At 73.6% G+C, this 56,152-nt stretch carries 53 protein-coding genes (2 of these 53 cut by a window edge); 27 read left to right on the forward strand and 26 right to left on the reverse strand.

Going from position 1 to position 56,152, the window contains the following annotated elements; translation table 11 throughout:
• The 4 genes from BM223_RS27140 to BM223_RS27155 all read left to right on the forward strand — a co-directional run.
• Positions 1-168, forward strand: partial view of a hypothetical protein gene (locus tag BM223_RS27140; protein ID WP_038676950.1) — the end only. The gene continues 531 nt to the left of window position 1, outside the view; only the last 168 of its 699 coding nucleotides appear in the window; its start codon lies off the left edge, out of view; its stop codon occupies positions 166-168.
• Positions 168-1,004 carry a J domain-containing protein gene (locus tag BM223_RS29595; protein ID WP_038676952.1) on the forward strand — a complete coding sequence of 279 codons (837 nt, stop codon included), beginning with the start codon at positions 168-170 and terminating at the stop codon, positions 1,002-1,004. The genes BM223_RS27140 and BM223_RS29595 overlap by 1 nt, the downstream gene beginning before the upstream one ends.
• A gap of 358 nt (positions 1,005-1,362) precedes the next feature.
• Complete coding sequence (gene rpoB, locus BM223_RS27150; RefSeq protein ID WP_235319272.1) at positions 1,363-4,785, forward strand: DNA-directed RNA polymerase subunit beta; 3,423 nt, start codon at positions 1,363-1,365, stop codon at positions 4,783-4,785.
• Positions 4,786-4,870: 85 nt separating this feature from the next.
• Positions 4,871-8,749: a DNA-directed RNA polymerase subunit beta' gene (locus BM223_RS27155; protein WP_038676956.1), complete on the forward strand. Its 3,879-nt coding sequence runs from the start codon at positions 4,871-4,873 to the stop codon at positions 8,747-8,749.
• 96 nt (positions 8,750-8,845) lie between these two features.
• Here BM223_RS27155 and BM223_RS27160 read toward each other — a convergent pair whose 3' ends face one another.
• From BM223_RS27160 to BM223_RS27175, 4 genes are read right to left on the reverse strand one after another with little or no spacing between them, the layout of a single operon-like run.
• Complete coding sequence (locus BM223_RS27160) at positions 8,846-10,342, reverse strand: hypothetical protein (protein WP_038676958.1); 1,497 nt, start codon at positions 10,340-10,342, stop codon at positions 8,846-8,848.
• Positions 10,339-11,061, reverse strand: coding sequence for a hypothetical protein (locus BM223_RS27165; protein ID WP_052138238.1), 723 nt, complete (start codon positions 11,059-11,061; stop codon positions 10,339-10,341). The genes BM223_RS27160 and BM223_RS27165 overlap by 4 nt, the downstream gene beginning before the upstream one ends.
• Before the next feature lie 34 nt (positions 11,062-11,095).
• Positions 11,096-11,812: a response regulator transcription factor gene (locus BM223_RS27170; RefSeq protein WP_052138239.1), complete on the reverse strand. Its 717-nt coding sequence runs from the start codon at positions 11,810-11,812 to the stop codon at positions 11,096-11,098.
• Complete coding sequence (locus tag BM223_RS27175; RefSeq protein ID WP_141267142.1) at positions 11,809-13,842, reverse strand: sensor histidine kinase; 2,034 nt, start codon at positions 13,840-13,842, stop codon at positions 11,809-11,811. Before BM223_RS27175 ends, BM223_RS27170 begins: the two co-directional genes overlap by 4 nt.
• 102 nt (positions 13,843-13,944) lie before the next feature.
• Here BM223_RS27175 and BM223_RS27180 point away from each other — a divergent pair, with 102 nt between their 5' ends.
• From BM223_RS27180 to BM223_RS27220, 9 genes are all read left to right on the forward strand, one after another.
• Positions 13,945-15,189: a geranylgeranyl reductase family protein gene (locus tag BM223_RS27180; protein ID WP_038676962.1), complete on the forward strand. Its 1,245-nt coding sequence runs from the start codon at positions 13,945-13,947 to the stop codon at positions 15,187-15,189.
• A 125-nt stretch (positions 15,190-15,314) separates the two neighbouring features.
• On the forward strand, positions 15,315-16,199 hold the full coding sequence (locus BM223_RS27185) for an NUDIX domain-containing protein (RefSeq protein ID WP_038676964.1): 885 nt from the start codon (positions 15,315-15,317) through the stop codon (positions 16,197-16,199).
• Entirely contained in the window at positions 16,196-17,473 is a 1,278-nt protein-coding gene (locus BM223_RS27190; protein WP_038676966.1) for a hydroxyacid-oxoacid transhydrogenase, read from the forward strand. Before BM223_RS27185 ends, BM223_RS27190 begins: the two co-directional genes overlap by 4 nt.
• A gap of 102 nt (positions 17,474-17,575) precedes the next feature.
• The gene (locus BM223_RS27195) at positions 17,576-18,787 is read left to right on the forward strand and encodes a class I SAM-dependent methyltransferase (RefSeq protein WP_038676968.1); all 1,212 of its coding nucleotides are present in this window, start codon (positions 17,576-17,578) and stop codon (positions 18,785-18,787) included.
• 5 nt (positions 18,788-18,792) lie between these two features.
• The gene (locus BM223_RS27200; protein WP_052138240.1) at positions 18,793-19,752 is read left to right on the forward strand and encodes a hypothetical protein; all 960 of its coding nucleotides are present in this window, start codon (positions 18,793-18,795) and stop codon (positions 19,750-19,752) included.
• 1 nt (position 19,753) lies between these two features.
• Positions 19,754-20,707 (forward strand): DNA topoisomerase IB, encoded by a 954-nt coding sequence (locus BM223_RS27205; protein ID WP_038676970.1) that lies wholly within the window; start codon positions 19,754-19,756, stop codon positions 20,705-20,707.
• Positions 20,707-21,015 (forward strand): DUF1905 domain-containing protein, encoded by a 309-nt coding sequence (locus tag BM223_RS27210; RefSeq protein WP_038676972.1) that lies wholly within the window; start codon positions 20,707-20,709, stop codon positions 21,013-21,015. The genes BM223_RS27205 and BM223_RS27210 overlap by 1 nt, the downstream gene beginning before the upstream one ends.
• On the forward strand, positions 21,012-21,506 hold the full coding sequence (locus BM223_RS27215) for an O-acetyl-ADP-ribose deacetylase (RefSeq protein ID WP_038683489.1): 495 nt from the start codon (positions 21,012-21,014) through the stop codon (positions 21,504-21,506). Before BM223_RS27210 ends, BM223_RS27215 begins: the two co-directional genes overlap by 4 nt.
• Positions 21,507-21,618: 112 nt before the next feature.
• Positions 21,619-21,891 carry a hypothetical protein gene (locus BM223_RS27220; RefSeq protein WP_038676974.1) on the forward strand — a complete coding sequence of 91 codons (273 nt, stop codon included), beginning with the start codon at positions 21,619-21,621 and terminating at the stop codon, positions 21,889-21,891.
• A 7-nt stretch (positions 21,892-21,898) separates the two neighbouring features.
• Here the strand turns inward: BM223_RS27220 and BM223_RS27225 are convergent, their stop codons facing one another.
• Positions 21,899-22,558, reverse strand: coding sequence for a class I SAM-dependent DNA methyltransferase (locus BM223_RS27225; RefSeq protein WP_075018795.1), 660 nt, complete (start codon positions 22,556-22,558; stop codon positions 21,899-21,901).
• A complete protein-coding gene (gene serC, locus BM223_RS27230) occupies positions 22,555-23,673 on the reverse strand; it encodes a phosphoserine transaminase (protein ID WP_038676976.1) in 1,119 nt (372 codons plus the stop codon). Before serC ends, BM223_RS27225 begins: the two co-directional genes overlap by 4 nt.
• A 109-nt stretch (positions 23,674-23,782) precedes the next feature.
• Here serC and BM223_RS27235 point away from each other — a divergent pair, with 109 nt between their 5' ends.
• Genes BM223_RS27235 through BM223_RS27245 form a run of 3 tightly spaced genes read left to right on the forward strand, consistent with a single transcriptional unit; the run spans position 23,783 to position 26,010 of the window.
• Entirely contained in the window at positions 23,783-24,262 is a 480-nt protein-coding gene (locus tag BM223_RS27235; protein WP_038676978.1) for a GNAT family N-acetyltransferase, read from the forward strand.
• Between the two features lie 40 nt (positions 24,263-24,302).
• Entirely contained in the window at positions 24,303-25,637 is a 1,335-nt protein-coding gene (locus BM223_RS27240; RefSeq protein WP_038676980.1) for an APC family permease, read from the forward strand.
• Positions 25,630-26,010: an OsmC family protein gene (locus tag BM223_RS27245; RefSeq protein WP_038676982.1), complete on the forward strand. Its 381-nt coding sequence runs from the start codon at positions 25,630-25,632 to the stop codon at positions 26,008-26,010. Before BM223_RS27240 ends, BM223_RS27245 begins: the two co-directional genes overlap by 8 nt.
• On the opposite strand, the gene BM223_RS27250 is transcribed toward BM223_RS27245, so the two are convergent.
• Both BM223_RS27250 and BM223_RS27255 read right to left on the reverse strand, forming a co-directional pair.
• Positions 26,007-26,867, reverse strand: coding sequence for an ABC transporter permease (locus BM223_RS27250; RefSeq protein ID WP_038676983.1), 861 nt, complete (start codon positions 26,865-26,867; stop codon positions 26,007-26,009). The genes BM223_RS27245 and BM223_RS27250 overlap by 4 nt on opposite strands.
• Complete coding sequence (locus tag BM223_RS27255) at positions 26,864-27,757, reverse strand: ATP-binding cassette domain-containing protein (RefSeq protein ID WP_038676985.1); 894 nt, start codon at positions 27,755-27,757, stop codon at positions 26,864-26,866. The genes BM223_RS27250 and BM223_RS27255 overlap by 4 nt, the downstream gene beginning before the upstream one ends.
• A 130-nt stretch (positions 27,758-27,887) precedes the next feature.
• On the opposite strand from BM223_RS27255, the gene BM223_RS27260 reads away from it, so the two are divergent.
• Both BM223_RS27260 and BM223_RS27265 read left to right on the forward strand, forming a co-directional pair.
• Positions 27,888-29,015 carry a sensor histidine kinase gene (locus tag BM223_RS27260; protein ID WP_082003542.1) on the forward strand — a complete coding sequence of 376 codons (1,128 nt, stop codon included), beginning with the start codon at positions 27,888-27,890 and terminating at the stop codon, positions 29,013-29,015.
• Positions 29,012-29,662, forward strand: a complete 651-nt coding sequence (locus BM223_RS27265) for a response regulator (RefSeq protein ID WP_038676987.1) — start codon at positions 29,012-29,014, stop codon at positions 29,660-29,662. Before BM223_RS27260 ends, BM223_RS27265 begins: the two co-directional genes overlap by 4 nt.
• On the opposite strand, the gene BM223_RS27270 is transcribed toward BM223_RS27265, so the two are convergent.
• From BM223_RS27270 to BM223_RS27280, 3 genes are all read right to left on the reverse strand, one after another.
• Entirely contained in the window at positions 29,659-30,387 is a 729-nt protein-coding gene (locus BM223_RS27270; RefSeq protein WP_038676989.1) for a hypothetical protein, read from the reverse strand. The two genes, BM223_RS27265 and BM223_RS27270, sit on opposite strands and share 4 nt — an antisense overlap.
• 1 nt (position 30,388) lies before the next feature.
• Positions 30,389-31,033 (reverse strand): hypothetical protein, encoded by a 645-nt coding sequence (locus BM223_RS27275; RefSeq protein ID WP_038676991.1) that lies wholly within the window; start codon positions 31,031-31,033, stop codon positions 30,389-30,391.
• Positions 31,034-31,127: 94 nt separating this feature from the next.
• Positions 31,128-31,826: a pyridoxamine 5'-phosphate oxidase family protein gene (locus BM223_RS27280; RefSeq protein WP_038676993.1), complete on the reverse strand. Its 699-nt coding sequence runs from the start codon at positions 31,824-31,826 to the stop codon at positions 31,128-31,130.
• Positions 31,827-31,897: 71 nt separating this feature from the next.
• Here BM223_RS27280 and BM223_RS27285 point away from each other — a divergent pair, with 71 nt between their 5' ends.
• Positions 31,898-33,241, forward strand: a complete 1,344-nt coding sequence (locus BM223_RS27285) for an aminotransferase-like domain-containing protein (protein ID WP_038676995.1) — start codon at positions 31,898-31,900, stop codon at positions 33,239-33,241.
• On the opposite strand, the gene BM223_RS27290 is transcribed toward BM223_RS27285, so the two are convergent.
• Positions 33,216-34,442 carry an MFS transporter gene (locus tag BM223_RS27290; RefSeq protein ID WP_052138243.1) on the reverse strand — a complete coding sequence of 409 codons (1,227 nt, stop codon included), beginning with the start codon at positions 34,440-34,442 and terminating at the stop codon, positions 33,216-33,218. The genes BM223_RS27285 and BM223_RS27290 overlap by 26 nt on opposite strands.
• Before the next feature lie 46 nt (positions 34,443-34,488).
• Between BM223_RS27290 and BM223_RS27295 the strand changes: the two genes are divergently transcribed.
• On the forward strand, positions 34,489-35,145 hold the full coding sequence (locus BM223_RS27295; RefSeq protein ID WP_038676997.1) for a FadR/GntR family transcriptional regulator: 657 nt from the start codon (positions 34,489-34,491) through the stop codon (positions 35,143-35,145).
• Between the two features lie 2 nt (positions 35,146-35,147).
• On the opposite strand, the gene BM223_RS27300 is transcribed toward BM223_RS27295, so the two are convergent.
• A complete protein-coding gene (locus tag BM223_RS27300; RefSeq protein WP_082003543.1) occupies positions 35,148-36,110 on the reverse strand; it encodes an EamA family transporter in 963 nt (320 codons plus the stop codon).
• Between the two features lie 78 nt (positions 36,111-36,188).
• Between BM223_RS27300 and BM223_RS27305 the strand changes: the two genes are divergently transcribed.
• A complete protein-coding gene (locus tag BM223_RS27305; protein ID WP_038676999.1) occupies positions 36,189-37,061 on the forward strand; it encodes a LysR family transcriptional regulator in 873 nt (290 codons plus the stop codon).
• A 12-nt stretch (positions 37,062-37,073) separates the two neighbouring features.
• Here the strand turns inward: BM223_RS27305 and BM223_RS27310 are convergent, their stop codons facing one another.
• The gene (locus BM223_RS27310; RefSeq protein WP_038677001.1) at positions 37,074-38,177 is read right to left on the reverse strand and encodes a citrate synthase 2; all 1,104 of its coding nucleotides are present in this window, start codon (positions 38,175-38,177) and stop codon (positions 37,074-37,076) included.
• 106 nt (positions 38,178-38,283) lie between these two features.
• On the opposite strand from BM223_RS27310, the gene pdxH reads away from it, so the two are divergent.
• Positions 38,284-38,958 (forward strand): pyridoxamine 5'-phosphate oxidase, encoded by a 675-nt coding sequence (gene pdxH / locus BM223_RS27315; RefSeq protein WP_038677003.1) that lies wholly within the window; start codon positions 38,284-38,286, stop codon positions 38,956-38,958.
• Here the strand turns inward: pdxH and BM223_RS27320 are convergent.
• Genes BM223_RS27320 through BM223_RS27360 form a run of 9 tightly spaced genes read right to left on the reverse strand, consistent with a single transcriptional unit; the run spans position 38,907 to position 48,001 of the window.
• On the reverse strand, positions 38,907-40,016 hold the full coding sequence (locus tag BM223_RS27320) for a hypothetical protein (protein WP_052138244.1): 1,110 nt from the start codon (positions 40,014-40,016) through the stop codon (positions 38,907-38,909). The two genes, pdxH and BM223_RS27320, sit on opposite strands and share 52 nt — an antisense overlap.
• Positions 40,013-41,293, reverse strand: coding sequence for a glycosyltransferase (locus BM223_RS27325; protein ID WP_038677005.1), 1,281 nt, complete (start codon positions 41,291-41,293; stop codon positions 40,013-40,015). Before BM223_RS27325 ends, BM223_RS27320 begins: the two co-directional genes overlap by 4 nt.
• On the reverse strand, positions 41,290-41,847 hold the full coding sequence (locus BM223_RS27330; RefSeq protein WP_038677007.1) for a hypothetical protein: 558 nt from the start codon (positions 41,845-41,847) through the stop codon (positions 41,290-41,292). Before BM223_RS27330 ends, BM223_RS27325 begins: the two co-directional genes overlap by 4 nt.
• The gene (locus tag BM223_RS27335; protein ID WP_038677009.1) at positions 41,847-42,980 is read right to left on the reverse strand and encodes a glycosyltransferase; all 1,134 of its coding nucleotides are present in this window, start codon (positions 42,978-42,980) and stop codon (positions 41,847-41,849) included. The genes BM223_RS27330 and BM223_RS27335 overlap by 1 nt, the downstream gene beginning before the upstream one ends.
• A complete protein-coding gene (locus BM223_RS27340) occupies positions 42,977-43,939 on the reverse strand; it encodes an NAD-dependent epimerase/dehydratase family protein (protein ID WP_038677011.1) in 963 nt (320 codons plus the stop codon). Before BM223_RS27340 ends, BM223_RS27335 begins: the two co-directional genes overlap by 4 nt.
• Positions 43,936-45,198: a F390 synthetase-related protein gene (locus tag BM223_RS27345; protein ID WP_052138245.1), complete on the reverse strand. Its 1,263-nt coding sequence runs from the start codon at positions 45,196-45,198 to the stop codon at positions 43,936-43,938. The genes BM223_RS27340 and BM223_RS27345 overlap by 4 nt, the downstream gene beginning before the upstream one ends.
• Positions 45,185-46,015 (reverse strand): MBL fold metallo-hydrolase, encoded by an 831-nt coding sequence (locus BM223_RS27350; RefSeq protein ID WP_052138246.1) that lies wholly within the window; start codon positions 46,013-46,015, stop codon positions 45,185-45,187. The genes BM223_RS27345 and BM223_RS27350 overlap by 14 nt, the downstream gene beginning before the upstream one ends.
• Complete coding sequence (locus BM223_RS27355) at positions 46,006-47,004, reverse strand: 3-oxoacyl-ACP synthase (protein WP_038677014.1); 999 nt, start codon at positions 47,002-47,004, stop codon at positions 46,006-46,008. Before BM223_RS27355 ends, BM223_RS27350 begins: the two co-directional genes overlap by 10 nt.
• A gap of 43 nt (positions 47,005-47,047) precedes the next feature.
• Positions 47,048-48,001, reverse strand: a complete 954-nt coding sequence (locus BM223_RS27360; RefSeq protein ID WP_038677015.1) for a patatin-like phospholipase family protein — start codon at positions 47,999-48,001, stop codon at positions 47,048-47,050.
• Between the two features lie 101 nt (positions 48,002-48,102).
• Here BM223_RS27360 and BM223_RS27365 point away from each other — a divergent pair, with 101 nt between their 5' ends.
• Positions 48,103-49,797, forward strand: a complete 1,695-nt coding sequence (locus BM223_RS27365; protein ID WP_038677017.1) for a CocE/NonD family hydrolase — start codon at positions 48,103-48,105, stop codon at positions 49,795-49,797.
• A 27-nt stretch (positions 49,798-49,824) separates the two neighbouring features.
• Here the strand turns inward: BM223_RS27365 and BM223_RS27370 are convergent, their stop codons facing one another.
• Positions 49,825-50,406, reverse strand: coding sequence for an rRNA adenine N-6-methyltransferase family protein (locus BM223_RS27370; RefSeq protein ID WP_075018789.1), 582 nt, complete (start codon positions 50,404-50,406; stop codon positions 49,825-49,827).
• 313 nt (positions 50,407-50,719) lie between these two features.
• On the opposite strand from BM223_RS27370, the gene BM223_RS27375 reads away from it, so the two are divergent.
• Genes BM223_RS27375 through BM223_RS27390 form a run of 4 tightly spaced genes read left to right on the forward strand, consistent with a single transcriptional unit; the run spans position 50,720 to position 55,363 of the window.
• Positions 50,720-51,325, forward strand: a complete 606-nt coding sequence (locus tag BM223_RS27375; RefSeq protein WP_038677020.1) for a TetR/AcrR family transcriptional regulator — start codon at positions 50,720-50,722, stop codon at positions 51,323-51,325.
• Positions 51,325-53,064 carry an ABC transporter ATP-binding protein gene (locus tag BM223_RS27380; RefSeq protein WP_038677023.1) on the forward strand — a complete coding sequence of 580 codons (1,740 nt, stop codon included), beginning with the start codon at positions 51,325-51,327 and terminating at the stop codon, positions 53,062-53,064. Before BM223_RS27375 ends, BM223_RS27380 begins: the two co-directional genes overlap by 1 nt.
• Positions 53,061-55,034, forward strand: coding sequence for an ABC transporter ATP-binding protein (locus BM223_RS27385; RefSeq protein ID WP_038677024.1), 1,974 nt, complete (start codon positions 53,061-53,063; stop codon positions 55,032-55,034). The genes BM223_RS27380 and BM223_RS27385 overlap by 4 nt, the downstream gene beginning before the upstream one ends.
• The gene (locus BM223_RS27390; protein WP_038677027.1) at positions 55,031-55,363 is read left to right on the forward strand and encodes a DMT family transporter; all 333 of its coding nucleotides are present in this window, start codon (positions 55,031-55,033) and stop codon (positions 55,361-55,363) included. The genes BM223_RS27385 and BM223_RS27390 overlap by 4 nt, the downstream gene beginning before the upstream one ends.
• 13 nt (positions 55,364-55,376) lie before the next feature.
• Here BM223_RS27390 and BM223_RS27395 read toward each other — a convergent pair whose 3' ends face one another.
• Positions 55,377-56,054: a methionine ABC transporter permease gene (locus BM223_RS27395; protein ID WP_075018791.1), complete on the reverse strand. Its 678-nt coding sequence runs from the start codon at positions 56,052-56,054 to the stop codon at positions 55,377-55,379.
• Positions 56,054-56,152: the end of a methionine ABC transporter ATP-binding protein gene (locus BM223_RS27400; protein WP_038677029.1), read on the reverse strand. Its footprint extends 945 nt past the window's final position; the window shows 99 of its 1,044 coding nt (coding positions 946-1,044); the start codon falls outside the window, past its right edge; the stop codon is at positions 56,054-56,056. Before BM223_RS27400 ends, BM223_RS27395 begins: the two co-directional genes overlap by 1 nt.

Consider the following 56,152-nt stretch of genomic DNA (forward strand, 5'->3'; position numbering starts at 1 on the left):
TGGCTGGTCGACGACCTCGACGACGTCGACGACGAGCTGCCCTCGTTCGGCGAGGCCTCGATCCCCGAGGGTGGGGTGCCCTCCGGGGCGCCGAGCCCGACCGGGACGCCGACCGGCAGCCCGACCGGCAGCCCGACCGGCAGCCCGACCGGAACGGCGGGTCAGTGATGAGCACCAACCTCTACGACCTGCTCGACGTCGACGAGAGCGCCGGCACCGACGAGATCCGGGCGGCCTGGAAGCGTGCGATCGCCGACCTCGACCCGACCGAGCGCCGGTTCCGGGCCTACAACGACGCCGCCGGGGTGCTGCTCGACCCCGAGCGCCGGGCCGCGTACGACGCGGAGCTGGCCGCCGAGCGCGCCGCCGAGACCGAGCCCGAGACCGAGCCCCAGCCTGAGCCCGCGGCCGAGCCGGAGCCTGAGCCGGAGCCCGAGTCCGCGCCCCGCCCCGCCGGCACCGGTCCGTCGACCACCGCGCTGATCGCCGTCGGCGTCGCCGCGCTGCTGGCGCTGGTGCTCGCCGTCGTCGTCCTCCTCATGCCGGGGGCGCTCGGCGACGACACGGCCAAGGCCGTCTCGGAGCGCAACGCCCGCGCCGAGCGGGCGGCGGTCTCCGCCGAGGGCGCGGCCGAGCAGATGGTCGCGCCGGTGCTGTCGTACAACCACACCACGATGGCCGCCGACCTCGACCGGCACCGCGGCTACATGACCACCACGCTCGCCGACAAGCAGGCCCGGGCCTGGCCCGAGATCACCAAGGAGGCCGAGTCCCAGAAGATCGTCGTCGACGCCAAGGCGACGGGGACGGCGCTGACCCGGGTCGACCCGGCAGGGGACCGGGCCACGGTCGTGGTCTACGTCGACCAGTACGTCACCAAGGACGGCGGCAAGCCGTTCGTCCTCCAGATGTGGGCGACCTTCGTGCTGGTGCGTGCCGACGGCAGCGCCGACCGCTGGCAGCTCGACAACCTGTGCACCGACGCCTCCTGCGACAAGCTGTGACCGCGCCGGGCGCGGCCCCGGCCCCGCAGGGTGACGCACCCGATGGTGGCGTGCGACGGCGAGGCCGCTTGACCTTCGCAGGCGGGCCGAGCATGATCGGCGCACCGGTTCCACCCGTGCCAGACGGGACCGCTCCAACGGCTGTGTGAGGTTGCGCAGCCGGGCATTGTCGAGCGCGTCTCTGTCGTGTATCGTGGCTCCTTGCGCCTGCCCTCAGATGCGCTTCGGCCTGCCCGGTGGCCGATGACGTGGTGGGCTTGGGCGCTCTCGAAGAGTCGAACCCGTCGAAGGACAACTCTTGGCCGCGCGCACCACCCCCGGTAAGTCCCGCATCTCGTTTGCGAAGATCCAGGAGCCGATGGAGCTGCCCCAGCTCCTCTCGCTCCAGACCGACAGCTTCGACTGGCTGATCGGCAACGAGGCACACAAGTCCCGGATCGAGGCCCGTCGGGCCGAGGGCCAGGACGCGTCCGACAAGTCCGGTCTCGAGGAGATCTTCGAGGAGATCTCGCCGATCGAGGACTTCTCCGAGACGATGTCGCTCTCGTTCGAGAACCCGGTCTTCTACGACCCCAAGTACACGGTCGACGAGTGCAAGGAGAAGGACCTCACCTACTCCGCGCCCCTCTACGTCTCGGCCGAGTTCACCAACAACGAGACCGGTGAGATCAAGGGCCAGACGGTCTTCATGGGTGACTTCCCCCTGATGACCCCCAAGGGCACCTTCGTGATCAACGGCACCGAGCGTGTCGTCGTCTCGCAGCTCGTCCGCTCGCCGGGCGTCTACTTCGAGCGCCAGGCCGACAAGACGTCCGACAAGGACATCTTCACCGCCCGCATGATCCCCAGCCGCGGTGCCTGGCTGGAGTTCGAGATCGACAAGCGCGACATGGTCGGCGTCCGCCTCGACCGCAAGCGCAAGCAGAACGTCACGGTCCTGCTCAAGGCCCTCCAGGCCATCGCCGAGGACACCGGCGAGGAGTACGACTACGAGGCCGTCATGGCCGACCTGCGTCAGTTCGAGTCGATCCAGCTGACCGAGGAGAAGGACAACACGCAGGGTCCCGACGACGCCCTGCTCGACATCTACCGCAAGCTGCGCCCGGGCGAGCCGCCGACGCGCGAGGCCGCGCTGACGCTGCTGAAGAACTACTACTTCAACCCGAAGCGCTACGACCTGGCCAAGGTCGGTCGCTACAAGATCAACAAGAAGCTGGGCCAGGACCAGCCGTTCGACCAGCAGACGATGACGATCTCCGACATGGTCGCGACGATCCGCTACATCGTGGCGCTGCACGACAACCGGACCCACCTCGAGACGCCGCAGGGCAACATCGAGATCAGCCCGGACGACATCGACCACTTCGGCAACCGCCGCATGCGCACGGTCGGCGAGCTGATCCAGAACCAGCTCCGCACCGGCCTGGCCCGCATGGAGCGCGTGGTCCGCGAGCGGATGACGACCCAGGACGTCGAGGCCATCACGCCGCAGTCCCTGATCAACATCCGTCCCGTGGTCGCGGCGCTGAAGGAGTTCTTCGGCACCTCGCAGCTCTCGCAGTTCATGGACCAGACCAACCCGATCGCGGGCCTGACGCACAAGCGTCGCCTCTCCGCGCTCGGCCCGGGTGGTCTCTCCCGTGACCGCGCCGGCATGGAGGTCCGTGACGTCCACCCGTCGCACTACGGCCGGATGTGCCCGATCGAGACGCCGGAAGGCCCGAACATCGGTCTGATCGGCTCGCTCGCGTCGTACGGGCGGATCAACCCGTTCGGCTTCGTCGAGACGCCCTACCGCAAGGTCGAGAACGGTGTCGTCACCGACCAGATCGACTACCTGACCGCCGACGACGAGGACCGCTACGTCATCGCGCAGGCCAACGCCGGCCTCGATGCCAACAACCGGTTCTCCGAGGAGCGGGTGCTGGTCCGCCAGCGCGACGGCGAGGTCTCCGAGATCATCGCCGACGAGGTCGACTACATGGACGTCTCGCCGCGCCAGATGGTGTCGGTCGCGACGGCCCTGATCCCGTTCCTCGAGCACGACGACGCCAACCGCGCGCTCATGGGCGCCAACATGCAGCGTCAGGCCGTCCCGCTCATCCGCAGCGACAGCCCGATCGTCGGCACCGGCATCGAGTTCCGCGCCGCGGTCGACGCCGGCGACGTCGTCACCGCCACGAAGGCCGGTGTGGTCAAGGAGGTCTCCGCCGACCTCGTCGAGACCATGAACGACGACGGCACCTACTCGTCGTACCGGCTCGCGAAGTTCAAGCGCTCCAACCAGGGCACCTGCATCAACCAGCGTCCGCTGGTCCTCGCCGGTGACCGGGTCGAGGCCGGCTCGCCGATCGCCGACGGTCCGTGCACCGACATGGCCGAGATGGCGCTGGGCACCAACCTGCTCGTGGCGTTCATGCCGTGGGAGGGCCATAACTACGAGGACGCGATCATCCTCAGCCAGCGCCTGGTGCAGGAGGACGTCCTCACCTCGATCCACATCGAGGAGCACGAGGTCGACGCCCGCGACACCAAGCTCGGGCCCGAGGAGATCACCCGCGACATCCCGAACGTCAGCGAGGAGATGCTCGCCGACCTCGACGAGCGCGGCATCATCCGGATCGGCGCCGAGGTGACCACCGGTGACATCCTCGTCGGCAAGGTGACGCCCAAGGGCGAGACCGAGCTGACCCCCGAGGAGCGCCTGCTCCGCGCGATCTTCGGTGAGAAGGCGCGCGAGGTCCGCGACACCTCGATGAAGGTCCCGCACGGTGAGTCCGGCACGGTCATCGGCGTCCGCGTCTTCGACCGCGAAGAGGGCGACGAGCTCCCGCCGGGCGTCAACCAGCTGGTCCGGGTCTACGTCGCGCAGAAGCGCAAGATCTCCGTGGGTGACAAGCTCGCCGGCCGGCACGGCAACAAGGGCGTCATCGCGAAGATCCTGCCCATCGAGGACATGCCGTTCATGGAGGACGGCACCCCGGTCGACGTCGTGCTCAACCCGCTGGGTGTCCCGCGACGGATGAACATCGGCCAGATCCTCGAGCTGCACCTGGGCTGGCTCGGCAAGCAGGGCTGGCACATCGACGCCGACCTCAAGAACGAGGAGTGGGCCCAGCGCCTGACCGCGATCGGTGCCGACCAGGCCGAGCCGAACACCAAGCTGGCGACGCCGGTCTTCGACGGCGCCCGCGAGGACGAGATCACCGGCCTCCTCGGCCAGACGCTGCCCAACCGCGACGGCGTCCGCATGGTGAAGGAGACGGGCAAGGCCAGCCTCTTCGACGGTCGCTCCGGCGAGCCGTTCAAGGACCCGGTCTCGGTCGGCTACATGTACATCCTCAAGCTCCACCACCTGGTCGACGACAAGATCCACGCGCGCTCGACCGGTCCGTACTCGATGATCACGCAGCAGCCTCTGGGTGGTAAGGCCCAGTTCGGCGGCCAGCGGTTCGGCGAGATGGAGGTGTGGGCGATGGAGGCGTACGGCGCCGCCTACGCCCTCCAGGAGCTCCTCACGATCAAGTCCGACGACGTGCCCGGTCGCGTCAAGGTCTACGAGGCCATCGTGAAGGGCGAGAACATCCCCGACTCGGGCATCCCGGAGTCGTTCAAGGTTCTCGTCAAGGAGATGCAGTCGCTCTGCCTGAACGTGGAGGTGCTGTCCCAGGACGGCTCCGCCATCCAGCTCAAGGACGCGGAGGAAGACGTCTTCCGCGCCGCCGAGGAGCTCGGCATCGACCTGTCTCGTCGCGAGCCCTCGAGCGTCGAAGAAGTCTGAGCGTGCCGGCGGCGCGCCCCGGCGCGCCGCCGCCCTCAGTCCCCAGCCTCACCTTTCACAGAACTAACGAAGGACAGCAGCCATCGTGCTCGACGTGAACTTCTTCGACCAGCTTCAGATCGGCCTGGCCACCGCGGACGACATCCGCACGTGGAGCCACGGCGAGGTCAAGAAGCCGGAGACCATCAACTACCGCACGCTCAAGCCCGAGCGTGACGGCCTCTTCTGCGAGAAGATCTTCGGTCCCACCCGGGACTGGGAGTGCTACTGCGGCAAGTACAAGCGGGTCCGCTTCAAGGGCATCATCTGCGAGCGCTGCGGCGTCGAGGTGACCCGCTCGAAGGTCCGCCGTGAGCGGATGGGCCACATCGAGCTCGCCGCGCCGGTGACCCACATCTGGTACTTCAAGGGTGTGCCGAGCCGCCTGGGCTACCTGCTCGACCTGGCGCCGAAGGACCTCGAGAAGGTCATCTACTTCGCTGCCTACATGATCACCTCCGTCGACGAGGACGCGCGTCACCGCGACCTGTCCTCGCTCGAGGGCAAGGTCCAGCTCCAGCGCGAGTCCATCGAGAAGCGCCGCGACGCCGGCCTCGAGGACCGCACCAAGAAGCTCGAGGACGACCTCGCCACGCTCGAGGCCGAGGGTGCCAAGGCCGACCAGCGCCGCAAGGTGCGCGACGGCGCCGAGCGCGAGCTCAAGCAGCTGCGCGACCGCGCCCAGCGCGAGCTCGACCGCCTCGACGAGGTCTGGGACACGTTCAAGACCCTCAAGGTCCAGGACCTCATGGGCGACGAGATCCTCTACCGCGAGATGAAGAACTGGTTCGGCAAGTACTTCGAGGGCCACATGGGCGCCACGGCGATCCAGAAGCGCCTGCAGAGCTTCGACCTCGAGGCCGAGGTCGAGAGCCTGCGCGAGACCATCGCCACCGGCAAGGGTCAGCGCAAGGTCCGCGCGCTCAAGCGGCTCAAGGTCGTCGAGGCCTTCCGCAAGACGGGCAACAAGCCCGAGGGCATGGTCCTGGACGCCGTCCCGGTCATCCCGCCGGACCTGCGCCCGATGGTGCAGCTCGACGGTGGCCGCTTCGCGACCTCCGACCTCAACGACCTGTACCGCCGCGTCATCAACCGGAACAACCGCCTCAAGCGGCTGCTCGACCTCGGTGCGCCGGAGATCATCGTCAACAACGAGAAGCGGATGCTCCAGGAGGCCGTCGACTCGCTGTTCGACAACGGCCGTCGTGGTCGCCCCGTCACCGGCCCGGGCAACCGGCCGCTGAAGTCGCTCTCCGACATGCTCAAGGGCAAGCAGGGTCGCTTCCGCCAGAACCTGCTCGGCAAGCGCGTGGACTACTCGGGCCGCTCGGTCATCGTGTCGGGTCCGCAGCTCAAGCTGCACCAGTGCGGTCTGCCCAAGCAGATGGCGCTCGAGCTGTTCAAGCCGTTCGTGATGAAGCGCCTCGTCGACCTGTCGCACGCGCAGAACATCAAGTCCGCCAAGCGGATGGTCGAGCGCGCCCGCCCGGTCGTGTGGGACGTCCTCGAAGAGGTCATCACCGAGCACCCCGTGCTGCTCAACCGTGCGCCCACGCTGCACCGCCTCGGCATCCAGGCCTTCGAGCCCCAGCTGATCGAGGGCAAGGCCATCCAGCTGCACCCGCTGGTCTGCACCGCGTTCAACGCCGACTTCGACGGTGACCAGATGGCGGTCCACCTGCCGCTGTCCGCCGAGGCCCAGGCCGAGGCGCGGATCCTGATGCTGTCGACGAACAACATCCTCAAGCCTTCCGACGGCCGTCCGGTGACCATGCCGACCCAGGACATGATCATCGGCCTGTTCTTCCTCACCACCGAGCGTGGCGAGGCGACGGTCGAGGTCGACGGCGAGACCCACCTGCGCACCTTCGCGTCCCCGGCCGAGGCGATCATGGCCTACGACCGCAACGAGATCACGCTGCAGGACAAGGTCCGGATCCGTCTCGAGGACTACTTCTTCGAGGGTGTCGAGCAGGGCGAGGCCAGCCTCGTCGAGACCACGCTGGGCCGCACGATCTTCAACGACGCGCTGCCTGCCGACTACCCGTACGTCAACGAGGAGGTCGGCAAGAAGCGCCTCGGCGCCATCGTCAACGACCTCGCCGAGCGCTACCCCAAGGTCGTCGTCGCGGCGTCCCTGGACGCGCTCAAGGACAACGGCTTCCACTGGGCCACCCGCTCGGGTGTCACGGTCTCCATCGACGACGTCATCACGCCGCCGAACAAGGCCGAGATCCTGTCCAAGCACGAGGCCGACGCGGCGAAGATCCAGAAGCAGTACGAGCGCGGTCTGGTCACCGACGACGAGCGTCGCCAGGAGCTCATCGAGATCTGGACCAAGGCGAGCCAGGAGGTCGGCAAGGCACTGCGCGCGACCTTCGAGGCGAACCCGACCAACCCGATCTACGTCCAGGTCCACTCGGGCGCCTCGGGTAACTTCAACCAGATCAACCAGGTCGGCGCCATGCGTGGTCTGGTGGCCAACCCGAAGGGCGAGATCATCCCGCGGCCGATCAAGGCCAACTTCCGCGAGGGTCTCTCCGTGCTGGAGTACTTCATCTCCACGCACGGTGCCCGCAAGGGTCTGGCGGACACCGCGCTGCGGACCGCCGACTCGGGCTACCTGACCCGGCGTCTGGTCGACGTGTCGCAGGACGTCATCATCCGTGAGGACGACTGCGGCACCGAGCGCGGCCTGCCCAAGGTCATCGGCGTCAAGGACGAGAACGGCGTCGTCGTCAAGGACGAGAACGCCGAGACCGCCGCGTACGCCCGCTCGGCGGCCAAGGAGATCACCCACCCGACCACGGGTGAGGTGCTCGCCGGCGCCGGTGAGGACCTCGGTGACGTCAAGATCGCCGAGCTGATCGAGGCCGGCATCGAGACGGTCACCGTCCGCTCGGTGCTCACCTGCGACGCCCGGACCGGTACCTGCGCGAAGTGCTACGGCCGCTCGCTGGCCACCGGCAAGCTCGTCGACATCGGCGAGGCCGTCGGCATCATCGCGGCCCAGTCGATCGGTGAGCCCGGCACGCAGCTGACCATGCGTACCTTCCACACCGGTGGTGTGGCCTCGGCCGACGACATCACGCAGGGTCTGCCCCGCGTCGTCGAGCTCTTCGAGGCGCGGACCCCCAAGGGTCACGCCCAGATCTCCGAGGCCGCCGGTCGCGTCTCCATCGAGGAGACCGACAAGGCCCGCATCGTCATCGTCACCCCCGACGACGGCAGCGAGGTCAAGGAGTACCCGGTGTCGCGCCGCTCGCGCCTCCTCGTCGAGGACGGCGGCCGGGTCGAGGTCGGCGACAAGTTCACCGCCGGCACCGAGGACCCGAAGGAGGTGCTGCGCATCCTGGGTGTTCGCAAGACGCAGCAGCACCTCGTCGACCAGGTCCAGGAGGTCTACCGGTCGCAGGGCGTGTCGATCCACGACAAGCACATCGAGATCATCGTGCGGCAGATGCTGCGCCGGATCACGGTGCTCGAGTCGGGCGAGACCAACCTGCTCCCGTCCGACCTCGTCGACCGGGTGCGCTTCGAGGAGGAGAACCGGCGCGTGGTCTCCGAGGGCGGCAAGCCGGCCTCGGGTCGTCCCGAGCTCATGGGCATCACCAAGGCCTCGCTCGCGACCGAGTCGTGGCTCTCGGCGGCCTCCTTCCAGGAGACCACCCGCGTGCTCACCGACGCCGCGATCAACGGCCGCTCCGACAGCCTGCGCGGCCTGAAGGAGAACGTGATCATCGGCAAGCTGATCCCGGCCGGCACCGGCCTGGAGCGGTACCGGAACATCCGGGTCGAGCCCACCGAGGAGGCGCGCGCCGCGGCGTACGCCGTCACCGGCTACGAGTCCTACGACTACGAGTTCGGCAACCAGGGCCAGGCCGTGGCGCTGGACGACTTCGACTTCGGTTCGTACCAGAACTGATCGAGATCACGAAGGCCCTCCCGAGCAGTGCTCGGGAGGGCCTTCCCCTTTTTCTCGAGGTCGGACCCCGGCCCCCCACAGGCCGGGAGCCCGGGTTCAGCGCCGGATGCGCTGAGCTGGGGAGACCGACACGGTGGCCGGCCGGTGGGCGGTGGTCGCGGTGACCCGGACGCTGATCCGGGCCTTCACGTCCTTGGCCCGCGGGCGGTACGCCGCCGCGGTGGCGCCCTTGATCACCTTGCCGTTGCGCAGCCACTGGTAGCCGTAGCGGTCCGCGCGGCCCGAGAGTGCCGGGGCGACGGCGCGCAGCTTCTTGCCGACCTTGGCCTTGCCGGCGAGGCGGGCGGGGGAGCGGACCGTCCAGGCGTGGCCGGTGACGACCACCGAGGTGGCGCCGCCGGCGAACCGGCAGGGGACGACGGTGCGGTCGTAGCCGGTGCCGCGATAGGCCTGGACGCAGCTGATCCGCTTGCCGACGTCCGCCGAGGTCAGCTCGATGACCGGGCTGTCGGTCTCGACGACGGTGCCGCCGAGGGTCCACAGGTTGTCGCGGAACGACGGGTCGGGGGTGATGGTGGCGGGCGCGGCGATCCGCAGCGTGCTGCCCTCGCGGGCGGTGCCGGTGACCGTCGGCGGTCCGCTGACCCGGTAGGTGCCGAGAGCCACCGAGGCGTCGTCCGCCGCGTCGGCCGTGGTGGGTGCGTGCCCCGGACGGCTCCCGACCACCGCGAGCCGGACCCGCAGGCCGACGTCGTCGGGCCGGACCACGTAAGTCGGGCCCGAGACCGGGTCGCGGCCGCCGACCTTCCAGCGGTACTCCAGGCCGGTGGCGGCGGGCGTGAAGGTGCCGCCGGTCGCGGTGAGGGTGTCGCCGACCCGGACCGTGCCCGTGCTGCCCGTGCTGCCCGAGATGCTGGGCCGGCTGCTGATCTGCAGCGGCGGCTCGGCGACGGTGTAGACGAACTGGCGCTCGACCCAGCGGCCGACCAGGTCGATGGCGGTGACGGTGACGGCCTGCTGGCCCTGCGTGTCGGTCGGCACCGCGGCGCCGGCGGCGAACGGGCGGTCACCGACCCGGCCGCGGCAGTCGACGACGACGGTCGGGACGTCGGCGCAGGTGAAGTCCAGCGTGACGGCCTCCCCCTGCCGGATCACCCGGCCGTCGGCGGCCGGTCCGCCGAACGTGACGGTCGGGTCGGTCAGGTCGATGCCGATGCCGTAGGTCCGGGTGGTCACGTTGCCGACGCCGTCGGTGGCCCGGAGCTTCAGCGTGGTGACGCCCTCGTTCTTGATCTGCCGGGCGAAGCCGGTCCAGTCGGTGCTCCCGGACTCCGTGTGCGCCCCGGTGATCTCGTAGTCGATGTCGGCGATCCCGTAGTTGTCGGAGGCGGTGACCCAGACCTCGACCGGGTTCTTGTACCAGCCGTCGGCCACGCTGTCCGGGATCTGGATCTGGATCTCCGGGGGCGTGGTGTCGGGGAAGGCGCCGCTCGGCTCGGCCTTCGCCGGTGCGGCGTTCGCGGTGGCCGCGGCCGCCGCGGCGGCCGCGATGACGCCCGCCGCGACGGCCCGGCACCGGGTACGGACGGTCATGACCGGCTCGCGGTGATCGGGCTGCGGCCGACCGCGAGCCAGATCCCGGCCACGATCAGGGCGAGCATGATCATGGCGGGCAGGCCGGGGACGCCGAGTGCGAAGACCGCGCCGAGGAGGGCGGTGGCGACCAGGCCGGCGGCCGCGCCCAGGCCGCGGGAGACGAGGCGCTCGCGGAAGGCCATCCAGGCCAGCGCGTACGCCGACGCGAGGAGCGGCACGAAGGCGATGTACGGGCTGAAGTCCGTCATCACGAAGTAGTTGTAGAGGCCGTCGGCGTCGTAGGTGTTCTCCTCCATCGCCTTCGGGAGGTAGTTGCCGAGGGCGCCGCGCCAGCCGTAGGCCAGGGCGGTGATGCCGGCGGTCGCGAGCACGCCGTAGCCGACGACGGTCGCGCCGACCGAGCCGGGGAAGCGGCGCTCGACGCGGTGCCGCCAGACCGCGGCGGTGACCAGCAGGACGAGCACGAGGACGTAGCCGATGGCACCGGAGAGGCGGTACGGCAGGTAGTCGATGCCGAGCACGTCCTCGGCGGTGACCGGGTAGTCGAAGTCGCTGTTGCCGTCGGGACGTCCCTCGAGGAAGAGGGCGACGATGCCGAGCAGGCCGCTCAGCGAGATCAGCAGCGGCCAGGCAGTGAAGCCACCGCTCGGGGCCGGGGCCGGGGGCGGGGAGTTCGGAGGGGCGGTCGGAGCCGCGGACAGGGGAGACTCGTTCATGGCTCCGAGACTCGGCGACCCGGTGACCCGGGCGTCAGGTCAGCCCGTCACGACCTTCCGGGCCACCGGCCCGGGCCGTCTCGTCGGCCTCCTCGCCGTCGGAGCCGAGACCGGCCTCCCGGGCGCGCACGATGAGCTGGCCCCGATCAGGGACGTCGAGCTTGGCCAGCACGCCGTACACGTAGTTGCGCACGGTCTTGGTGCTGAGCACGAGGCGGCGCGCGATGGTGGCGTTGTCGTAGCCGCGGGCGACCAGGTCGACGACCTCGCGCTCGCGGTCCGTCAGCTCCGGGAACGGGACGGCGCCCCGGGTGCGCGCGCCCGACAGGTACAGCGCACCGCGCTGGGCCAGCTGCGGGCCGAGCATGAAGTCGCCGTTGGCGACCGAGCGGACCGCCCGCTCCACCTCGGCCGGCGACGCGCCCTTGAGCAGGAAGCCACGCGCCCCGGCCCGGATCGAGGCGAACAGCGAGTCGTCGTCGCCGAACATGGTGATCACGAGGATGCCCAGGGTCGGGTCGCGCCGGCACAGCTCGCGCGTGGTCTCGACGCCGGAGTCGTCGCCGAGGTCGAGATCCATGAGGACCACGTGGGGCGCGTGGGTGTCGGCCAGGGCGAGTGCCTCGTCCCGGTCCGCGGCCTCGCCGACCACCTCGACGTCCGGCAGGGAGCGCAGCAGGGCGCTCATCCCGATCCGGAACACGGGATGGTCGTCGACGACCAGCACCCGGATCGGCTCGGCCCCGTTCACGGCAGCAGCATGACCACCGAGGTCCCCCTTCCGTCGCCTCCGGCGACCTCGACGGTGCCGCCCAGCTCGGCGGCGCGTTCGCGCATGGACGCCGTCCCGACGCCTGGGACGGCCGTGGCGTCGATGCCCCGGCCGTCGTCGCCGACCTCGAGCCGGACGCCGCCGTCGGCCGGCAGGTCGAGCCGGATCCGGCAGTGCCGGGCGCCGGCGTGGCGGGCGGCGTTGCGGACCGCCTCGGCGGCGACCTGGTAGGCGACGATCTGGTGGATGCCGTCGAGCCGGTCCGCATGGGGGGCGTCGACGGAGACCGAGAAGCGGGACGTGGAGTAGCGGTCGGCGAGCAGGTCGAGCGCGGCGCCCAGCCGGCCCTCGTCGAGCACCGGCGGGAGCAGCACCCGCGCCATCTGGCGGACGTCGTCCGCGCGGCGGCTCAGCTCCTCGGCCAGGCGGCGCAGCAGCACGGTGTCGTCGGCGTTGAGCGACGACGTAGTCGGCACCGCGGCGAGCGCGAGCGCCGTGCCGGACAGCGCCGGGCCGAGGCCGTCGTGCAGCTCGCGGCGCAGCAGCCGCCGCTCCTCGTGGCGCACCTCGACCACCCGGGCCCGGGCCTCCTCGACGGCCCGGTTGGCGTCGTCGAGCTGGGCGGCGACCGCGACCAGGCCGGAGATCTGGCGCAGCAGGCGCACGGTCCGCGGGTCGAGCCGCTCACCGCGCGGCGGCACCACGCTCAGCGTCCCGATCTCACGGCCGCGGGGGCGCAGCGGCAGCGAGAGGGTGCGCCCGGCGTCGTCGGGCTCGTGGCGACCGGAGACCGCGACCGGGACGTCGTCCAGGCGGACCTCGACGCGGGCCAGGCGCAGCGCCCGCCGCAGCGCGTCGAGCAGGCCGGCGAGCTGGGGACTGTCGGCGTCCCCGGAGTCGAGCGCCTGGGCGACCCGCTCGAGGAGCGCCGACGGGTCGGCGCCGGAGCCGAAGACGAGGCGCTCCACCTGACCCTGCAGCCAGTCGCGCAACGGCAGGACGGCGAGCGCGAGCACGGCCACCACCACGAGCCCCGTGGACTCCGCGCCCATCGGCGTGATCATGCCGAGCGCCCACACCGCGACGACGTACGCCGCGACGAGGGTGGTGGTGAGCAGGACGCCGACCAGCGTCCGCGAGATCGCCAGGTCGACCCGCCACGAGGGCTGGCGCCGGATCAGCACGAACACGGCGCCGACGAGCATCACCTCGGCCGTGGTCAGCAGTGCCGTGCCCGCGGGGAACCACGGGCCGTCGATGCTGACGCCGATCTCGAACACCATGTAGGCGAAGGCGACGGTGACCAGCGACATCAGCAGCCACGCCAGGCCGCGGCGCTGCTCGGCGTCGCCGGTGCGCAGGCGGTGGCCGATCCAGACCGCGACGGCCAGGCCGAGGAGGAAGTAGATCGGGATCAGCGCCCCGTCGACGTCGTACGCGAGGTCCGAGAGGGCACCGCCGCCTGTGAGCGGGTGCGGCGGCGCCTGCGGAACCTGGATGAGCACCCGGACCGCCGTCGCCAGCACGACCACGGCGCCGCCGGCGATCGCGAACCGGCGGGCCCAGCCGCGCGGCGGGCCCGGCGTCAGCAGGAACGGGACGACGAGCAGCGAGACCAGGGTCGCCGTCGTCCAGCCGGTGAGGAGGAGGGGCGAGGCCCAGCCGAGGCCGGGCAGCGGCGGGTGTGCCACGCCGATCACGGACCAGGCGATCCCGGCGGCCGTGACGCCGTACCCCCAGCCGGCGACGAGGAAGGCCCAGCCCACCGCGTGCCGGCTGCGCACCACGATCAGCGCGCCCAGCGGGGCGTAGATCAGGCTCATCACCAGGTCGAGCGGGGCCAGCTCGCGGCGCACCTCGTACGCCGGGTCGGCGACCTGCGCCGTCGCGAGCAGCGCGACGATCGTGGCGCCCGCCAGCAGCGCCTGCCCCACCCCGAGCGCCACCGCGGCGCGCTCGGGCGCCCCGAGGACCCGTCCTCGGGGCGTGGAGGGTCGCGGCACCGGCACCCCGCCATCATCGCGGGTCGGACGGCCCGATGGGACGGGTTCGGTGTCCTCGACATCCGGGCCGTCGCGGTCCCCCGGCGGGTGCCCTGACACAATCGGGGGATGAGCGCGAGCACCCCGCTGAGCACCGACGTCCTCGTCGTCGGCGCCGGCCCGGCCGGCTCCGCCGCGGCCACCTGGGCCGCGCGCGCCGGGCTCGACGTCGTCCTGGCCGACGCGGCGGTCTTCCCGCGCGACAAGACCTGCGGCGACGGGCTCACCCCGCGGGCGATCGGCGAGCTCGAGCGGCTCGGCCTGCGCGACTGGGTGCGGGCCCACACGGTCAACCAGGGCCTGCGCGCGCACGGCTTCGGCCAGACCCTCCACCTGCCCTGGCCCGGCGGTCACCTGCCCGACTGGGGCAGCGCGATCGCTCGCACCGAGCTCGACGACCACCTGCGCACCACGGCGCTCAAGGCCGGCGCCACCGGGCTCGACGGCGCCCGGGCCGTGGACGTCGAGATGTCCGGCGCGCGGGTCGCGTCCGTCGTCTTCAAGGACGGGCGCGTGGTGACCTGCCGACGGCTGATCGTGGCCGACGGCGTCCGGTCGCCGCTCGGCAAGGTGCTCGGCCGCGAGTGGCACCGCGACACCGTCTACGGCGTCGCCGGGCGCTCCTACGTCACCTCGACGCGCGCCGACGACCCGTGGATCAGCTCGCACCTCGAGCTGCGCGGCGAGCAGGACGAGATCCTGTCCGGCTACGGCTGGATCTTCCCCCTCGGCAAGGACAGCGGCGAGGTCAACCTCGGCGCCGGCACGCTCGCCACCGCGAAGCGCCCCGCCGACGTCGCTATCAAGCCGCTCATGAAGCTCTACGCCGACCGGCTCCGCACCGAGTTCGGGCTAGGCTCCGAGCTGCGCGCGCCGACGTCCGCCCTGCTGCCGATGGGCGGCGCGGTCTCCCACGTCGCCGGCCGCAACTGGGCCCTCATCGGCGACGCCGCCGCCTGCGTCAACCCGCTCAACGGCGAGGGCATCGACTACGGCCTCGAGACCGGCCGCGTGGTCGCCGAGCTGCTCGCCTCCTCCGCCGACGTCGACCTCGGCGTGGTGTGGCCGCAGGTCCTGCGCGAGCACTACGGCGAGTCGTTCTCCATCGCCCGCCGCCTGGCCGGCCTGGTCACCGTGCCGCGGCTGCTGCCCGCGCTCGGACCGGTCGGGATGCGCTCGGACCTGCTGATGACGCTCGCCCTGCGCTGGATGGGCAACCTCGTCACCGACGACGACCGGGACCGCGCCGCGCGGATCTGGCGGTGGGCGGGCAAGCGCTCGCTCGCCAAGGACGCCCGGCCCCCGTTCTCCTGAATCCCGCCGCCGAGCGTCGTACCGGACAAAACGGTCGTGAATTCGGCGATTTCGCAACCGAAATGTCCGGTACGACGATAAACCCGGCACCCCCTAGGGTGGAGGGAGAGCGACAGGAGACGGTGATGGGGCAGCGGGTGCAGCGGTTGGCGGCGTACGCCGTCATCATCCGCGGCGACCAGATCCTGCTCTCCCGGCTCTCGGAGCGGGTCACCCGCAAGGAGCTGTGGTCCCTGCCCGGGGGCGGGGTCGACCACGGCGAGGACCCGCGGGACGCCGTCGTCCGCGAGGTGTACGAGGAGACCGGGCTCGACGCCCAGGTCGACGAGACCGCCCACGTCTACTCGCTCCACGTCGCCGACTCGTGGCGCCGCGGACGGCGGGTCGACGCGCACTCGGTGCGGATCGTCTACGAGGGCTGGGTGCCGGCCGACGCACCGGAGCCGCACGTGACCGAGGTCGACGGGTCGACGGCGGAGGCGGCGTGGAAGCCGGTCGCGCAGGTGCTCGACGGGACGGTGCCGACGGTGAGCCTGGTGGCCGAGGCGCTGGCGTCGTACCGGATCCGGCAGCGGCAGCGCACCGCCGCCTACGCGTACGTCGTCCGCGATGACGCGATCCTGCTGACCCGCACCTCCGACCTCGCGCCCGACCCGGGCACCTGGCACCTGCCGGGCGGGGGCATCGACCACGGTGAGGCGCCGACCGACACGATCCGGCGCGAGCTGTGGGAGGAGTGCGGGCTCGAGGGCGAGGCGACCGGTCTGCTCACCGTGCTCGACCACCACTTCACCGGGACCGCGCCCAACGGCCGGGCCGAGGACTTCCACGCGATCGGCGTGATCTACCGGGCCGAGGTCGGGCCGGGCGAGCCGCGCGTCGTCGAGGAGGGCGGGACGACCGACGGCGTCGCGTGGGTGCCGCTGGCCGATGTCGCGGCCGGCCGGCTGAAGGTCTACGGCTCGGTGCGCGCCGCCATCGAGGCGGCCGGCGATACTGTCGCCGGGTGACTGAGACCGTCTTCACCTATGCCGCGCCCGCGCTGAAGTTCGGGCGGGGCGCCGCCGCCGAGATCGGGTACGACGTCCGCGCCTGGGGCGCGCGCCGCGTCCTGCTGGTCACCGACCCGGGCGTCGCCGCGACCGGTCACCCCGAGCGGGTGGCCGAGGGACTGCGCGCCCGCGACCTGCAGGTCGTCGTCTTCGACCGGTCCCGGGTCGAGCCGACCGACGTCTCGCTCGAGGAGGCGGTGGCCTTCGCGCGCGCCGAGGGTCCGTTCGACGCGGTCGTCGCCGTCGGCGGCGGCTCGTCGATCGACACCGCCAAGGCGGTCGCGCTGCTGGTGACCAACCCCGGCGAGCTGATGGACTACGTCAACGCGCCCATCGGCAAGGCGCGGGCACCGCAGCAGCCGGTGCTGCCGCTGGTCGCCGTGCCGACGACGACGGGGACCGGTGCGGAGTCGACCACGATCTGCGTGATGGACGTCCTCGCGCTCATGGTGAAGACCGGGATCAGCCACGCGGCGCTGCGCCCCCGCCTCGCCGTCGTCGACCCGGCGCTGTCGGCGACCCAGCCGCCGGGCGTGCTCGCGGCGGCCGGCATGGACATCCTCTGCCACGCGCTCGAGAGCTACACCGCCCGCTGGTACGGCGACTTCGACGCCAAGCAGCCCGAGCAGCGGGTGCCGTACTGCGGCTCGAACCCGATCGCGGACCTGTGGTCCGAGCGAGCGCTGGGCCTGCTCGCGACGGCTTTCCGGGCCGCCGTCCACGATGCGCGCGAGGGACGCGACGGCAGCGAGGCCGCCGAGCAGATGGCGCTCGCCGCGACCTTCGCCGGGCTCGGCTTCGGCAACGCCGGCGTCCACATCCCGCACGCCAACGCCTACCCGATCGCGGGCCGGGTGCAGGACTTCCGCCCGGCCGACTACCCCCAGGACGAGCCGATGGTCCCGCACGGCATGGCGGTCGCGCTGACCGCGCCCGAGGCGTTCCGGTTCACCTTCGACGCCGCGCCCGAGCGGCACCTGCGCGCCGCGCGGCTGCTCGACCCGGCCGCCACCGGCGCCGACGGCCCGGGGCTGCTGCCCGACGTGGTGGCGAGCCTGATGCGCGACATCGGCATCCCCAACGGCCTCGGCGAGGTCGGGTACGGCGCGGGCGACGTCGACGCGCTCGTCGACGGATCGCTGAAGCAGCAGCGCCTCCTCGCCACGGCGCCCAAGGAGGTCACCGGCGACGACCTCGCGTCGATCATCGGTGCCTCGCTGGAGCACTGGTGACACCGACTACCATCGTCGGGTGAATCCTCGTCACCGCCGCCTGATCATCCCGGCCGCACTGGTGGCGCTGCTGCTCATCGTCGTCGTCGCCGCGCTGCTGCGATGAGCACCCTGACCCTCGACGAGGGCCTGGCGCAGGTCCGCGCCGACCTGCTGGCCGACGACCGGCTGCTGCGCGCGGTCGCCTCGGGACGCCGTCGTGCCGCGACGCCGCCGTGGCGGCGGGTCGAGCTCCGCTGGGTCGACCTCAAGGCCGGGCGCCACCTGCAGATCGTCCGGTACGACGCCACGCAGGCGCACACGGCGAACCACCTCGCCGGGGCGCCGGCCGAGGAGGCCGTCGATGCGCTGCTGACCGAGCCGTTCGGCAACTGGACGGTCGAGACGCCCGGGCGCCAGCTCAGCCTCCGGGTGACGAAGAAGGGTGCCGCGGCCGTGCACACGACGTCGCGTGCCGCTGACGAGCAGGACCCCGACCGCAGCCACGACCGGGCCAAGGACCGGCTGCTGCCCGAGGACGACCCGGTGCTGCGGGTGCTCGGTCTCTCCGACGCGCAGGGGCGGGTCAAGCCGACCCGGCGTGCGAAGTACCGCCAGGTCGAGGACTTCCTGCGCATCCTCGACCACACCGTGGCCGACGCCGTCGCCAAGGGTCAGGTCCGCACGCCCACCGCCGACGACCCGCTGCGCGTCGTCGACCTCGGCTGCGGCAACGGCTACCTCACGTTCGCCGCGCAGCGCTTCCTCAGCGAGCGGCGCGGGCTGCCGGTCCGGCTGACCGGCGTCGACGTCAAGGAGCAGTCGCGCGACCACAACAACGCGGTCGCGCGCGAGCTCGGCATCGAGGCGACGTTCGTGGCCGGCACCATCGGCGACGCCGTCCTCGACCAGGCACCCGACGTCGTGCTCGCGCTCCACGCCTGCGACACGGCGACGGACGACGCGCTCGCCCGCGCGGTCGCCTGGGAGGCGCCGCTCGTGCTGGCCGCGCCCTGCTGCCACCACGACATCGCGGCCCAGCTCCGGACGGCGCCCGCACCGGCGCCGTACGCCGCGCTGGTGCGCGACGGCATCCTCCGCGAGCGCTTCGCCGACACGCTGACCGATGCGCTGCGGGCGTTGCTCCTGCGGCGGGCGGGGTACCGGGTCGACGTGATCGAGTTCGTCGACAGCCAGCACACGCCGCGCAACACCCTGCTCCGCGCGGTCCGCGCGGGGTCGGCCGCCGACACCGGCGACACCCGCGAGTACGACGACCTCGTCGCCGCGTGGGGCGTGCGCCCGCGGCTCGGGGAGCTGCTGGCAGGGCGGTGAGCCGCGTGGAGAAGCTGCTCTTCCTGCTGCTGCCGGTGCCCTTCGCCGTCGGCCTGCTCAGTCCCGGCGCCGCGGTCGCGCCGATCCCCGGCGACCCGGTCTTCGCGTTCACCGACCCGCAGATCGCCGAGTCGAGCGGCCTCGTCGCCGGCGACGGCGTGGTCGTCACGGTCAACGACTCCGGCGACAGCAACCGCATCTTCACCGTCGACACGAGCACCGGCGACACCGTCGGGATCACCCGCTGGCAGGGCGAGGCGCGCGACCACGAGGCCCTCGCGCCCGCCGGCGAAGGCGAGGTGTGGGTCGGCGACATCGGCGACAACGCGGCCAGCCGCGACCACGTGTCGGTGGCGCGGGTGCCCTACGGCCGCGGCGACAAGACGGTGACCGCGCCGACGTACGAGCTCGTCTACCCCGACGGACCCCACGACGCCGAGACGCTGCTGAGCGACCCCGCGACCGGGCGCCTCTACGTCGTGGCCAAGGAGTTCATCGGCCGTCTCTACGCGGCGCCGGCGAAGCTCGACCCCGACCGCCCCAACCGGCTCGAGCCGGTCGGCGAGGTGCTCGGCATCGCCACCGACGGTGCCTTCTTCCCCGACGGCAAGCACGTCGTGCTGCGCAACTACGGCCAGGCCGTCGTCTACACCTGGCCCGGGCTCGACCGGGTCGCCCGCTTCGACCTGCCCGCGCAGCGGCAGGGTGAGGGGATCGCGGTCGCCGCCGACGGGGAGGTGCTGCTGAGCTCCGAGGGTGAGGGCGCCGAGGTGCTGAGCGTCGCGCTGCCGCTGCCGGAGGCGACGCCGTCCGAGGGGGCGTCCGAGGGTGCTGCCGAGCCGGCCCCGGCGACCGACGACGACCCGGCGGCCCAGCTCGTGTGGTGGCCGTGGGCTGCCGCGGCCGGTGCTGCGGCGGTGGTCGCGCTGCTCGCCTGGGTGGGCATCGCGCGGAGGAGGAGCTGACATGCCACGGCTACGTCGTACGTCGCCCGAGGAGCCGGGCTGGACCCGGCGCCGGGCCGGGCGCGGCTTCGTCTACGTCGACGCTGCCGGCGACCGGCTGCCCGACGACGACGTGCAGCGCTGCCGCGACCTGGTGATCCCGCCGGCCTGGACCGACGTCTGGATCAGCCCGCACCCCCACGGCCACCTGCAGGCGGTCGGCACCGACGACGCGGGCCGGCGCCAGTACCTCTACCACCCGGCCTGGGTGGCGCGCCGGGCCGAGGAGAAGCACGAGCGCGTGGTCGGGCTCGGACGACGGCTGCCGCGGATCCGGGAGCGGGTCCTGGCCGACCTCGCTGCCGACGACCTCGGCCCGACGGCGACGTGCGCGCTCGCCGTCCGGCTGCTCGACCTGGGCTGCTTCCGGGTCGGCAACGACGTCTACGCCGCCGAGAACGGCTCCTTCGGGCTGACCACCCTCGAGCGCGACCACGTACGACGCTCCGCCGGGGCGCTGGTCTTCGAGTTCACCGGCAAGTCCGGGATCGAGCACCACGTCGAGATCGACGACGAGATCGCGGTCGCCGCGCTCGACCGCCGCCGCCGGCGCCGCCGCAAGGACCGGCGGCTGCTCGACGTGGGCTCCGACGACGTCAACGACTACGTGCGCGAGGTCAGCGGGCTCGAGGTGACCGCCAAGGACTTCCGCACCTGGCACGGCACCGTCCTCGCCGCCACCGCCCTCGCCGACGCACCGGGGACCGAGGCGTCCGCGACCGTCCGCAAGCGGGCGGTCGCCGCCGCGATGCGCGAGGTCGCGGAGTTCCTCGGCAACACGCCCGCGCTGGCGCGCTCGGCGTACGTCGACCCGCGGGTGGTCGACGCCTACGAGGAGGGGCGCACGATCCGGCCCGCGCTCCGGCGTGGGGGAGACCGGGAGCGCGCGACGCTCCGTCTGCTGGCGGGCCGCTGATGGCCGAGCACGAGTTCACCGCCGAGCTGTGGCGCTGGCAGGCGCGCGACGAGACGACGGGTGGGGCCTGGTTCTTCGTCAGCCTGCCGTTCGAGGTGTCGGACGCGATCGAGGAGGAGACCGGACCGCGCAAGGGCTTCGGCAGCGTCCGGGTCGAGGTCAGCGTCGGGTCGAGCACCTGGCGGACGTCGGTCTTCCCGAGCGTCGAGGAGAAGACGTTCGTGCTGCCCGTCAAGAAGGCCGTCCGGGTCGCCGAGGGCCTGACCGAGGGTGGACCCTGCACGGTGCGGCTGCGTACGGTCGACTGATGCGCATCGAGGTCGTCGAGGGCGACATCACCCAGCAGGACGTCGACGCCGTGGTCAACGCCGCCAACCGCGCGATGCGCGGCGGCGCCGGCGTCGACGGCGCGATCCACCGGGCCGGTGGGCCCGAGGTGCTCGACGACTGCCGGCGCCGGTTCCCCCACGGGCTCGCGACCGGTGACGCCGGCTGGACGACGGCCGGGCGGATGAGCGCGCGCTGGGTGATCCACGTCGTCGGCCCCAACCGCAACGCCGGCGAGACCGACCGGACGCTCCTCACGTCCTGCTACCGCCGGGCGCTCGAGGTCGCCGACGAGCTGGGCGCGCGCTCGATCGCCTTCCCGCTGATCAGCGCCGGCGCCTACGGCTGGCCGCGCGAGGACGCCGTGGACGCGGCCCTCGAGACGCTGCGCGCGACGCCGACGCAGGTCGAGGTGGCGCGCATGGTGGCCTTCGGCGAGGCCGTCCACCAGCTCATCGCCGCGCGCCTCTGAGAGGCTCCGGCGTCGGGACCTGGTCCCGATTTCGGGGATGCGGTCGTCACCCGTTCGGCGGAAGGTCGTTGGTCAGGCACCGGACCACCGACCGCCCCGAGAGGAGCCGACCATGCCGATGGAGCTCACCACCGCCGTCCTGCTGGTCGCCGTCACGCTGGTGTGCGTGGGTTGGCTGCTCCGCTCGCCGCGGCCCGTCCCGGCGAGCACCGAGGGGCCGGCCGCCGACGAGTGGCGCGACGCCGCGCTGCGGCACTTCTCCGAGCACCGCGACCTGCAGCGCACGGTCGCCGAGGCGCTGAGCACGCCCGGTGCCGTCACCGGCGCCACCCGGCGCGACCTGATGGTCGCGCTCGGGGTCCCGCAGGTCGACGTCTACGCCTGAGGCCGCCTCAGCGGCGCCGGGCCAGCACGAAGCCGTGGTCGTGGCGCTCGCCGCCGACCGCCGCACGACGGGCGGTCGCGAGGACCGCGAAGCCGCGCTCGGCCAGCAGCCCAGCGACCTCGTCGGGCTCGTGGAGCACCCCGTGCAGCGTCGTCTGCTGGCGGTAGGCGGTGCCGTCGACCACCCGCTCACCCCGTCCGGCCTGGAAGCCGAGCAGCAGGACGCCGTCGGTGACCAGGACCCGGGCGAGCTCGCCGGCGATCGTCGCGACCTCGGCTGGGGTGCTGTGGATGATCGCGTACCAGCACAGCACCCCGCGCAGTGACGCCGTCGCGTGGGGGAGCGCCCGCAGGTCGGCCGCGGCGAGCGGCGTCCCGGGATGCCCGCGCCGGGCGTGGGCGAGCATGCCGGGGGACAGGTCCACCCCGGTGAGCGGTGCGACGCCCCGTTCGGCGAGGTGCGTGAGCATCCGCCCGGTGCCGCACCCGGCGTCGAGCACGGGTGCCGGGTGCGCCGGCAGGGCCGCGACGAGCTCGTCGAGCAGGCCGCGCTCGAGCGGTCGCTCGTGGCGCAGGTCCGGGATCAGCTCGGCGTAGTCGTCCGCGACCCGGTCGTAGAACGCCCGCGTCGCCGGCGTCCGGCCGGCGCCCGCCGAGGTGCCGGTCAGAGCGCCCCGACGACGTAGTCGATCGACGCGGTGAGCGCCTCGATGTCGGCGGCGTCGATCGCCGGGTACATGGCGATCCGGAGCTGGTTGCGGCCCAGCTTGCGGTAGGGCTCGGTGTCGACGATCCCGTTGGCGCGGAGCACCTTGGCGATCTCGGCGGCGTCGATCGACTCGTCGAAGTCGATGGTGCCGATCACCAGCGAGCGGTTGCCCGGCTCGGCCACGTACGGCGTCGTGTACGACGTCCGCTCGGCCCAGCCGTAGAGCGCGTCGGACGAGGCCGTGGTCCGCTCGACCATGCCCTTGAGGCCGCCCTGGGCGTTCATCCAGTCGAGCTGCTCGGCCATGAGGAAGAGCGTGGCGACCGACGGGGTGTTGTAGGTCTGGTTCTTGGCCGAGTTGTCGATCGCGGTCGGCAGGTCGAAGAAGGCCGGGATGTGCCGGTCGGAGGCGCCGATGCGCGCCGCGCGCTCGAGGGCGGCGGGCGACATCGTGGCGATCCAGAGCCCGCCGTCCGAGGCGAAGCACTTCTGGGGCGCGAAGTAGTAGACGTCGGTCTCGGTCAGGTCGACCGGGAGGCCGCCGGCGCCCGAGGTGGCGTCGACGAGGACGAGGGCGCCGTCGGTGCCGGCCGGGCGGACGACGGGCGCCATCACGGCGGTCGAGGTCTCGTTGTGGGCCCAGGCGTAGACGTCGACGCCGTCCTCGGCGACGGCGTCGGGGCGGCTGCCCGGGTCGCTCTTGATCACCGACGGGGTGTCGAGCCACGGGGCCTGCTCGGCGGCCTTGGCGAACTTGGCCGAGAACTCGCCGAAGGTCAGGTGCTGCGACTTCTTCTCGATCAGCCCGAAGGTGGCGATGTCCCAGAACGCGGTGGCGCCGCCGTTGCCGAGCACGACCTCGTAGCCCTCGGGCAGCGAGAACAGCGCGGCCAGGCCCTCGCGGACCCGCCCGACGACGTTCTTGACGGGCGCCTGGCGGTGCGACGTCCCCATCAGGGTGTCGCCGGTGGCGGCCAGCGCGTCGAGGTGGCTGGTCTGGATCTTCGAGGGGCCCGCGCCGAAGCGGCCGTCGGCGGGCTTGAGGTCGGCGGGGATCACGATCGCGTCAGTCACGGTGGCACCTTCTCATCGCAGCATGCGGGAGGGACAGGCTGACGACGCTGTCAGAGATGGCTCTAGTCTGACAGGCCCGTCACACCCGCTGGAAATCGCTAGGCCGCCCATGGACACCCCCTTCGACCTGCGCCCGGTCGGCTACCTCCACGCCGACGCCGCGGCCCTCGTGGCACGGGTGCAGCTCGAGTACGTCGAGCGGTACGGCTCGCCCGACGAGAGCCCCGTCGACCCTGCCGTCTTCGATCCGCCCGAGGGCCTCTTCCTCGTGGGGTACGACGGCCCGGACCCGGTCGCGACGGGCGCCTGGCGCCGGTCCCCGGTGCGCGTGCTCGGCGGCACCAGCGCGGTCGAGGTGAAGCGGATGTACGTCGTCCCGGAGCGCCGCGGACGGGGCCTCGCGCGCCGCGTGCTCGCCGCGCTCGAGGCCAGCGCCCGGGCGGCCGGGCACGACCTGGTCGTGCTGGAGACCGGTCTGCGCCAGCCCGAGGCGATCGCGCTGTACCGCAGCGCGGGCTACGAGGAGGTCCCGGGCTTCGGCTACTACCAGGACGCGCCGCTCTCGCGCTGCTTCGGCAAGCGAGTCTGAGGTCACGCAATAGCCCGTCGCGCCGGGGCGTTGGGCGGGGGTGAGTGAATCCTCGGGAGCAGGCCTGCGCCGTGAGCTGAGCCTGCGTCACCTCGTCGCCAGCGGCCTGGTCTTCATCGGGCCGGCGGCGCCGGTCGGCATCTTCGGCACCCTCCTCGCGCGCAGCCACGGCGCCGTGGTGTCGGTCTACGTCGTCGCCACGGCGGTGATGACGCTGACCGCGCTGGCCTACGCCCAGCTCTCGGCGGTCGTGCCGCGCGCCGGCTCGGTGTTCTCCTACGCCACCGCGGCGATCGGCCCGCGGACCGGCTTCGTGGCCGGCTGGATGGTGCTGCTCGACTACCTGCTCATCCCGAGCGTGGCGTTCCTCTTCACCGGCCTGGCAATGCACTCGTTCGTGCCGGGCGTCCCGGCCTGGCTGTTCTCGGGCGCCGCGGTCGTGGTCGCCACCCTGCTCAACCTCAGCGGCGCGCGGGTCCTGGCGCGGGCGGCGATCGCGGTCGTCGTCGCCGAGACCGTCGTGCTGCTGGTGGTGCTGGCAGGTGCGCTCGGCGTCCTGCTGCACAGCGGGACGACGCAGCCGTGGCACGCGCCGCTGACCGGGGTCGGCGGCTTCTCGGTGACGGCGGTCGTGGGCGCCGTGTCGGTCGCGGCGCTGGCGTTCCTGGGCTTCGACGCCATCGCGACCTTCGCCGAGGAGAGCGCCGGCGCGCCGCGCCTCGTCGGCCGCGCGATGGTCGCGTGCCTGCTCGCGGCGGGCGTGCTCTTCCTCGTGCAGACCTACCTGGTGGCACTCATCACGCCCGTCTCGCCGGCCGAGCTCGCCGCCGACCCGGCGCTGCAGGGGACCACCTTCTACGACGCCACCCGCGAGCAGGTCGCGCCCTGGCTGGCCACCACGCTCGGGGTGTCCAAGGCGCTCGGCGCGACCTTCGCCGGGATGGTCGGCATCGCCGCCGGCAGCCGGATCGTGATGACCATGGCGCGCGAGGGCCGGCTCCCCGCCGTGCTCGGCCGGGTGTCGCGCCGCGGCGGCGTCCCCGTGCTCGCCACGGCCGGGATCACCGTCGTCACGCTGGTCCTCGCCGTGTGGGCCGCGCACGAGCCGACCGGCCTCGACCTGCTCGCGTCGACCGTCTCGCTCGGCGCCCTGTCGGCGTTCCTGCTGCTGCACGCCTCGGTCGTCGGCTACTACGTCGTCCGCCGGGGGAGCCGCCGCTGGGTGCTCCACCTCGCGGTCCCGGTCGCCGGCGCGCTCGCCCTGGCCGCGATCATCGTCTACGCCGACCACCACGCCCAGACGGTCGCCGCCGTCTGGCTGGCGCTCGGCCTGCTCTACGCCGTCCTCACCGGAAGGAAGCCCGCCCGTGGCTGACTCGTACGCCGTCTCCGCGCGCCGCTCCGGCGCCGCCACCGCCACCGTCTCCAACGGCACCGCCGCGGTCGAGGTCGGCGGACCCGGCCTCACGCCCGTCGAGCTGCTGCTCGGCAGCGTGGCCAGCTGCATGCTCGCCACGATGGTCGACCACGCCCTGCGCAACGCCATCCCCAGCGACGACCTCCACGTCGAGGTCAGCGGCGAGATGGCCAACCGGCCGCGCCGGGTGGGCGTCGTCCGGGCAGTCGTGCACGTGGGGCCCGAGGTGAGCGCCGAGCAGGCCGAGGCGCTGCTCCGCGCCGCGCACCGGTGCCCGGTGCACACGACGCTGGAGCAGCAGCCCCGGCTGGAGATCTCGCTCGCGAGCTAGGCGACGTCCCGTCGGCGCACCAGCAGCACGCTGCCCGCCACCGCGAGCACCAGGTAGACCGCGACGGTGATCGCCGCGCGCCCGACAGGCACGGTGTCGAGCACGCCGGGCGTCCCGTCGCCGGCGCCCACGCCGACGATCCCCCCGATCAGCGAGCCGGCCGACGTGCCGGGCAGCACCTCGGTGAGGCTCTCGACCCAGCCGAGCAGCTGGCCCACACCCCGCAGCAGGTTCTCCACGACCAGCGCCCAGACCAGGCCGAGACCGACCGAGAGCGCGGGCCCACGGGCGAGCGTCCCGAGCAGGAAGCCCAGCAGCGCCCACATCTCCAGCACCAGGAAGCCGGCGCCGAACGCCTCGGTGACCGAGCCGAACGACGGCATCACGACGTCCTGGTTCTCGCTCGCGGTGATGATCAGCGAGATGCCGAGGTCGAGGCCGAGGGTCACGACGAGCGTGGTCAGCACGACCGCGGTCAGCGCCGTGACCGAGCCCAGCAGCGCCGGGGTACGGCGCACGCCCTGCGCGAAGAGGGTCTTCCAGGTGCCCCAGCCGTAGCCGTTCCCGGCCACGAGCGCGCCGAGCACCATCATCAGCGCACCGCCGAACATCGGCATGCCCTGCAGGAAGACGTCGGGCACCGCGTCCGGCAGCATCCGGGCCAGCTGCTCGGCCTGGGTCGTGCCCTCGTCGGCGAAGCTCGCGTCGCCGCTCGTGTACGACAGGTAGGTGAACAGGTAGCCGAACATGATGCTCAGCAGCAGCCAGGCGCCCAGCGTGATCCACACGGCAGGCCAGGCCCGCAGCCGCATCAGCTCGGCGCGCGTGCTGCGCGTGGTGGCGGTCAGGGTGCTCATGCCGGTACCTCCTGGTGGGGGTGGGTGGAGGTCATCTCGAAGAAGACCTCCTCGAGGCTGCGCTCGGCAGCGGTGATCTCGTGGACGTCGGCGCCGGCCGCGACGAGTGCGCGGGCGACGTCCGGGGCGCGCTCGGCGGGCAGCGAGAGCAGCAGGGCGCCGTCGGACTCGCGCCGGACGCCGTCGTCGCCGGCCAGGCGCATCGCGACCGCGAGCGCCTCCGGCTCCGGCGTGGCGCGGATGCGGAGGGAGACACCGCCGCGCAGCTCGGCGACCGTCGACTCGCGCAGCAGCCGGCCGTCGTTGATGACGCCGACCCGGTGGCAGATCTCCTGCACCTCGGCGAGCAGGTGGCTCGACAGCAGCACCGTGCGGCCCTCGCGGGCCAGGTCGACGACCAGGGCGCGCATGTCGGCCATGCCTGCGGGGTCGAGCCCGTTGGTCGGCTCGTCGAGGACGATCAGCTCGGGATCGCCCATCAGCGCGGCGGCGACGCCGAGGCGCTGCTTCATGCCGAGCGAGTACCCCTTGAACTTGTCGTCGCCGCGGCCGGCCAGGTCGACCCGGCCGAGCACCCGCTCGACCTCGGCGTCCGTCAGGCCCCGGTGCCGGGCGAGCACGCGCAGGTTCGCGCGGCCCGACAGGTAGGGGTGGAAGCCCGGACCCTCGATCAGTGCGCCGACCGACGGGTCGGCGTACGCGGTGCCGGAGGTGGGCCGGATCAGGCCGAGCAGCATCCGGAGCGTGGTCGTCTTGCCGGCCCCGTTGGGACCGAGGAAGCCGTACACCTCGCCGCGCCGCACGGTCATGGTCACCTTGTCGACGGCGACCCGGTCGCCGTAGACCTTCGTGAGGTTCTCGGTGGTGGCCACCGGAGCGTTGGTGTTCATGGAGCCACCGTCCCCGGTTCGCGGCGTCCTGGCGTCCGTCGTGCGGCGGCTGCGGCGTACGCAGTTCTGCGTACGGCGGCGGCGCCTGTCGTCGTACGCGGGGACGGGCGGGGCGCTCTAGCCTCGGCACATGACCCATCCGAGCGTGGCCGAGCTGACCCGTGCCCACCGTGCGTGGTGGCCGTGGGCCGTGCTGATCATCGCGTTCCTGGGCACGGCCGCGTCCAACGCCGCGAACGACCGCCATCCCGTCGCGCTGGCGGTGCTCCTCGTCGTCGCGGCGACGGTGCCGGCCGTGCTGCCGCCGCTGCCGGCCCGGACGGCGGGGCTCGCCCTGGCGCTGTCGGGGGCGCTGTGCGGGATCTACTTCGCGCTGGGCTTCGCCGACGGACCGGTCTTCCTGGCCCTGCCGACGGTGACCTTCCTGGCCGGGGCCGCCGTGCCGTTGGCGGGCTGGCTGCCGGGGGCGCTCGCCGGCGTGACGCTGATGGCCGCCGGCCTGGCCGCGCGCTGGGAGTGGCACGCCGACGAGCCGCACAAGAGCCTGTGGCAGGCGATCGGGATGGCCGGCGTCGTGCTGGCCGCCGGCGCGGTCGCGACCGCGACCCGGAACCGCTTCGAGGCGCGCGCCGAGCGCGTCGGCCGGGCGGCGACCGAGGAGCGGCTGCGGATGGCGCGGGACCTCCACGACGGCGTCGGCCACGGGCTCGCGGTGATCGCGATGCAGGCCGGCGTCGCGCTGCACGTGCTGGGGCGCGACGACGACAAGGTGCGCGCCAGCCTCGAGGCGATCCGGTCGCTGAGCAAGGAGTCCCTCGACGCGCTGCGCGCCGAGCTCGCCGTCATCGCCGGCGAGCCCGCGCCGCGGCGTCCCGCGCCGGGCGTGGCCGACATCCCGGCCCTGGTCGACCGGGTCCGGGCCGCGGGCCTGCGGGTCGAGGTCACCGGGACGCCGGGTGCGCTGTCGCGCGAGGCCGGCGAGGCGTCGTACGCGGTGGTGCAGGAGGCGCTGACCAACGTGCTGCGACACGCGTCCGCCGAGACCGCCTGGATCGCGTGGTCGTCGGCCGGCGCGAGCACCGTGCTCACCGTGCGCGACGACGGGCGCGGCGGGGACGTGCAGGATGAGGGCATGGGCATCGGCGGCATGCGCGCGCGGGTCGCCGCCGTCGGCGGCACGGTCCGGGTGGGGCCGCGGCCGAACGGCGGGTTCGCCGTCGTCGCGGAGCTGCCGGAGCTGCCGGAGCTGCCGCGGTGATCCGGGTCGCGCTGGTCGACGACCAGCCCCTGGTCCGGATGGGCCTGGCCGCCCTCGTCGACTCCGAGCCGGACCTCGAGCTCGCGGGCGAGGCGGCCGACGGGCGCGAGGGGCTCGCGCTGCTGCGTCGGACCCGGCCGGACGTGGTGCTCTGCGACATCCGGATGCCCACCCTCGACGGCCTCGGCATGCTCGCCGAGGTGTCCGCCGACGCCACCCTCGCCGACGTGCGGATCGTGATGCTGACGACCTTCGAGCTCGACGAGTACGTGTTCGAGGCGCTCCGCAACGGCGCCAGCGGCTTCCTGCTCAAGGACGCCGAGCCCACCGCGATCCTCGACGCCGTCCGCGTCGTCGCCGCCGGCGGCTCGCTGCTCGCCCCCTCGGTCACCCGCACCGTGATCGAGCACTTCGGCGCCCGCCGTCCCGCGCAGGTGCACCCGCGCCTGGGCGACCTGACCGACCGCGAGCGCGAGATCCTCGGCTGGGTGGCGACCGGGCGCTCCAACGGCGAGATCGCCGCCGCGCTCGTCGTCAGCCCGGACACCGTGCGCACCCACGTCAGCCGGGCGATGGTGAAGCTGGGCGCGCGGGATCGTGCGCAGCTGGTGGTGTTCGCGATCGAGTCGGGGCTCGGCCGCTCCTAGGGGAGCGCGCGCAGGGCGGCGCGGAGGTCGTCGAGCGTGCGGTACGACCGCCACGCGCCCATGAGCTCGTCGTGGCCCCCGACCAGCGCCCCACAGCTGTCGACGAGGACGCCGTCGGGTTGCCCGCCGTACAGGCGCGTGCCGGGCGGGAGCGCCGGCGGCGGGCTGTCGTAGTCGGCGGTCGCGTCGTTGACGAGCAGCAGCATCCGGGTGCCCGCCGGCAGCGACCGGCGGAACTGCTCGATGCCGAACGACGGCTCGCCGGACTCGACGCTGACCGGGCCCTGGCTGATCGGCATCCGCAGGACGCCGTCGGGGACGGCATCGGGGTGGCGGCCCCCGATGCGCTCGGTGATCGCGAGCTCGGCGACCAGGTAGGGGACGCGGTCGCCGTCGTCGCGCTGGTCGAAGCCGTCGACGATCCGGACCAGCTCGGCGACGACGACCAGGTCGGACGCGGCCAGCACCTCGGCGGGGGTGCGGGGCTCGTAGTCGTAGGCGCCACCGGCGCGCAGGGCGCCGACGTCGACCGGGCGGCAGTCGGCGGAAGGGGTGGGCGTCGGGGACGGGGACGGGGCGGCCGGTGCCACCGATCGCTCGGCCGGGTCTCGGCGGTCGAGGGCCCGCCCGTTCTCGGCGCTGCAGCCGGCCAGCGCGAGTGCTGCCGTGACGGCGGTGGCGGCCGCGACCGTGAGCCCGGCGCGGGAGGCGTGGCGTGGGGACATGTCAGAACCAATCGTCGATGTGCCCGCGGTGGTGGGCGGTCCAGGTGCGTGTCCAGGCATCGGTGATCGTGCCCGTCCATCCGACGCGCTGGCAGCTCTCGTGAGGTGCGTTGAAGTGGTTCAGGCCGAGCGTGTGCCCGAGCTCGTGGCAGGCCGTCTTGCGGTACTGGCGGTTGCGGTTGTCGTCGGCGCCGTAGTGGGACCGGATGAGGCTGCCGTTGACGGTCACGCGGTAGCGATCGCACAGGCCGTTGTCGAACCGGCGCCTGCACTCGGTGAGGCCGATCGCCTCCGTTCCGTTCACGATGACGGTCGCCCCCCGCCAGACGACGTCGGTCTGCCCCCCGGACGAGCTGGTGTCGCACGGGACCATCTCGAAGGTGGTGGCGTCGGTGGATGCGGCGAGGTAGTCCATCGCCGCGATCATCCGGTTCCTGAGTGCCGCGACCGGGGGCTCGGCGTCGTGGAAGCAGTAGGTGTGCGCCCCGCGGTCCGGGTTGAACACGCCGTAGTCCTCGCCCCAGTCAGTGGGCCAGGGGTCGGCGTTCGCCGCCGGTGCCGTCATCCCCGAGAGCGCGACGACCAGAGCGCCGACCACGGTCACGACGATGCGGTGGGCCAGGCGTGGCGCCGGCTCGGTCGGCATGCGCACCTCCTCGCTCGGCAGGTTCCCGCACCGTAGGACCGGGCGGGGCCGCCGGGCCAGGCTCCTGCCCGATCCATGCGCAAACCGGCGATCGTCAGCCCCGCGAGCGACCCCGGACGCTCCCCGCGGCGACGTCGTCCGGCACGCCCACGCCCGGCAGGTTGTCGTCGGCCGGCACGGGCGCGCCGACCACCCGGGTCACCGGGAGGTGCCCGCCCCAGGTCCCGGCCGCGACGTCGTCCGGCTCGTCGACGGGGCCGCCGGCGCGGGCCTTCATCGACGCCTCGTGCAGCGGTACGGCGAGCACGGCGGTCGCGGCGAGCTCCTTGCGGGTGCTGGGGCGCAGGGTGGCGGCCCGGCCGGGGATCATGTGGTCGACGATGAGGTCGAGGGCGCGCAGCCTCTCGTCGGGATCGTCGACGAGGCGGGCCTCGCCGATGACGACGGCGGAGCGGTAGTTCATCGAGTGGTGGAACGACGAGCGGCCGGCGACGAGGCCGTCGAGCTCGGTGACCGTCACGCAGACCGTGGCGCCGCCGGACTTCCGCAGCCAGCCGGCGGCCACCGAGCCGTGCACGTAGAGGGTGCCGCCGTGGTCGGGGCCGTCCGGGTCGACGGCGTACGCGGTGGGGAGGACGACGGGGTGCTCGCCGACGGTGACGCCCAGGTGGGCGATGTAGGCGTCGTCGAGGAGGGCGAGCAGGGCGGCGCGGTCGGCGACCGCGCGGTTGCGGCCGCGGTTGACCCGGGTGCGGTCGGTGGGCTCCATCGGGAGGGTCGGCGATGTCGTCATGGCACCATGGTGGTCGACAAGTGGCCTGCGAGCACGGGCCACTTCCCGCGACGATCGACAGGCCACTTCCGATGCTGCCCCTCCGCCTCGACCGCACCGACCCGCGGCCCCTCGGCACCCAGCTCGCCGACCAGGTCCGCCGCCTCGTGCTGGACGGCGTCCTCGCCCGCGGCGACCGGATGCCGGCCACCCGGCGGCTCGCGGCCGACCTCGGGGTCTCCCGCTCGGTCGTCGAGCAGGCCTTCGACCAGCTGCTGGCGGAGGGCTGGCTCGAGGCGCGGCAGGGAGCGGGCACCTGGATCGCCGGCGGTACGGCGGCCCCGCCCGCGGCACCGGCCCGGCGGCGCTCGGCGGGGCGCGAGCGGGAGCTGGTCATGCTCGACGCCGGCACCCCCTGGATCGACCCGCGGCACCAGGCGGTCTGGCGGCGGGCGTGGCGCGAGGTGTCGGTGGCCACGCCTCCCCGCGGGTACGACGACGCGCGCGGCCTCCCCGAGCTCCGCGCGCTGCTCGCCGACCGGCTCGGGCGCACCCGCGGCGTCGTCGTCGACGCCGACCGGGTCCGGCTCACCGGGGGCACCGGCGCCGGACTGCGCAACCTGCTGGCGGTCCTGCCGCCGGGCGCGGTCGCCGTCGAGGACCCCGGCTACCGGGCCGCCGTCGCGACGGTCGGCGAGGCCGGCCGCGCCGTCCGGGACCTCCCGGCGCTCGCGCCGGTCACCGACCTGGCGGGCTGCGCCGCGGCCTACGTCACCCCGGCCCACCAGCACCCCCTCGGCCGCGTGCTGCCCGCCGCCGACCGGCTCACCCTGCTCGCGACCGCGCGCCGCGACGGGGCGCTGGTGGTCGAGGACGACTACGACTCGGAGTTCCGCTACGACGTCGCCCCGGTGCCCGCGCTCGCCGCGCTCGACCGCGAGCAGGTCGCCTACCTGGGGACGGCGTCCAAGGCGATCCTGCCGTCGCTGCGCCTCGGCTGGTCCGTCGTCCCGGACCGGCTGCTCGACAGGTACGACGCGCACCGCGGCCTCACCCACGACGTCCCGCCGTGGCCGGTGCAGCGTGCCCTGGTCACGCTCCTGCGCGACGGGTACGTCGACGCGGTGGTCCGCTCGGCCCGCCGGGTCTACGCCGAGCGGGCGCCGCGCGTCGTGGCCGCGCTGTCGCCGTACGCCGAGCTGGCGGGGCCGGTCGCCGGGATGTACAGCACCTGGCTGCTCCCGCACGCCCGCGCGGTGCGCGCCCGGGCCGCCGCCGAGGAGGCCGGCTTCCGGGTCAACCTGCTGCGCGACTACTGCCGCTCGGCCGTGCTCAGCGGGCTCGTCGTCGGGTTCGGTGGCCCGACCGACGCCGAGCTCGACCGCGCGCTGGAGGTGCTGGCGGGGTCGCTCAGCTCGCCGGCTCGCCGATCTTGACCGGACGGCCCGCGAGGTAGCCGGCGGTGATCTGGACGGCACCGAGCCCGACCAGGAGAGCGCAGGGGAGCGCCCAGCCGCCGGAGCTGTGGTGCAGGATCCCGACGAGCAGCGGGCCTCCGGCGGCGAGCGCGTAGCCGATGCTCTGGGCCATCGTCGACAGCGACGCCGTGTCGGCGCTCGACGTGGTGCGCATGGCGAAGAACGACAGCGTCACCGGGAAGACCGCGCCGCCGGCGCCGAGCAGTGCCGCCCAGATCCAGGCGCCGTCGTGCGGCGCGAGCCACAGGCCGGCCCAGCCGAGCACGGTCAGCCCGGTGAGCAGGAAGACCAGGTGGCCCTGCTGGCGCAGCCGGGCCGCGAGGCTGGGCGCGAGGAAGAAGAACGGGACGCCGATCGCGATGCTCAGCGCCAGCAGCAGGCCGGCGGTCGCGTCGCTGAACCCGGCGTCGGCGTACAGGCTGGGGAGCCAGCTCATCATCACGTAGGCGTAGAGCGACTGGGTGCCGAACAGGATCGTCACCGCCCAGGCGGTGGGGTTGCGCAGCATCGAGGCGCCGCGGATCGCGGAGCGGGCCGGGTCCTTGCGGCGGCAGTACGGCGCCCACGCGACCGCCGCGACCACGGCGGCCAGCGCCCAGACGCCGAGCCCGGCACGCCAGGAGCCCGCGGCGTTGGCGATCGGCACGGTGGACGCGGCGCCGACGGCCGAGCCGAGGGACAGGATCGCGGTGTAGGCGCCGGTCATCAGGCCGACCTGGCGCGGGAAGTGCTCCTTGACGATCGCGGGGATGAGCACGTTGGCCAGGGCGATGCCGGCGGTCGCGATGGCGGTGCCGGCGACGAGGGCCGGCGTCCCGTCGAGGACGCGCAGCACCAGGCCCGCGGCGAGCAGCCCCAGCGCGACCTCGAGCCCGCGGTCGACGCCGACCTTGCGGGTCACCACCATCGCGGTCGCGCCGACGACGGCGAAGCACAGCACCGGCAGCGAGGTCAGGATGCCCTGCGTGGCGCCCGAGACGCCGGCCTCGCCGAGCCGGTCGAGCAGCGCGCCGAGGCTGGTGATCGCCAGCCGCAGGTTGAACGCGACCAGCAGGACGGCGACGATGAGGCCGATGCCCGCACGCCCCCGTACCGTTGCCGCGCCCGGGGCCGACGGGGAGGCTGCGGACGACGACGAGGCGTGGATGGCGGCGGACATGCGGCTATTCTAAACAGACATCGGATGATTGGATGAAAGGAAGTCCATGCCGCTCACCCCGACCACCTCCGCCTCCCTGGTGGACCAGGCCATCGAGGGCATGCGCGCGCTGCTCGCGAGCGGCGAGTGGACCGTCGGCACGCGCATCCCGCCGGAGCCCGCGCTCGCGGCGGCGCTCGGCGTCAGCCGCAACACCGTGCGCGAGGCGGTCCGGGCGCTCGCCCACCTCGGGGTGCTCCACGTGCGGCGCGGCGACGGCACCTACGTGGCCGCCGCGACCGAGATGCAGGCGCTCATGCGCCGCCAGGTCGACCGGGTGGACCTCGAGCACCTGCTCGAGGTGCGGCACGCGATCGAGGTGCGCGCCGCGGCGCTGGCCGCCGAGCGGCGCACGGCCGAGGACCTGGCGGTCCTCGACGCGATCATGGCCCGCCGGCACGAGGCGCTCGAGAAGAGCGACGGCGAGGGGTTCATCGGGGCCGACGTCGACTTCCACGTCGCTGTCGTCGCGGCCGCCCACAACCCGCTGCTGGCCGAGCTGTACGACGGCCTGGTCGAGACCCTGCGGGCCAGCATCGACCTGCCCGGCACCGCCGACGCGCTGGCCGCCGAGCACGACGCGGTGCTCGACGCCGTCCGCGCGGGCGACCCGGTCGCCGCCGCGGCCGCCGGCGCCGAGCTCCTGGACCACGTCGAGCGCTGAGCTCACCCGCGCCGGGGCCGGCCGGCGAGCTGGCCGCCGAGGATCGCGGCGAGCGCCAGGGCGAACCCGGCCAGCTGCAGCGGCCGCAGCGACTCCCCGACCACGAGCCAGCCGAGGACGGCGGCGACGACGGGGGAGAGCAGGCCGAGCAGCGCCGTCGACGTGACCGGCAGCGAGCCGAGCCCGCGGAACCACAGCAGGTACGCCGCCAGCCCGCCGACCACGCCGAGCCACAGGTAGCCGCCTGCCGCCGGGACGTCGATCGCCGGCGGCGCGCCCTCCACGACGAAGGTCGTCGGCAGCAGCACCAGGCCGCCCGCGGTGAGCAGCCAGCTCACGAGGACCGGCGAGCTGACGCCCTCGGGCCGTCCCCAGCGGCGGGTCAGGACGACCCCCGCGGCCATCGACAGCGCGCCGCCCGCGCCGGCGAGGAGGCCGACCGGGTCGAGGCTCGCCGTCGGTCCGAGGACGACGAGCGCGACGCCCGCCACCCCGGTCAGCGCCCAGCCGACCTTGGCCGCGGTGGGCCGCTCGCCCAGCAGCGGCAGCGCGAGCGCGACGACGAGCAGCGGCTGGATCGCCCCGACCGTGGCCGCGACGCCGCCGGGCAGCCGCTCCGCCGCGGCGAACAGCAGCGGGAAGAAGAAGCCGATGTTGAGCGCGCCCAGCACGAGGACCCGCCACCACCAGACGCCGTGCGGCAGCCGGCGGAAGACCGCCAGCAGCAGGAGTCCGGCCGGCAGCGCCCGCAGGAGGCCCGCGAAGAGGGGGTGCCCGGCCGGCAGGAGCTCGGTCGTGACGAGGTAGGTCGTGCCCCACACCGCCGGCGCGAGCGCGGTCAGGGCGGTGAGGCCGACGGTGCCGGCCGGGCTCGTGGTGCCGTTGCTGGTGCTGGAACCGGTGCTGGTGCGCGTGCTGGTGCCGGTGGGGGCGGCCGGGCCGGTGGTGAGGGCGGTGCTGGTCATAGGTCCAGGGTCCGCCGCTCCGATCAATGAGTCCAACACATGCTTTTCATCGGATCGATCGTGGTTCACGATAGATCAGTGGAGCTCCAGCAGATGCGCTACGTCCTCGCCGTCGCCGAGCACGGCTCGTTCACCCGGGCGGCGGAGAGCTGCTTCGTCGTGCAGTCCGCGCTGAGCCACCAGGTCGCCCGGCTCGAGCAGGAGCTCGGCGTCCGGCTGTTCCACCGCACCAGCCGCCAGGTCCGGCTCAGCCCGGCGGGCGCGGCCTTCTTGCCCGTCGCCCGGCAGTGCCTCGACGCGGCCGACCGCGCGGCGGCGGAGGCGGCGGCCGCGGAAGGGGAGATCCGCGGGCCACTGGCGATCGGGGTGATCCCGACGGTGGCCGCGGTCGACGTACCGGAGGCGCTGCGGGCGTTCCGGACCGCGCACCCGCAGGTGCAGGTCCGGCTGACCAGCGGCAACAGCGACATGTTCGTGCGCCAGGTCGCCGAGGGCGCGCTGGACCTGGCGTTCCTCGGGCTGCCCGACGACTTCGCCGTCTCCGGCGTCGCCACGCGGCTGCTGGCCCGCGACCAGCACCGGGCCGTCGTCGGCCCCGGGCACCCGCTGGCCGGACGCCGGCGGCTGACGCTGGAGCGGCTGGCCGACGAGACGTTCGTCGACTTCCCCGCCGGGACGACCGGCCGGCGCCAGGCCGACCTCGCGTTCGCCGCGGCCGGGCTGACCCGCGAGGTCGCCTACGAGACGACCGACATGCTCCTCATGGCGCGCCTGCTCCGCGCCGGCCTCGGCGTCGCCCTGCTGGCCTCGACGTTCGCCGCGCACCTGCCGGACCTGGTGGCGATCCCGGTCACCCGGGCGCCGGTCCGGACCGAGCACGTCATCTGGAGCGGCTTCGGTCCGGCACCGGCGGCCGCGGCGTTCCTGAGCTCGCTCGGGATCACGCCGTAGCGGTCGGGTGGGTCAGAGCGCCCAGTCGGCGTTCCAGCCCTCGATGGCGCTGGCCGGACGCGCCGCCGGGCCGGTGTAGACGGCCGACGGACGGATCAGGCGGCCCGTCGTCTTCTGCTCGAGGATGTGCGCGGACCACCCGCCGGTGCGGGCGCAGGTGAACATCGACGTGAACATGTGCGGCGGCACGTCGGCGAAGTCGAGGACGATGGCGGCCCAGAACTCCACGTTGGTCTCGAGCACGCGGTCGGGACGGCGCTCGCGGAGCTCGGTCAGCGCGGCCTGCTCCAGCGCCTCGGCGATCTCGAAGCGCGGCGCGCCCAGCTCCTTGGCGGTCCGGCGCAGCACGCGGGCCCGCGGGTCCTCGGCGCGGTAGACGCGGTGGCCGAAGCCCATCAGCCGCTCGCCGGCGTCGAGCAGGTTCTTGACGTATGCCCGCGCGTCGCCGGTCTTCTCGACCTCCTCGATCATGTGCAGCACCCGGGACGGCGCGCCGCCGTGCAGCGGGCCGCTCATCGCGCCGATGGCGCCGGAGAAGGCCGCCGCGACGTCGGCGCCCGTGGAGGTGATGACGCGCGCGGTGAACGTCGAGGCGTTCATGCCGTGCTCGGCCGCCGAGGACCAGTAGGCGTCGATCGCGTGCGCGTGCTTGGGGTCGGCCTCACCGCGCCAGCGGATGAGGAACTTCTCGGCGAGCGTCCTGCCCTCGTCGACGAGACGCTGCGGGACGACCGGGAGGTGCAGGTCGCGGGCCGACTGGCCGGCGTACGAGAGGACCATGACGGCGACCCGGGCGAGGTCGGCGCGGGCCTGCTCGTCGCTGATGTCGTAGGTCTGGCCGAAGCCGAAGGCCGGCGCCAGCATCGCGATCGCGGCCTGGACGTCGACGCGGACGTCACCGGTGTGGACCGGCAGGCTGAACGCCTCGGCCGGCGGGAGACCCGGCGTGAAGGCGCCGTCGATCAGCAGCCCCCACACGTTCTCGAAGGGGACCCGGCCGACCAGGTCCTCGATGTCGACACCGCGGTAGCGCAGCGCCGAGCCTTCCTTGTCGGGCTCCGCGATCTGGGTCTCGAAGGCGATGACGCCTTCCAGTCCGTGGTGTACCTCGGGCATCGGCGAACTCCTTCGTTGCGACGGGGCGAGCCGTCCGGAGGCCGGGCGGCCCGCGGGCCACCCGGCATTCTGCCCCACTTCCCCTCCACCCCCCTACGCTGGCCCCATGCCCGCCGATGCCGACGCGCGTGACGACCTGGCCGCCCTCCGCAAGGAGTACGGCGACCGCGGGCTCGCCGAGGCCGACGTCCCGGACGATCCGTGGGTGCTCTGGCAGCGCTGGTTCGACGACGTCGCCGCGGCCGGCGTCCACGAGCCCAATGCCATGGTCGTCGCCACCGTCGACCCTGACGGGACGCCGTCGGCGCGGATGGTGCTGCTGAAGGGCGTGCAGGCGGCCGGTGCCGGCGAGGGCTTCCGGTTCTTCACCAACACCGGGTCCCGCAAGGGCCAGGCGCTCGCCCACGAGCCCCGCTGCGCCCTGCTCTTCCCGTGGCACCCCCTCGAGCGGCAGGTGCGGGTCGAGGGGACGGCGGTGCCCCTGGCGGAGGCCGACGTGACGTCGTACTTCTCGTCGCGGCCGCGGGGCTCGCAGCTCGGAGCCTGGGCGTCCCCCCAGTCAGCTGTCGTCTCCGGTCGTGGTGCCCTCGAGGACGCCTACCGGGCGGCCGAGGACCGCTTCGCCGGCCAGGACGTCCCGGTGCCGCCGGCGTGGGGCGGGTACGTCGTCCGGCCGGCGTCGTTCGAGTTCTGGCAGGGTCGCCCGGGCCGCCTCCACGACCGGATCCGCTACGGGCGCGCTGCTGCCGGGGGCTGGTCGAGGACGCGGCTCGCGCCCTGAGGGTCTCCGGCGCCGTCCTGGGGCGTGTCGTCGTCCCGGCTGGCCGCGTAGATCGCCCCCAGCACGACCAGGACCAGGATCACCGCCACCAGGACGAACGTCTGGCGCCGGTCCTGCGCCGAGGTGTGGTTGACCGTGCTCTGGTGCCGCTTGCGCCCCTTGCGCCCGGAGCGCCGGCGCCGCTCCGGCCCGCCGAGGCCCGGCATCGGACCGGCCCCCTCGAGCGGGGCGAAGTGCGGGACCTCGTAGGTCGGCGCGACGATCTGGCGGAACTCGTCCTGGGCGGGGCGGGCGGTGGGATCGACGTGGCGGGCGGTGTCGTCGGTGGGCTCGGTGGGCTCGATCGGCTCGGGCTCGATGGGCTCGGGCTCGATGGGCTCGGGGGCGGTGGGCTCGGGGTCGGTGGGCTCGGGCTCGGGCGGTGCCGGCGGCGCGGGCTCTGGCTCGGCGAGCACCTCCGACTCGGGCTCGATGGGCTCGACGGCCACGACGGGCTCCGGAGCGGGCGGCGTGGGGGTGGCGACGACTTCGGGGAGCGGATCCGTGAGCGGGTCGAAGCGGGGGACCGCGCGGGTGGGGAGGAGCAGCGAGCGGAACTCCTCCGGCGCGGGCTTCGCCGCGACCGGCGCGGGCTCGACCTCGACCACCGGCTCCGGGCCGACCTCGACCACAGGCTCCGGCTCCGCCAGCACCACGTGCGGCCGGCCGCTGGTCGGCCAGTTGCCCGCCCCCACCAGCTCCAGGACGACGAGCAGCGCCTGGGGGGTCGGGCGGCGGTGGTCGGGTCCGACGATGGCGCGGACGAGAACCTCGGAGGCGAACGGCGGGAAGCCGGGCTCCAGGTCCGTGGGCGCGGCCGGCTCCGGCGTGCCGGGACCGGGCGCGACCCCGGTCAGGGCGTGGTAGGCGAGGCGGGCCAGCGCAACGACGTCGGTCTCGTCGATGCGGCAGAGGAGGGGGATCGCCTGGTCGGCCGGTACGGCGTCCGGCGCGGCTGCGGCGATGAGCGCGGTGAGGAGGGCGCGGTCGTCTTCTTCAGGGGGGAGCCCCAGGGTCATGGGGCGAATCCTGCCGCCGGATCCGCGGTCGTGGGGCCGAATCCGCTCAATCGTGCCCGGACCTCGGCGGCGACGAGCTCGACGGCGGGGGTGCGGGCGAGGCCGGCGGCGATCTCCTCCGCCGCCCGCCGGTACGACGGCTCGTCGAGCACCGTCCGGATCGCGGCGGCGAGCGTGGTGGTCACGGCGACGGCGACACCGGCCTCGGTGAGGCGGACGGCGTGGTCGAACTGGTCGTAGTCCACGGGCACCACCACGGAGGGCAGCCCGGCGGCGAGCGTGTGGCCGAGCACGCCGGCGCCACCGTGGTGGACGACGGCGGCGAAGCGGGGCAGGTCGCGGGCGTAGTCGACGTACTGGTGCACGGTGACGCCGCTCCCGAGCGCCGAGGCGGGCACCGGATCGCCGCCCAGGCTGACGTGCAGGTCGACGTCCGGAAGGGCGGCGGCGGCCTCGGTGGCGGCGGCGAGGAGCGCCTGCTTGTGCCAGGGCAGGTGCGTCCCGGCGGTGACGAGGACGGCGGGCCGTCCGGGCGTGAGCTCCGGCGGCGGCGCCGGGGTGGGCGGGGTGTGGAGGACGGGGCCGACGTAGCGCACCGCGGCCGGCAGCGAGCGGGGGAACTCGATCGCCTCGGGGGTGAGCGCGAAGATCCGCTCGGGCGAGTAGATCGCCTCCGAGCCGTCGGGGCGGTGCAGGCGCGCCAGGCCCACGTCGGCCAGCCGGACGCCGGCCAGGCGCGGCGCCAGTCCCTTGAACCCGCGCACGATCGCGCGCCCCACGGCGTCCCGTCCGCGGCCCAGGACGCCGACGCCCGGCCGCCACCCACCCAGGTACGACGGCGGCCCGCTGCGACCCTCGATCGCGCATGGCGAGGGGTGGGTCGTCCACCAGGGCACGCCGATCTCGTCGGCGGCGCTGCCGACCGCGCCCATGGTGAAGTCCGCGAGCACCAGGTCGGGGCGCCGCACGGCCCACACGCCGAGCAGCTCGCCGCGGAACTCCCGCTGCAGCCCGACCGCGGCCCGCAGCTGGCGGGCGAGTCGGCGCGGGTTGCTGCCGATCCGGTAAGGCGGGTTCACGACCGTCTCGAGGACCTCGTCGGCACCCTCCAGCAGCGCGAGCCCCGGCACGCCGGACGCGGCGATCGCGGGCCCCGCGCCGGCGGTGCTGATCACCCGCACCTCGATGCCGGGCTCACGGGCCAGCCGCGCGGCGATGCCGAGGATGGGGTGCAGGTGGCCCGCCATCGGCGGCGCCACCAGGTCGACGAGGCTCATCGAGGGGCCTTCAGCTCGGCCAGCAACGCGCGGCAGAGCGCGGCGAGCTCGGGGGCGGCGAGGTAGTCGAGGTGTCCCGCATCGACAGTGACGTCGTGCGGCCACCAGCGGGCCAGGTGGTCGCCGCGGCTCCCGACCCGGATCGTCCGGCAGGACGGCGGCCGGGTCGCGACCGCGCCGTAGGCGACGACGACGAGCCGGTCGAGCACGTCCTGGGGGAGCGCGAGCCGGCCGAGCAGGTCGAGCCCGATCGACCCGGCCAGCACCAGCGTCCGGTCGGCGGCGGCCAGCTGCCGCGTGACCGTCGGCAGCACCCGCGCCGCCCAGCGCCGCCGCGCGAGCCGGATCCGCCAGAACAGCACGAGGTGGCGCAGGCTGCCGAGCCACAGCGGCACCGGCCGGTACGGCGCGAGCCCGGTGTCGTAGGGGAAGTTGAGCCGCACCTTCGCCTCGTCCGCGAGCGGCAGCGCGTCGAGGAAGGCGCTCTGCACCGGGGAGAGCGCGCACGAGCGCGGGTCGCTCTGCCCGGTCAGGTGCAGCACCTGGAGGTCCATCAGCGGCCCGGCACCGGCGCGAAGTCGTCGTCCGAGCGCACCCGGTAGGTGCGGGTCCGCCACCGGATGGTCCGCTGCACCGCGCCGTGCCCGAGGTGCGCGGGCTGCACGAGCTCGGAGACCAGCGACAGCACGGGTGCGTGGAGCGGACGCCCGTAGATCCGGCGCTGCAGGCCGCGCAGGAGCAGCGCGCGGCCGCCGAGCACGGCCACCAGCGGCAGGAGCCGGCGTGAACGCAGCGAGCCGACAAGCACCACCCAGAGCAGGTTCGGGTGCACGCCGTGCAGGACGCTGATCGCGCCCACGGTGGCAGGCGGCTGGCGGCGCAGGAGCAGGTTGGCGAAGAGCATCCAGCGGTGCATCAGCCGCACGTACGGCGCCGGGCCGGGTACCGTCGTCGTGATCCACTGCGGTGACGCGGTCTGGCAGATCGTCCCGCCGCCGCCGAGCACCGCGCCGGCGACGGCGAGGTCGTCGGTGAGGTTGCGCAGGATCGGCGTGAATCCCCCTACGGCACGCAGGTCCGCGACCCGCATGGCCCAGCACATCCCGTTGATCGTCACCGGCGCCATCGGCAGGTAGGTCAGAGCCGCGTTGTTGTCGACGAACTGCTCGACCAGCCGCGCCCACACCGTGCCCCCAGGCAGGTACGCCGGCAGGCCGGTCGCGAGCGTCGCCCGGTCGAGGCCGCCGAGCAGGGCGCCGAGGCTGGTCCGCGGCAGCCGGGTGTCGTCGTCGAGGACGAGGAGGATCTCGTCGTCCGCGCAGTCGTCGAGCGCGGGCTGGAGCTTGGCGAGCTTGGGGTTGATCCCGTCGGGGGCTGCCTCGCAGACGCGGACCTCCAGGCGGGGCGCGGGCCCGATCTGGTCGACGACCCGGTGCGCCTCGCGATCGTCGGCGTCGATGAGCCAGACGAAGCGGGCGCCGTCGAGTGCGATCAGGTTGTCGCGCAGGGCGTCCTCGAGACCGGGATCTCCCGACAGGACGGGCTGCACGACGACCACCTTCGCGATCGCGTCGTCGGCGGGCTCGACGGCCGCGGGGGCCTTCGCGGCCGCCCGGAGGGCGGCGGCCGACTTGCCGGCCTGCAGGGCGAGGTAGCCGGCGGCGGCCCGTCGTACCCAGCGGCTCACAGGTGCTCCTTCTGCCACGCGACGAAGGACTCGACGCCCTCGGCGACGGAGATCGGCGGCGCGCCGAGGTCGCGCAGCATCTTGTCGGGGACGAACGTCTTGGACCAGCTCAGGACGCCCACGCCATAGGGGGTGATGGGCGGCTCGCCCGGGAGGCGCAGCACCCGCCACGTCCTCTCGAGCACGGTCGCGGCGCGCATCGCCGTCGTCAGCGACACCTCGCGGGTCGGGGCCTGCAGCCCGAGCCGCTCGATCACCTCGAGCAGCAGCGCCTGGATCTCGACCGGCTCGGCGTTGGTCAGGTGGTAGACGCCGCCGAGGTCGGGGCGGTCGGCGAGCTGCAGCAGGTAGGTGGCGAGGTTGTCGACGTAGACCAGGTCGCCGACGGCCGGCGTCGCGCGTCCGGTCAGGCGGGGGACCCGTCCGGCCTTGGCGGCCGCGATGATCCGCGGGAAGAGCACCGTGTCGCCCGGCCCGAAGACCGCCCGCGGCCGGGCGATCACCCACGAACCCCCGTAGGTACGGACGATCCGCTCCGAGTCGGCCTTCGTGCGGGCGTAGTCGTTGGCGAACGTCGCGGGCAGCGGCGTCTCCTCGGTGAGGTCGAGCTGGTCGCCGTCGCGGTAGAGCACCGAGGACGACGACACGTGCACCAGCCGCGGGCTCCCCAGCGCCGCGCACCAGTCGAGCACGGTCTGGGTGGCGACCACGTTGTCGCGGTCGTAGTCGGCGCGCTTCGCATAGGGGGTGGCGCGGGCGGCGCAGTGGATCACCGCGTCGGGCCGCCAGGGGAGCGCGGGCAGCTCGTCGGCCGGCGTCCGGCCGAGATCGACGCTCAGGTAGCCCGGCTGGTCGAGGCGGCGCCGGCCCAGGCCGATCACCTCGTGGCCCGCCTCGCGTGCCAGCTCCGCGAGCCGGCCGCCGACGAAGCCGGAGGCTCCGGTCACGAGAATCCTCATGTCACCTTCCTGATCCGTCGTCGCTTCTGGTCCGGTGCCTCGACCGGCCACGCCATCGGGACGAGCTCGGGCGCCCGGCCGCCGAGCCGCCGGGCGAGCCGGCCGACCTCGGCAGCGACCCGGGGGACGGCGTCCGGGCCGCCGAGGGTGGTGGCGAGGCGCCACTGGTCGCCGTGCTGCTCGATGCGGTAGTCGCCGAGCTCGCCGGCCAGTGCCACCGCGTGCCGCAGCGCGTCGGGGTAGACCGGTGCGTCCGTGGGCGGCAGCGTCAGCACGTCGTCGGCCCGGCCGAGGACGGCGGCGATGCTCCGGCCCGGCCGTCCGCACGGGCAGGGGCCCGGTGCCGCGAGGAGGACGTCGTCGAGCCGGTGCCGCACGACGTACTGGGTGGTCCGGGTGAAGTCGGTGATCACGGGGTGGAAGCGCCGGTGGTCGATCCACTCCGGCTCGACGTGGAGGTGCCCCTCGTTGAGGTGCAGCCGGCCTGCCGGGCAGCTCACCGCGAGCAGTCCCTCGGTGGCCTGGTAGATCTGCTCGACCGGGCGTCCCCAGGCCGCGGCGATGACCGCCTCGTCGTCGGGCTCCAGGGTCTCGGCGACCGACACCACCTGGAGCGGGCGCAGCCCGGGCGGTGCGGCCTCGGCGATCCGGCGCAGTACGCCCGCCGGCGCGACGAGAACGTCGGTGCCGGACAGCCGGGGCAGGTGCGTCTCGAGCGGGACGGTGAGGTCGTGCCACGAGAACGCGACCCGGCTGCTGTCGAGCGTCTCGTAGAGGTTGCTGTTGGCGCGCAGGAACAGCGCGACCCGCAGCGGGCGGCGCAGCATCGTCCGCAACGAGGTGGGCGACATGAGCTGACCCATCAGGATCCCTGCCCACAGGCGGCTCTCCGCCTCGGAGACGAGGAAGACGACGCGGGTGCCGGACGTGCCTGACGAGAGGCCGACGGTGACGCCACCGGGCAGGGTGCTCGCGAAGTCGCGGGAGCGCTCGGCCGACTCGGCCACGGCGAGCGCCTGGTCGAGCGTGATGCCGTGCCGGTTGAACGACGCGAAGTCGGCGAGCACCGTGCGCTTGTCGACGACCGGCAGCTCGGACAGCGGGGCGCCCGCGAAGTCCGCGTAGAACGGGGCTTCGGGCAGCTCGACGCGCAGGAACCGGTCGAGGGCGCGGGCCCGCCGCCGGTCGAAGCCACCGCTCGGGAGCCAGCGCTCGCGGGCGAACGCTCCCGCGACGGCTCGCGGGTCAGAGGCCGGCATGCCAGGCGTCGAAGCCGGCGGTGCAGTGGGCCGGGAGAAACAGCAGGTCGGGGCGGGCGCGGTGCAGGGAGTGGAGCGCGCCGAGGGTGCCCATCGCGGTGGTCCAGTCGTCGAAGGCGATCCCGGCCAGGCGGGACGGCGGTGCGAGGTCGGTGATCGACTTCGTGAACCACGCGGCGTCGCCGGCGAGCAGCACCTGGCGGCCGTCGGTGGCGGTGAGCACGAGCCCGAGGTGGCCGGGCATGTGGCCGGGCAGCGGGACGACGACCAGGCTGCCGTCACCGAGCAGGTCGCCGCCCGGCAGGTCGTCGGCGGCGACGAGCCGCTCGCGCAGGTCGTCGGGCAGCATCGCCGGCAGGAGGCCGTGCCGGATCGCGTTGATCCCCTTGAGGCCGGTGATCTGCGCGCCGCCGGCAGCACCCGCGTAGATGCGGGCGTTCGGGTAGTCGCGCAGGCCCGCGACGTGGTCGCCGTGGAAGTGCGAGACCACCACGCGTCGTACGTCGAGCGGGTCGATGCCGAGTCCGCGCAGCTGGTCCGGCAGGTGCTGGTCGTCGGGCAGCGTGACCGGGAGCAGCTCGCGGTAGAGCCGCGCGGGGAGTCGCTGGGTGGCGGTGAAGAAGTGGTCGGCGTACCCGGTGTCGAAGAGGGTCCAGCCGTGGTCGGGGTGCCCGATCGCGGCCGCGTACGACGGGAACTCGATCCGCCGCAGCGGCGCGCCCTTGCGGGCCAGGCCCTCGATCTGGACGCAGTGCCCGACCCGCAGCCAGTGCAGGGTGACGGGCGGCTGGTCGGTGGGGATCTCGGTCAGTAGCACAGCACGATCCCGCCGAGGCTGAGTCCGGCGCCGGTGCCGAGGAGGAGCGCCCGGTCGCCCCGCTGCAGCCGACCGCTCTCGATCGCCGCGTGCAGTGCGGACGGCAGCGAGGCGCCGACCTGGTTGCCGTGGTCGGCGTAGATGTCGACGAACTGCTCGTCGGTGATGCCGAACCGCTGCCGGACCCAGGTGAGCGCGTGGTGGCTCGCCTGGTGCGGCACGACCACGGACAGGTCGGCCATCGTCGTCCCGGCCTCGTCGAGCAGGCCCTCGACGAACGGCGGCAGGTGCTTGATGGCGAGCCGGAAGACGGCGCCGCCCTCCATCCGGAAGCGCGCCCAGTCGGCGTAGTCGCCGCTGACCCGGTCGGGCGCGTGGCGCGAGCCGCCGCCCTTGATCTCGCAGGTGTGCGCGCCCTCGCTGTGGGTGGCGAGACCGGCGGCCAGGACGGACGATCCCGTCGTGCCGGCGTGGCCGACGACCACGGCGGCGGCGCCGTCGCCGAAGATCCCGGACGCGCCGAGGTCGGACCAGTCGAGCCCGACCGAGGCCAGGTCGCTGGACACGATGAGGATCCGCTCGTGCCGGCCGGCGTCGACGAGGGTCGCGGCCAGGTCGAGCGCGACCAGGAAGCTCAGGCAGCTCGCGTTGACGTCCCACGCCGGCACCGGTCGCGCGGGGGCGAGCTCTTCGTGCAGCAGCGCGGCGTTGCAGGGCAGCGGCTGGTCCGGCGTCGCGCTCGCGCCGAGGATGACGTCGACGTCGTCGAGGGTCAGGCCTGCGGCGGCGAGCGCCTTGCGGGCGGCCTGCGCACCGAGCGCCGCGGCGCTGCCGCGCTCGACGTGCCGGACCCGGACGCCCGTCCGGTCCTCGACGGTCCCGGCGGGCAGGCCGAGGCGCTCGTCGAGCTCCGCACTCGTGAGCGCCTCGTCCGGCAGCACCGCGGCGGTGCCGAGGATGCGCAGCGCGCGCGACCCGAGACCTGGCACGGGAGCCCCCCTTCGTCTGGTCCGACGAGGATAGTCGGGCGGCTCAGCGTCCCGCGGCGTCGAGCGCGGTGGCGGTCAGCGTGCGGCCGAGCTCGAGGAGCTCGGTCGCCCGGTGGAAGTCGAGCGTGCGCGCGGCGCCCAGCGGGATGGTGACGAGGACGTCGGGCGGCAGCGCGGCCAGGCGGTAGCGGGTGATCAGGCTCTGCATCGCGTCGAACGAGAGCGCGACCACCTCGGACGTGCGGACGTCGGGGCGCCCGGGCGACTCGGCCGGAGCCTCGGCGGGGGCCTCCGGGCTGCCGATGGGGACGACGTCCGCGAGGTCGTCGCCGGCGTCGGGACCGAGGTCGCCGCGGCGGAACCGGCGGCGCAGCTCGGTGGCCCACTCGGTGGCCCACTCGGCCGTGCGGACCGAGAAGCCGCGGGCCGGCGAGGCGGGCTCGTGGGGCTCGCGCGGACCCTGCAGCGAGACCGCGAGGGTGAAGTCGGCGGCCGCCGCGGCGGTGGGGTCGAGGGGGAGCGGGTTGAGCAGGCCGCCGTCGACGAGCACCCGTCCGTCGACCACGGCCGGGGTGAACAGGCCGGGGATCGCTATCGACGCGCGGATCGCCGGGATGAGCGGACCCCGCTGGAACCAGACCTCGCGGCGGGCGGCGAGGTCGGTCGCGACCGCGGTGAAGGGGATCGGCAGGTCCTCGATGAGCACCTCGCCGACGATGTCGTCGAGGGCCGCCATCAGCCGCTCGGCGGTGGCCGCGCCGCCGCCGGACCAGGTGGGGTCGGCGAGCCGGACCACGCGGCGCTGGGTGAGCGTCGAGGCCCAGGTGGCGAACTCCTCGTCCTTGCCGGCCGCGACCAGGCCGCCGACGACCGCGCCCATCGAGGTGCCGGAGACGGCGACGATCTCGTGCCCGCGCTCGCGCAGCTCCTGCACCGCACCGAGGTGGGCGTAGCCGCGAGCGCCGCCGGAGCCGAGGACCAGTGCGATGCGTGCCATGGACCCCATTCTTCGCAGAGGGGCGCGACATAGCCCAGGTGAGGCCGTGTCGTTGTGCTCACATGGGCCGTCTGCGAACCCTCACCAGACTCTCTGCCGGCATGCTCGCCGCCGGCAGCCTGGCCGTGGCGGGGCTGAGCGCGCCACCGGCGACCGCCGGCGACCCGCCGCCGCCGGTCTCGGTCGACCAGCGGTTCACCACCTCCGACGGCGTGTCGCTGCAGACCACGCTCACCAGCACCGGGCCGGTGTCCGCGAAGCCCACGGTGGTCGAGTTCTCGCCGTACGGCGACGGCAGCCGGACGCTCGAGGTCGGCCCCGACTACAACTACCTCCTCGTCCAGATCCGCGGCACCGGCGACAGCGACGGCTCGTTCGACGCGCTCGGGCCGGCGAGCCAGCGCGACGTCGTCGAGGTGCTGCGGTGGGCGTGCCACCAGCCGTTCAGCGACGGCCGGCTCGCACTCAACGGCTTCTCGGCGAGCGCGATCGTGCTCTACAACTCCTGGCACCAGGAGCTGCCCTGCGTGAAGGCGGCGATCCTCAAGTCCGGCACGCACGAGCTCTACCGCGACCTGCTCGTGCCCGGCGCGATCCTCAACCTGGTCCCCGGCGCCGGCGTGATCGCGATGATCGGCGCCCCCGCGCTGCTCCAGGGCATCGACCGGCTGCAGCGCTCGCCGGAGTCGGCGTTCGGCGTGATCGGGGGGCTCTTCGCGAGCGGCCTGGGGGTGCTGGCGCACCCGACGCTCGACCAGTGGTGGCGCGAGCGCGGCTGGCGCGGCGACGCCAACGACATCCCGGTGCTCATGATCAACGGCTTCTACGACGTCGAGTCGCGGGGCGCCTTCCAGGCCTTCCAGGCGCTGCGTTCCGACGGCGCCCACCTGGTCATGGAGGGCGGTCACGACGGCGTCCCCGTCGGCAGCGACGGCGGCCGCGGCGAGGCCGCTGCCTGGCTCGACCACTACGTGCGCGGCGTCGACAACGGGATCGAGGCCACGCCGGCCGTCAGCCTGCTGCTGGCGAAGGGCTCGCGGGCGTCGTACCTGGCGGGGGAGCACGTGCGCCGCGAGGCCGCCGACTGGCCCGTTCCCGGCACCAGCTGGACGACGCTCTCGCTCGCGCCGGGACGGGGGCTGCAGACCGGCACGCCGGCGGCGACCGGGCTGGCGTCGTACCTGACGGTGCCGTCGCTGCCGACGGCGTCCGACGTCCCCAATGCGGCGATCATCGAGGCCGGTGGCGCCAGCGCGCTCACCGGAGCGCTCCCGCTGCTCGCCGACAGCCGGCTCGCGGCGCTCGACGGCCTGACCGGGCTGACCTTCACGACGAAGGCGCTGCGTGCCGACGTCGACCTCGCCGGACCGCTCGCGCTCGACCTGTCGCTCGCGACGACCACCCCCGGGACCGGCATCTGGGCGGTGCTCTCCGACGTCGCCCCCGACGGCTCGTCGCACCCGCTGACCGTCGGCCGGCTCTCGACCAGCTACCCCGGCGTCGACCTGGACCGGTCGCTCGTCGTCGACGGCGAGGTCGTCCAGCCCTATGGCGACTACACCCACCCCGCGCCCGCCCGGGCCGGTCAGTTCCGGCGCTACCAGGTGGAGCTGTGGCCGGTGGGCAACAGGTTCCGCGCGGGGCACCGGATCCGGGTCCAGCTCGTCGGCTCGTCGGTCGCCTCGCTGCTCGCGCTGCCCGGGCTGCACACGGTGCGCCTCGGTGGCGCCGACGGAGCCGTGCTGCGGGTGCCGGTGCTGCCGGGCAGCGACCTGGAGGCCGCGCTGGCGCCCTGAGCGGCGTCCGGTCGGCCCGGTGCGCGGTCATCCGCGCTCGATCCGCAGCCGCACCGAGTCGACCTTCGGCGGCACCCGGAACGCCGAGCGCGGCAGCGGGCCGACCACCTCCAGCCGGTAGCGCCGTACGTGCCGGGCCGGGGGCGGCCGCTCCACCAGGCGGCGGGCCGCGCCGCCCTGCAGCACCAGGTCGGCGCGGACCAGCCGGTCGCTGCCCAGCAGCAGCCGCACCAGCGCGGTCGTCGCCGCGTACGGCGGGTTGGCGACCACCCGGAACGGCCGGGCCGGCAGGCGCAGCTCGCGCAGGTCGCAGCGGACGACGCGCAGCCCGCGCTCGCCGTACCGATCGCGGAGGAGGGCGGCCCGCCGCGCGTGCAGCTCGACCGCGATCACCGTGGCGCCCGTGGCCAGGAGCGGCGCCGCCAGCGCGCCGTCCCCGGCGCCCACGTCGAGGACCAGGTCGTCCGCGCCGACCTCGGCGTCCGCGACCAGGCGGCGGGCGGCCTCAGGCCGGAGCGGGTGCCATCCCCACGCGCGCCGCGACCCCCGCGACCCCCGCGACCCCGGCGACCCCGGCGACCCCGGCGACCCCGACGGCTGCCCGGACACGACGCACCATCACGAAGTAGCTCATGCCCCGCGACCCTAGGCACCCCACCCCCACCCACGCACCCCGTTTTCCCGCGAAGTGGCACGTTCCGGCGGCCGAGGGTGCACGCGAGTGCGGGTCGGAGGCGTCGGGGCGTCATACGTTGCTCGTTCGGCCGCCGGAACGCGCCCCTTCGCCCGCCGGAACGCGCCCCTTCGCCCGCCGGAACGCGCCCCTTCGCCCGCCGGAACGCGCCCCTTCGCCCGCCGGAACGCGCCCCTTCGCCGGGAAAAGGAGTTGTGAGTGAGTGCTCACTCATTCATACTGGCGGGCATGCCACCCCGTGCTGCGCCGCTGTCTCCCGAGGAGCGCCGCGAGGCGCTCATGACGGCGACGCTCCCGCTGCTCTACGACCACGGGCGGGGGGTCACCACGCGCCTCATCGCCGAGACGGCGGGGGTGGCGGAGGGCACGATCTTCCGGGTCTTCGCGTCCAAGGACGAGCTGATCGACGCCACCGTGCGGAAGGCGTTCGAGCCCGGCCAGATGCAGCGTGACCTCGCCGCCATCCCGGACGACGCATCGCTCCACGACCGGGCGCTCGCGCTCGTCACCGTCATGCAGCGGCGGTTCGCGAAGTCGTTCCTGCTGCTCCAGCGGCTCGGCATGACCGGACCGCCGGAGCCGCCGGAGCAGAAGGGCGAGTGGGCCCGGCGGGTCGAGGCGACCACGCAGGCGATGGTCGACCTGCTCAGCCCGTTCCAGGACGAGCTCACCCAGCCCGCCGCGCTCGTCGTCCGGAGCCTGCGGCTGCTGACGTTCTCCGGCACCCACCCCAAGTTCACCGGCGGCGACCTGCTCACCGCCGAGCAGATCGTCGACCTGGTCCTGTACGGCGCGGTCCGCCGCCCGGCCGCGACCCCCGAGGAGACCCACTGATGCTCACGCGACTCCTGCGCACCTACCTGCAGCCCTACCGAGGCTGGCTGTCCGTCATCGTCGTCCTGCAGTTCACCTCGACGGTGGCGATGCTCTACCTGCCCAGCCTCAACGCCGACATCATCGACAAGGGCGTCGCCCGCGGCGACACCGGCTACATCATCGAGATCGGCGCGATCATGCTGGGCGTCGCGCTCGTCCAGGCGGCCTGCTCGATGAGCTCCGCGTGGTTCGGCGGCCAGGCGGCGATGGCGTTCGGCCGCGACCTGCGCAAGGCCGTGTTCGGCCGGATCGGCCGGTTCTCGGCGCGCGAGGTCTCCGACTTCGGCGCCCCGTCGCTCATCACCCGCGCGACCAACGACGTCCAGCAGGTGCAGATGCTGGCGATGATGACCTGCCTGATGGCGGTGACCATCCCGATCATGATGGTCGGCGGCGTGATCATGGCGATGCGCGAGGACTTCGGCCTCTCGTGGCTCGTCGTCGCCGTGGTCCCGGTGCTGTTCGTGTGCATCGGCATCGTCGTGTCCCGCATGGTTCCGGCGTTCCGCCAGGTCCAGGAGCGCCTGGACGACGTCAACCGGGTGCTGCGCGAGCAGATCACCGGCATCCGCGTGGTCCGGGCCTTCGTCCGCGAGCCCCACGAGAGCCGCCGCTTCGGCAAGGCCAACGACGACCTGACCGCCGTCTCGCTGCGGGCCGGTCGCTGGATGGCGCTGATGTTCCCGCTCGTCATGGCGGTCTCGAACGTCGCGAGCGTCGGCGTGATCTGGTTCGGCGGCCACCGCGTCGACTCCGGCCAGATGGAGGTCGGCGCCCTCACCGCGTTCCTCGCCTACCTGATGCAGATCCTGATGTCGGTGATGATGGGCACCTTCATGCTGATGATGGTGCCGCGCGCCGCCGTCAGCGCCGACCGGATCGGTGCCGTCCTCGACACCGAGACGAGCGTCGTCCCGCCGGCGCACCCGGTCACCGAGGTCGCCGTGTCCGGCCACCTCGACGTCGAGGGCGTCGGCCTGACCTACCCGGGCGCCGAGGCGCCGGTGCTGCGCGACGTCAGCTTCCGGGCCCGCCCGGGCCAGACGATCGCGGTGATCGGCTCGACGGGCGCCGGCAAGACCACGCTGGTCAACCTCGTCCCGCGCCTGCTCGACGCCACCGCGGGCACGGTCCGGGTCGACGGCGTCGACGTCCGCGAGCTCGACCCCGAGCTGCTCTGGTCGAAGATCGGCCTGGTGCCGCAGCGCGCCTTCCTCTTCACCGGCACCATCGCCTCGAACCTGCGCTACGGCAACCCGGACGCCACCGACGACGACCTGTGGGCGGCGCTCGAGATCGCCCAGGCCGCGGACTTCGTCCGGGCGATGCCCGAGCAGCTCGACAGCCCCGTCGCGCAAGGCGGGACGACGGTCTCCGGCGGCCAGCGCCAGCGCCTGGCCATCGCCCGCGCGCTCGTCCGGCGACCCGAGATCTACCTGTTCGACGACGCGTTCTCGGCGCTCGACGTCGCCACCGACGCCCGCCTGCGCGCGGCGCTGAAGCCGGTGACGCTCCACGCGACGGTGGTGCTCGTCGCGCAGCGGATCGCCACCATCCGCGACGCCGACCAGATCCTCGTCCTCGAGGACGGCGAGGTGGTCGGCCAGGGCACCCACGACGAGCTGCTCGAGTACAACGAGACCTACCAGCAGATCGCGGCCTCACAGGGCATCAAGGGAGAGGAGGTCCCGGCATGAGCGAGTCCAAGAACGGCACGATGAAGCAGACCGAGCGGATCGTGCAGACCGGCGGCCCCGGCCGCGGCCCGATGGGCGGCATGGTCGGCCAGAAGGCCGACGACTTCGGCAGCTCGGCGCGGCGGCTGCTCGCACGACTGCGTCCCGCACGGGGCAAGGCGGTCGCCGTCCTGCTGCTGGGACTGGGCAGCGTCGCGTCCGTCGTGGTCGGCCCCTACCTCCTCGGCAAGGCCACCGACGCCGTCTTCACCGGCCTGATCGGCCGCAAGCTCGAGGGCCACACCCAGGCGGACGCCGTCGCGCAGGCCGAGGCGAGCGGCAACAGCGGCTACGCCGACTTCCTGCGCGGGCTCAAGGACGTGATCCCCGGTCAGGGCATCGACTTCGACAAGGTCGGCCACCTGCTGCTCATCACGCTGCTCGTGTACGTCGGCGGGCAGGTGCTCGGCTGGCTCCAGGGCTACCTCGTCAACGACGTCGTCCAGGCGACCGTGCGCCAGATGCGCACCGACGTGGAGGAGAAGATCCACCGTCTCCCGCTGGCCTACTTCGACAAGCAGCCGCGCGGCGAGCTGCTCAGCCGGGTCACCAACGACATCGACAACGTCGCGCAGAACCTCCAGCAGACGATGAGCCAGCTGCTCACCTCGCTGCTCATGGTGATCGGCGTGCTCGGGATGATGTTCTGGGTCTCGCCGCTGCTCGCGCTCATCGCGCTCGTGTCGGTGCCGCTGGCGATGTTCACCACCGGCCGGATCATGAAGCGCTCGCAGAGCCAGTTCATCAACCAGTGGCGGCAGACCGGCCGGCTCAACGCGCAGGTCGAGGAGTCCATCTCCGGGCACGCGCTGGTCACCGTGTTCGGCCGGCGCCGGGCGGTCGAGGCGGAGTTCGACGCGGCCAACGAGGAGCTCTACCAGTCGTCGTACCGGGCGCAGTTCATCAGCGGCCTGGTGATGCCGATGATGATGCTCATCGGCAACCTCAACTACGTCGTGATCGCCGTCGTCGGCGGCCTGCGCGTGGCGTCCGGCTCGCTGTCGCTCGGCGAGGTGCAGGCCTTCATCCAGTACTCGCGGATGTTCACCCAGCCGATCACCCAGATCGCGTCGATGGCGAACCTCCTGCAGTCCGGCGTCGCGTCGGCCGAGCGGGTCTTCGAGCTGCTCGACGCCGACGAGGAGGTCGACCCCTCCGCGCTGTCCGACGCGCCCGCCCGCACCGGGACGACGCGCGGCGAGGTGGCGTTCGAGCACGTGGACTTCTCCTACGACCCCGAGGAGCCGCTCATCGAGGACCTCTCGCTGGTCGCGCACCCGGGCCAGATGGTCGCCATCGTCGGCCCCACCGGCGCCGGCAAGACCACGCTGGTCAACCTGATCATGAGGTTCTACGAGCTCGACGGCGGCCGGATCACGCTCGACGGCGTCGACGTCACCGCGATGTCGCGCGCCGAGCTGCGCAGCCGGATCGGGATGGTGCTCCAGGACACCTGGATCTTCGAGGGCACGATCCGCGACAACATCGCCTACGGCCGTCCCGACGCGACCGACGACGAGATCCGCGCGGCCGCGCGGGCGACGTACGTCGACCGGTTCGTGCACTCGCTGCCCGAGGGCTACGAGACCAATGTCGACGACGAGGGCTCCAACCTGTCGGCCGGCGAGCGCCAGCTCATCACCATCGCCCGGGCCTTCCTGGCCCAGCCGGCGCTGCTCATCCTCGACGAGGCGACCTCGTCGGTCGACACGCGCACCGAGCTGCTCCTGCAGCAGGCGATGGCGGCGCTGCGCACCGACCGGACGTCGTTCGTGATCGCGCACCGGCTCTCCACGATCCGCGACGCCGACCTGATCCTCGTCATGGAGCACGGCCGGATCGTCGAGCAGGGCTCGCACGCCGAGCTCCTCGAGCGCGACGGCGCGTTCGCGCGGCTGCACGCCGCGCAGTTCGCCGCAGCGGCCGTATGAGCGCGATGTGGGGGTGGCTGCTCCTCGCGATCGCGAGCGAGGTCGCGGCCACCCTGTCGCTGCGCGCCTCCGAGGGCTTCACCCGCCTGCTGCCGTCGCTCGTGGTCGTCGCCGGCTACGTGGTGGCGTTCTACGGGCTCTCGCAGGCACTCACCCGTGGGATGCAGCTCGGCACGGCGTACGCCGTGTGGTCGGGCGTGGGCGTCGCGGCGATCGCCGTCCTCGGGGTGGTGATCTTCCGCGAGTCGCTGAGCCTGGTCCAGGTCGCCGGGCTGGTGTTCGTCGTGGTGGGCGTCGTCATGCTCGAGCTCGGCGCCCACCACGCCTAGGTGCTGAGGCGGGTCAGCGCCTCATCACGCGCCGGGCCAGCGTGTTGCCGCCCAGCTGGATGATCATCACGAAGCCCACCAGCACGACGATCGCCGACCAGGTGATCACCTGGTCGAACTGGCGGAAGCCGAAGCGCTGGGCGAACGAGCCGAGCCCGCCGCCGGCGACGACGCCCGCGATCGCGGTCATGTCGACGATCGCGACGAAGGCGAACGTGAAGCCGAGGATCAACGGCCCGAGCGCCTCGGGGAGCACGACGGTCAGCGCGATCCGGGCCCGGCTGGCGCCCATCGCACGCGCCGCCTCGATCACGCCGGGGCTGACCGTGACCAGGTTCTGCTCGACGATCCGGCTGACGCCGAAGATCGCGGCGATGGTGATCGCGAACGTCGCCGCCCAGATCTCGATGCCGGTGCCGATCACGACGCGGGCCAGCGGCTGCAGTGCCGCCACGAAGATGACGAACGGGATCGGCCGGAAGAAGTTGACGATCACGTTGAGGACGACGAACAGTGGCCGGTTGGCGTAGAGCCCGCCGCCGCGGGTGACGTACAGGCCGAGCCCGAGGGCGAGGCCGAGGAGGCCGCCCAGGACGAGGCCGGTGGAGGCCATGACGAGGGTCTCGCCCGCCGCCTGCCAGAACTCCGGCTGCAGGTCGCCGAGCCGGGTGTCGATGCCGAGCGCGGTCATCACGCCACCTCCGTCCACGGGACGACGGGTGCGAGCTCGGCGAGCGCGGCGTCGACCGCCGCGGCGTCGCCGGTGAGCGCGACCGTCAGGTTGCCGAA

The organism is Pimelobacter simplex, assembly GCF_900114845.1.
Lineage (GTDB): Bacteria > Actinomycetota > Actinomycetes > Propionibacteriales > Nocardioidaceae > Nocardioides > Nocardioides simplex.

What these genes read in the sequence shown, in the direction of transcription:
- BM223_RS29595 (WP_038676952.1), top strand. Translation starts at nt 168, where the DNA reads ATGAGCACCAACCTCTACGACCTGCTCGACGTCGACGAGAGCGCCGGC.
- rpoB (WP_235319272.1), top strand. Translation starts at nt 1,363, where the DNA reads ATGGAGCTGCCCCAGCTCCTCTCGCTCCAGACCGACAGCTTCGACTGG.
- BM223_RS27160 (WP_038676958.1), bottom strand. Translation starts at nt 10,342, where the DNA reads ATGACCGTCCGTACCCGGTGCCGGGCCGTCGCGGCGGGCGTCATCGCG.
- BM223_RS27165 (WP_052138238.1), bottom strand. Translation starts at nt 11,061, where the DNA reads ATGAACGAGTCTCCCCTGTCCGCGGCTCCGACCGCCCCTCCGAACTCC.
- BM223_RS27180 (WP_038676962.1), top strand. Translation starts at nt 13,945, where the DNA reads ATGAGCGCGAGCACCCCGCTGAGCACCGACGTCCTCGTCGTCGGCGCC.
- BM223_RS27185 (WP_038676964.1), top strand. Translation starts at nt 15,315, where the DNA reads ATGGGGCAGCGGGTGCAGCGGTTGGCGGCGTACGCCGTCATCATCCGC.
- BM223_RS27195 (WP_038676968.1), top strand. Translation starts at nt 17,576, where the DNA reads ATGAGCACCCTGACCCTCGACGAGGGCCTGGCGCAGGTCCGCGCCGAC.
- BM223_RS27205 (WP_038676970.1), top strand. Translation starts at nt 19,754, where the DNA reads ATGCCACGGCTACGTCGTACGTCGCCCGAGGAGCCGGGCTGGACCCGG.
- BM223_RS27210 (WP_038676972.1), top strand. Translation starts at nt 20,707, where the DNA reads ATGGCCGAGCACGAGTTCACCGCCGAGCTGTGGCGCTGGCAGGCGCGC.
- BM223_RS27220 (WP_038676974.1), top strand. Translation starts at nt 21,619, where the DNA reads ATGCCGATGGAGCTCACCACCGCCGTCCTGCTGGTCGCCGTCACGCTG.
- BM223_RS27235 (WP_038676978.1), top strand. Translation starts at nt 23,783, where the DNA reads ATGGACACCCCCTTCGACCTGCGCCCGGTCGGCTACCTCCACGCCGAC.
- BM223_RS27250 (WP_038676983.1), bottom strand. Translation starts at nt 26,867, where the DNA reads ATGAGCACCCTGACCGCCACCACGCGCAGCACGCGCGCCGAGCTGATG.
- BM223_RS27255 (WP_038676985.1), bottom strand. Translation starts at nt 27,757, where the DNA reads ATGAACACCAACGCTCCGGTGGCCACCACCGAGAACCTCACGAAGGTC.
- BM223_RS27260 (WP_082003542.1), top strand. Translation starts at nt 27,888, where the DNA reads ATGACCCATCCGAGCGTGGCCGAGCTGACCCGTGCCCACCGTGCGTGG.
- BM223_RS27270 (WP_038676989.1), bottom strand. Translation starts at nt 30,387, where the DNA reads ATGTCCCCACGCCACGCCTCCCGCGCCGGGCTCACGGTCGCGGCCGCC.
- BM223_RS27275 (WP_038676991.1), bottom strand. Translation starts at nt 31,033, where the DNA reads ATGCCGACCGAGCCGGCGCCACGCCTGGCCCACCGCATCGTCGTGACC.
- BM223_RS27280 (WP_038676993.1), bottom strand. Translation starts at nt 31,826, where the DNA reads ATGACGACATCGCCGACCCTCCCGATGGAGCCCACCGACCGCACCCGG.
- BM223_RS27285 (WP_038676995.1), top strand. Translation starts at nt 31,898, where the DNA reads ATGCTGCCCCTCCGCCTCGACCGCACCGACCCGCGGCCCCTCGGCACC.
- BM223_RS27290 (WP_052138243.1), bottom strand. Translation starts at nt 34,442, where the DNA reads ATGTCCGCCGCCATCCACGCCTCGTCGTCGTCCGCAGCCTCCCCGTCG.
- BM223_RS27295 (WP_038676997.1), top strand. Translation starts at nt 34,489, where the DNA reads ATGCCGCTCACCCCGACCACCTCCGCCTCCCTGGTGGACCAGGCCATC.
- BM223_RS27300 (WP_082003543.1), bottom strand. Translation starts at nt 36,110, where the DNA reads ATGACCAGCACCGCCCTCACCACCGGCCCGGCCGCCCCCACCGGCACC.
- BM223_RS27310 (WP_038677001.1), bottom strand. Translation starts at nt 38,177, where the DNA reads ATGCCCGAGGTACACCACGGACTGGAAGGCGTCATCGCCTTCGAGACC.
- pdxH (WP_038677003.1), top strand. Translation starts at nt 38,284, where the DNA reads ATGCCCGCCGATGCCGACGCGCGTGACGACCTGGCCGCCCTCCGCAAG.
- BM223_RS27320 (WP_052138244.1), bottom strand. Translation starts at nt 40,016, where the DNA reads ATGACCCTGGGGCTCCCCCCTGAAGAAGACGACCGCGCCCTCCTCACC.
- BM223_RS27325 (WP_038677005.1), bottom strand. Translation starts at nt 41,293, where the DNA reads ATGAGCCTCGTCGACCTGGTGGCGCCGCCGATGGCGGGCCACCTGCAC.
- BM223_RS27330 (WP_038677007.1), bottom strand. Translation starts at nt 41,847, where the DNA reads ATGGACCTCCAGGTGCTGCACCTGACCGGGCAGAGCGACCCGCGCTCG.
- BM223_RS27340 (WP_038677011.1), bottom strand. Translation starts at nt 43,939, where the DNA reads ATGAGGATTCTCGTGACCGGAGCCTCCGGCTTCGTCGGCGGCCGGCTC.
- BM223_RS27345 (WP_052138245.1), bottom strand. Translation starts at nt 45,198, where the DNA reads ATGCCGGCCTCTGACCCGCGAGCCGTCGCGGGAGCGTTCGCCCGCGAG.
- BM223_RS27360 (WP_038677015.1), bottom strand. Translation starts at nt 48,001, where the DNA reads ATGGCACGCATCGCACTGGTCCTCGGCTCCGGCGGCGCTCGCGGCTAC.
- BM223_RS27365 (WP_038677017.1), top strand. Translation starts at nt 48,103, where the DNA reads ATGCTCGCCGCCGGCAGCCTGGCCGTGGCGGGGCTGAGCGCGCCACCG.
- BM223_RS27375 (WP_038677020.1), top strand. Translation starts at nt 50,720, where the DNA reads ATGCCACCCCGTGCTGCGCCGCTGTCTCCCGAGGAGCGCCGCGAGGCG.
- BM223_RS27380 (WP_038677023.1), top strand. Translation starts at nt 51,325, where the DNA reads ATGCTCACGCGACTCCTGCGCACCTACCTGCAGCCCTACCGAGGCTGG.
- BM223_RS27385 (WP_038677024.1), top strand. Translation starts at nt 53,061, where the DNA reads ATGAGCGAGTCCAAGAACGGCACGATGAAGCAGACCGAGCGGATCGTG.
- BM223_RS27390 (WP_038677027.1), top strand. Translation starts at nt 55,031, where the DNA reads ATGAGCGCGATGTGGGGGTGGCTGCTCCTCGCGATCGCGAGCGAGGTC.
- BM223_RS27395 (WP_075018791.1), bottom strand. Translation starts at nt 56,054, where the DNA reads ATGACCGCGCTCGGCATCGACACCCGGCTCGGCGACCTGCAGCCGGAG.